Below are 57,671 nucleotides of genomic sequence, written 5' to 3'. Positions count from 1 at the left end.
TTCCTCGTCTCCGGCCCTGAACAACGCACAAACGCTGCGAATACCGGCAAGGTGGCGAGAGGTTTCGCCCTGCGGGAACGACGCCAAATCGTTAAGCGTAATCACTCTATCCTTCCCGACCGACGATTTGAACTGGAGCGCATACATCGCGCTTTGATAGGACGAAGAGACGCGCTCAAGCCCGCTCACATCGGCGCCGATGGAAACCGTAACGGTAAAAGGCAGATGAATTCGGATCCAATCCGTCATCATTTCTGCAAACGCGTAAAGCCTCTGCCCGGAATTGCATTCTTCATCCACGGCGCAAAGCACCGCAATCGTCCCTCCGTCCGTCCATTCCATCCATGTGCGAAGCCCTTCTTTGTCCGCCATTTCACGAACGGCTAGCTCCAATACTTGTCTGAACAGAAATTGATCCCGTTTTTGATAGCCTCCCTCAAATTCAGCATAACCGTCGATTTCCGCAATAAGTACCGTCAAGTTGTCTTTTTCCGGTTCAATGCCTATTCGCTTCAATTCTTCCTCGCACCGTTCACCCTGCCCGTCTCCCGTTATCATGTCAAGAAATAGATGCTTTCTGCGGTAGGTCGAATTTTGCCTGTTCTCTTCCTGCAATAGCGTGGAATGATCGAGCAGTCCGTCGATTGCTCTTTCAATCGTTTCGAATTCATCCTTTCTCGCTCCGAAAGCGATGCCAGCCTTACGTTCGACCGATGCATGGGCAATGCGGGCCGTAATATGCTGGATCGGACGATAATTCCTCCGCGATACGTAAACGAGCCATACGATTCCCAGCACGATGACAACAGCTCCGAGAGCCATCCAAACATAGAAAAGCGAAGAAATCCATTCGATGATTCCCGATTTGTAGGCCCCGCTGCGAATCGTCCAGCCGGTGTAGTCGGAAGTGACATGCGACCATTCCTTTCCGCTATCCGGCTTTTCAGTCCCGTTTGACGAAATATCATTGCGAAATTCATCTCTCGAGGCGATCAGCTTGCCATCTGCGGTAACCATCTCCACGTAGTTCAGATTATTATTCGAATTGCCCCGTAGTATTTCTCCGATTTTGTTCGTACTGACGTTTACCACAATCAAGCTGCGATTCGCCAAATCCGCAAATTTCACCAGGCTGATCACGTTTTCGGAATTGCCGTCTTCTCTTTCCGCGAACGCTCCCCGATTCACCCAACGATGCGACGTAAGGCTTGAGCTATGTTTGCCGATAAACTCCTTGTCACCGAACTGTTCGATCGGAATACGCGCATTCGGGGTCAGCACCATAGCGTCGAATGATCGATACAAATAAACGGATTGGACCATATCCTGGCTTCGAACCATTTCGTTAAGAAAGGAGGCAGCCTGCAAATCGATATATTCCCGCGTCTCGCTGCTTGCCGGTTGATAGAATCGCTTTATCGTATCGTTTGCCAGAATCGTACTAAACATCCAATCGTCAATCCTCGACAGCGAAGTATCAATCATCTGCATCAAATCGTTGGATAACGATTGATTCGCAGTGCGGGCGGCTCGTTTGGACATTTCGTTCAACGACAAATAGGCGAGTGACAGCAGAGTCAAACTGATCGCCAAAAAAACCGGAAGATACGATAACAACAGCCTGTTGAACCAGTTCATACGCAATATCTTACCTCGTTCCACGTCGTTCCCTATTTGCATTTGCGTGTCGTGCCGATTCGCTACTCTATTGTCGAACAACCGGAGACCTCGTTTTCATCATCTATGTTAATACAATTTGCCTTGAATTGAAATAGCTTTCACGCATCAATCAACCTGCGGCTGTGCCCTTATGTTGGCATAAACAAAAAGAATCCCCGTATGCCGTCTACCGGCAAACGGGGACAAAATATTAGTTATACTTCGGCAGCCAGTCGCCGTGCGCTTCGATCAGATCGTCGCAAAGCGCTACGATATCGTCGATGGACAGCTCCGCGCTCGTATGCGGGTCAAGCAGCGCGGCGTGGTAAATATGCTCGCGCTTGCGGGTAATGGCCGCTTCCAGCGTGAGCAGCTGCGTATTGATGTTCGTGCGGTTGAGCGCAGCCAGCTGCGGAGGCAAATCGCCCACGTACGTCGGCGTCACGCCGCTTGCATCGACGATACAAGGAACTTCCACGCATGCTTCTCTAGGCAGGTTTGTAATCAGTCCCGTGTTCATGACGTTGCCGCCGATTTTGAACGGGATGTCCGTCTCCATCGCTTCAAGCATGTGGGAGGCATATTCATGCGAACGCGTATGCTCGAGATGTTTGTTGTTCACAAGCTCTTCGCGCATTGTCTTCCAGCGGCTGATCTGATTGACGCAGCGGCGCGGGTATTCGTCCAGCGGAATGTTAAAGCGCTCGATCAGCTCCGGATAATTCCGCTTGATGAAGTACGGATGGTACTCGGCATTATGCTCGGACGACTCGGTTACGTAATAGCCGAAACGGAACATAAGCTCGTAACGCACCATGTCGTGGTGGATTTCCTTCTGCTTTTCCTTCGCAAGTCTTTTCAGCTCCGGATACAGATCCTTGCCGTCCTTCGTCACTTCAAGCAGCCAAGCCATGTGGTTGATGCCCGCGACTTTCCACTGTACGCCGGTAGTGTCGACGCCAAGATGGTTAAACAAGTGCGGCACGCAAACTTGAACGCTGTGACACAGTCCGACGGTTTTGACGCCGCCGTATGTATTCATCGCATTCGTCAGCACGGCCATCGGGTTCGTATAGTTGAGGAACCAAGCGTCCGGGCATACCTCTTGAATATCCTTTGCAAAGTCCAGCATAACCGGAATCGTGCGCAGGTTGCGGAAAATGCCGCCGATTCCGAGCGTGTCGGCAATCGTTTGACGCAGGCCGTATTTTTTGGGAATTTCAAAATCCGTAATCGTACAAGGATCGTAGCCGCCTACCTGAATTGCATTGATGACATATTTCGCGCCGCGAAGCGCTTCCTTACGATCGGTATATGATTTAATCTCATTTTTGCTTCCGCATGTCAGCTTCAGGTTGTTCAGCATATCTTCCGAGTCTTTCAGCCGCTCGTGGTCGATATCGAACAACGCGATCTCGAAATCCTGCAAAGCTGGCGTCAACATGCAATCGCCCAAAACATTTTTGGCAAATACGGAGCTGCCGGCTCCGAGGAACGTAATTTTCGGCATATTATGGTCATCCTCCCGATAGGTGAGTTGCTTGTTCTTTCTTCCTTCACTATATCGGAAAAGCACAACACCGAACATGGAATGAAGCGGCTATTATATGGAGAAATGTAGTTTGATGCTCGCTTGCATTAGGCGTTTTTGCTCGCTTTACGAACCAGCAGCATAACGACGGTAATGATAATGAAGGCGATCAGAGCCAGCATAGGGATCGTAATAACGCCGAACCAGTCGAGATAGTCGATATCGCAGGGCACGATTCCGCAAGTAGTCGAATGCTCTTTAAAGAACGCCGTTTTCTGCACGAGATAGTGGTAGATCGAAATACAACCGCCAACCATCGCAAGCGGTAGGACATACCGGTAAACCTTAAAATCCTTTTTGACCGACGCTACGCCAAGTATGAAAACAAGCGGGTACATGAAAATGCGCTGAAACCAGCACAGCTCGCATGGCGCGTATTCCATCACCTCGGACAAGTACAGGCTGCCGCCCGTCGCAAATACGGCTACCGCCCATGCAAATTGCAAACCATTGTTCAGAATGAACTGCTTCTGCTTCATCATAAAATCCTCCTAAATAGATCCGTTTCCTTTCTTATCGTTCCTTTATCATCGCGCAGGTGCTTCCGAAAATCAAGTGGCTCACAAAATCGCCACATAGGGATAAAGGCTACCCCGTCCTAAACGCTTTCAAAGAAAGCGACATCGTAAGCATAAGCTAAGGACGAGCGCGTTTACCGGGAAATCGAACAATCAGCGGAGGATTACTTCCCGGCATTTCAAAAAGTTTCATTTCAACCTACGATTGTCCATAGCATACGGACAAGCCATCGCGTAAAATGATTCATATAGAGGTTCAACAGGACATTTGTCGTTTGGCGGCATAAGCTTGCGGCCGGCGATCATCACATGAACCGTATTGGGAGGCTCCATATGCAGCAATCGTTTCACTCCGTCGCGATCAATCCGTTCCCGGGCAAAGGCGAGATCGTCGTCCTTTTTGCGGGACATGCCCAAACGGCCCCCGACCATAAAGTCGGTCCCCAGGTGCTCGATTATTACTTGGTGCATAACGTCGTTTCCGGTAGCGGCACCTTCCAATGCAGAGCGCAATCGTACGATTTGCAAAAAGGCTCCAGCTTTATGATCTTCCCCGGCGAGCTCGTCAGCTATGCTTCGGATGCCGAGCAGCCCTGGATGTACCGCTGGATCGGCTTCAAGGGCAACGATGTCGACAGATTGTTAAGCAAGGCCGGCATTTCGGCCGACCGCCCTGTCGCCGATACGAGCGCGAGCCGTAAAATAAACGCCCTGCTCCATCAAATAGAGCTTGCGCTTAGACAAGGAACGCCGAATTGCGACCTTCGCGCGGACGGCTACATGCGATTGCTGTTCGCCGAATATATGAACGGCAACGCCGTCATGAATCAAACGGAAAGCGAGCCGCTGTCCGACAGCAAACGCCAGGTCGACCACGCGATCCGCTGGCTGACGCTGCAATATTCGCAGCCGATCTCGATCGAGCAGATGGCCGCATCGCTCGGCTACCACCGCACGCATCTGTCCAAGCTGTTCAAGCAGCAGACAGGCATGTCGCCGATGTCGTATTTGCTGCGGCTTCGCATGGAACGCGCGAAGCTTCTGCTCGCCGGAGACTTGACGATCGAGCAAATCGCTTCCTCGGTCGGGTTTACCGACGCGCTTTACTTCTCGAAGCAATTCCGCAAATGGTACGGCACTTCGCCTACCCAATATCGAAGCATCTTGCACGAGCAAGGCGCAGGACGCTTCGACTGCTCGCGATAACTTACATTATTTTGCTATTTGCCCGAATCTCGAAACCTTTTGCCGATTTTTTTCGTTTAGATAGGCGTAACGAACCGACAGAGAGGGAGCATGATATGACGCAACCGACGGTTTCCCGTCAACAGACGATAAACGGTACGAGGAGAAAAGCCGGTAAGAAAAAGAAAACTACATTTCTCCGCATTTTCATTTATACAGCTGTCATTATGCTGAGCTTGTTCGCGATGTTCCTGGCATGGTTCTTCTTCACTACATCGGGCAACAAGCTCCGATACTTGGCGGCGGATACGCTCATTTCGACGCAGCACCGGCATTGGGCCGCTTATTTGATCGGTAAGAAAGAGCTTGCCGTCCGGGTTGACGAGTACATGAAGCAATTCGACAAATACGCTGAAGCTCCCATCGTCACGCAGCCGTCGTTCGAGCCTTCGCCTACGGGACCGGCAACCGGCAACGAGCCCGAGAAACCGTCCATCGAAGTGAAGCCGATCGAAGGCAAAGGCCATTTCGGCTATTATAAAGGCTACTTGTTATTTGTCCACGACCCTAAGAAGCTGCGGATCGTCGTTCCGGATAAGTACGGGAAAGGCGAGAAGGTATCCGCTATGGTCAAGCGAACGGGAGCGCTCGCAGGCGTCAACGGAGGCGGCTTCGTCGATCCGGAGTGGAAAGGAAACGGCTTCCAGCCTACCGGCATCGTAATGTCCGGAGGGAAAATCTTTTATTTGGATTCCGGCATGAATACGCCGATTCATATCGTGGGGATCGATTCGGAAGGCAAAATGATCGCCGGCAAGTATACGCCTAACGACCTTCTCAAAATGAAAATGTCGGAAGCCGTCACGTTCTCTCCGCGATTTATCGTTAACGGAGTGGGACAAATAAAAGGTCCCGAGGACGGCTGGGGCGTCGCGCCGCGAACGAGTATGGCGCAAACGGCGGACGGCACGATTATTTTCGCGATCATCGACGGCAGGCAGACGCACAGCATCGGCGCTTCGCTCTACGAAATTCAGGAAATTTTCCTGAAGGAAGGCGCGATCATCGCCGCCAACCTGGACGGAGGCTCCTCAACCGTGCTTGTGACGGAGGAAGGCATCGTCAATAAACCGGCCAGCGAATTCGGCGAGCGGTTTTTACCCACCGCCTGGCTCGTCTTTGACAACCCGCGCACGGCACCGATCAAGAATGTCTGGGAAGGCGTCGACATCAACAAAATCGATCCGTCGAAGTGGTAAAACGACTTTAAAAAAACGTCCATCGTCGGCTTCGGCCTTCGGATGGACGTCTTTTTGCGTTATTTAACTTCAATAAGCTCGCGCTCCTCATTGGCAACCGGCTGCCCCGTCTTCCGCTCCTCCAGCGCATCCACCTCTTCCTCCGACGGTTCTTGGCCGCTGCGGGATTCCCTCCAAGCCTCCACTCTGGAAGCTACTGCGGATGCGGCTTCCTTCGCCTTCCCTACCCATTCCGAGGTTTGCGCGCCTACCGATTTCGCCACTTCCTGCGTTTTTTGGCTTACGTTTCCGGCAAACTGCTGCGTTTTCTCGCCTATGACCTGCGCTTGCTCGGCGATGTCGGCGCGAAGCTCGCGGCCCGATTTCGGCGCGAACAATAAAGCGGTCACCGCTCCGACTACACCTCCGACAACCGTACCGATCAGAAAGTTTTTACCGTTTGACTGTTTGGCCATTGTTGTTCACTCCTTCAATTTTATGTGACACGGCCGGCGGTCCGGCTCCTTGGTCCCGAAGTTATCCCCGTTTGGATCGCAGCTTCCGCACGTTATCCCACATGTCGATCGCGAGCCCCGCAAGATCGGCCGTCTCCCTCGACTGGCTTCGTTTGGCGCAAAGCGTTTCGCTAACGTCCTCAGCGGTATCGCAAAACGCGTCGGACAGCTTCCTGAAGGAACCGCTTGCCGACCGCATCGCTTCTCCCGCCTGGCGTACGGCTCCGAGCACAGGATCGAATGCCGCCGCGCGCTCATTCATACTCTCGGTCAGCTTGCAGGCGCTTCGCATAAGCGGCTCGGCTTCCCCGCCGATCCGTTTCAGCTCGGAACGCAGCTCCGACAGCGTCAGCTCCGCTTCCCGAATCGCGCTTTTCGCTCCGATAAGCAGCATGATCGTATATCCTGCAAGCACAGCAACCGAAACCGCAATAATGCCGATGGCGATCTGAAGCACAAGCATGCCGTTCCCCCGCTTTCCTCGTGGAATCCCATGCTTTGCCTTCACCGAAAACTGGGTATCCGCCCAAAGCATAATACAGTATAGGTAGGCGGTACTCATTTTGACACAACTTCACCAAACATTTTTGCAAACATTTCCCTCGTTTTGGCTATGCTAACTGGATAAGCGAGGAAAACGGATTATCACAATGAAGCATACGCGCTTTCAGACAAAGGAGCCGAACGATGGAACATCTCGACAGCAAACGCAAAATAACGATTATGATCGCGATCATGGCGGCCATGCTGTTTGCATCGCTTAACCAAACGATCGTCGGTACGGCGCTTCCTAAAATCATCTCGATTTTGGGCGGCATGGAGTATTATAGCTGGGTTTTTACAGTGTATATGCTGACCTCGGGCATCACGACGATTCTGGTCGGGAAATTATCCGATATTTACGGCCGAAAACCGTTTCTTCTGCTCGGAATCGCCGTTTTTATCGCCGGCTCGTTCCTGACGGGCACATCGACGAATATCATCCAGCTGATCGTTTACCGCGGCATCCAGGGAATTGGCGGCGGCATGATCATGTCATGCTCGTTCACCGCAATCGGCGACTTGTTCGCGCCCCGCGAACGCGGCCGCTGGCAAGGGCTTATGAGCGCTTCCTTCGGACTGGCGAGCGTGTTCGGTCCGACCCTCGGCGGTTATATCGTCGATCATATGGAGTGGCATTGGGTGTTCTGGGTGTTTCTGCCGTTCGGTATCGTCGCCTTGCTGATGATATGGTTCATGTTTCCGAAAGCGGCCAGCAAGCCGGGCGAGTCCGTCGATTATTTCGGCTCCTTGTTCCTTACGCTCACGATCGTTCCGATGCTGCTTGCCTTTACATGGGCGGGCTCGAAATACGCCTGGGGCTCGGGAGTCATCCTTTCGATGTTCGCCTTCACGATCGTCGCTTTGATTCTGTTTATCGTTATTGAAAATCGCGTGAAAAATCCTGTTTTACCGCTGTTTTTGTTTAAAAATTCGATTTTCACGATATCGAACATTATCGGCTTCACGATCGGTGCGGGCATGTTCGGGGCCATTATGTATATGCCCTATTTCATTCAAGGCGTCATGGGGACGTCGGCTACGAATTCCGGATACGTAACCATGCCGATGACGTTAAGCCTTGTCGCAGGCAGCACAGTCAGCGGTCAAATCGTTTCCAGAACCGGCAAATATAAAATGCTGGCTTTCATCGGGCTTGCAGTTTTGACTGCGGGTATGCTGCTGCTTTCGACTATGGGACGGGAAACGACTACGCTGCATGCCATCCTCTACATGATTGTCGTCGGCGTCGGTATCGGGCTCGGCATGCCGATTTTTACGCTTACGGTCCAGAATGCGGTCGACCAAAAATATTTGGGCGTAGCATCGGCCTCTTCACAGTTCGTCCGCTCGCTTGGCGGTACGGTCGGGGTCGCGGTCATGTCGACGGTGATGACGCATCGAATGGCCGGGAAAATGGCGGAGCTTTCTGCGGGAGCACCCGCAAATACAACCAATATCCCGGCCGACGTCGGGCAAAAGCTGGCGGCGCTGCAAAATCCGCAAGTGCTGCTCGATTCGGAGAAGCTTTCGGCGATTCGCAATTCGCTGCCGGCTCAATACCAAACCATATTCACAGGGCTGCTGGATCGTCTGCGGGAGGCGCTCAGCTACTCGCTTTCCGGCGTGTTTCTTACCGGCGCGATCGTCGTGGCCGCCGCGATCGTGCTCACTTTCTTTTTGAAGGAGATCCCGCTGCGCAGCGGCGTGAAGCCGAATCAGCCCTCGGAGGATGAAGACGGGTATGCGGAACCGAATGAGGAGGATGAAGCAGCCGATGTCCGACTAGACAGACGGGAAAGAGCGAGGACGTAACGGACGTATTCCCCGTTCGCAAAGTGAAAATGCCGAAGCCGGCGCAGTAAACATGCGCTTGCTTCGGCATTTTTTTTGAGAAACAACCCGATTACGCCAATTCGATCGGCGCTCCGCACTCTGCGGAACGGTGAATCGCATCGACGAGCCGCGTATTGATTACACCTTCCTCCGGCCCGGCGAGCGGCTCCGTATCCAACCTGATATTGTCGATGAAGGCATGCAGCATATGGCTTGGCGGCCCCAGCAAGCGGCCGTTCACCGGCGTGCCGAGCGTCGGCACATGCTTGTAGACGGCTCCGGCTTGATGCACCATTTGATCATGAAGATCGACATAAAGCGCTCCGTCCTCGCCGATAATCTCGTATTTGAAATCGACGATCAGCGGCATCGATTCCGGTAAAATCCAGCTTGTCGTAAACGCGGCATGCGTACCGTCCTCGAACGTGACGATCGTTTGCAGCGAGTCGTACGTGTCGATCCCCATGGCGGCAAGCTTTTGCTTAGTTCCGACAGCGTACACGCGGACCGGTTTTTGTTCTTTCAGATAACAAGCCATATCGGTCGAATGCGACAGCAGAAACCAGCCCGGGGATGAGCCCTGCGACCATTTAAGCATTTTGGTAGGCACGAAAATCGTATCGTTCAGCCTCGAATTTATAGCCAACACTCGCCCGACTTCCCCGCTTTTTACCGCATGCTTCACATTGACGAAAGGCGCGCTCCAGCGGTTCTCGAAAGCGATCAAGCATTTGACGCCCGCAGCCCGGACGGCTTCCTCCATCTCCAGCGCCTCCTCGACGCTTGTGGAGAACGGCTTCTCAACCATGATGTGCAAGCCATGACGGGCCGCCGCGATTACCGGCTCCTTATGGAGAAAATCCGGCGTCGCCACAACGACGGCATCCAGCTTCTCCTTCGCCATCATTTCCGCCGCATCCGCATAACCCGGAACGCCGTAACGCTCTACGGCCGCCTCGAGGCTGGCTGCGAAAGCGTCGCTTACCGCAGCCAGCTCGGCGTAATGGCTTTGCAGAATCGTATCCGCGAACAGCTTCCCGCGCAATCCCATACCGACAATACCGAATTTGATCATCTCATCCGTCTCCTCTTCGTCCTATCTTTTTTTAGCAAATGTAGGGGGCGCATTGCATTCCGAAAAGGATTACCTTGCCGCTTCAGACATCTTGTTTTTGCGTTTCTCTCATTGAATGGGCCTTCGGAAGGGAGAAACACAAAGCCAAAACTCGCTGCAAGGCAATTCCTTTTCTCCATTTCATGCTGTCCCCTACACGTTAACTTCCCTAGATACTCCCCCCTGATCGAACGGGAGTATCCCGTCATTTCACTGCTCCGGCCGTCATGCCGCGCACCAAATATTTTTCCATCGACCAGAAGATAAGCACGATCGGAAGCGTCGTGAGCGCCGAGCCGGCCATAATGTAGTCCCAATTGACGATATATTGTCCCTGGAAGCTGGCGATACCGACGGAAAGCGTCCACATGTCCGCTCCGTTCAGCAGCGTGAACGCGAACAAAAATTCGTTCCAGCTCGTAATAAACGAGAAGATCGCGGTGACGACTAGACCCGGAAGCGTAAGCGGGAGAATGATCCGCCAGAACGTCGTGAAACGGTTCGCTCCGTCCACCATGGCAGCCTCGTCGATCGTCGGCGATATGGTGTCGAAGTACCCTTTGAGCATCCAAGTGCAGAAAGGAACGGCAAACGTCGTATAAGCCAGCACAAGCGCCATATGCGTATTGAGCAGGTTCAAGTCCCGCATGATAATGTACATCGGAATCATCAGCAGTGAACCTGGCAGCATTTGCGTAATCAAAATGATGTAGCCGATTCCCATCCGGCCGCGGAATTTGAAACGCGACATCGCATAACCGCCCAGCGTGGAAATAATGATCGCAAACAGCGTCGTCATAACGGAGACAAGCGTACTGTTCAAAAACCATTTGATGAAATTCAAATTATCGTCGGCGCCGAAATTCAGCATTTGCTTATACCCGTTCCAGTTCAGCTCGCTTGGCCAAAGGGTCGGCGGATTTTGATAAATTTCGCTTTGCGGCTTCAGGGAAATATCGATCATCCACAAAAACGGGAAGACGGCGAATAAGCATATGAGTCCGACAAGCACGTAAATCGCCGTTTTTTTGAAAATACCGGAACGTTTATTTCGCGCTGATTGTTCCATGTTCCGGTAAACGGCGGCGGTTCCGTTTATCCTCGTCATGCCGTATCCCCCGCTTTCGTAACCTTCATGTAGATGAACGTGAATACTAGCGAGAAAAGAAGCAAAATCATGCCGCCGGCTGCAGCCTCCCCGAACTGGTAATACTCAAAGCCCGAGCGGTAAACGAATATCGTGAAAATTTCGGTCGCCCTGCTCGGCCCTCCGTTCGTCAAGACGTATACGATCGCGAAATCGCGTATCGTCCAAACGACTAGCAGCAGGAATACGACCAGAGAAACCGGCTTTAGCGTAGGCAGCGTCACATGCCAAAATTTATCCCAGCCCGATGCTCCGTCGACTGTCGCCGCCTCATACAGCTCATCGGGAATACTTTGCAAGCCTGCAAGGAGCATGATTGCGACGAACGGAAAGCCCTTCCACACATTCACGAGCATCGCGGCATCCAGCGCGTAGTTGGCATCGCCGAGGAATGAGATCGGCGTATCGATGAGATTCACGGACATCAGCAAATGGTTGATGATGCCGTATTGATAGTCGTACATCAGCACGAAAATTAGACAGGCGACCACTTCCGACATCGCCCACGGCACGATTATGAGCACCCGGGCGAAGCTCCGTCCCTTAAACTTTTTGTTTAGCAGCAGCGCGGTCCCGAGTCCGAGCAAAAACCGCGCAACGACGGTTACGGCCAAATAAATGCCGGTAATGCCCAACGATTTGAAGAAGTAATCCGAACGGACGACTTCGATATAGTTTTTCAGTCCGACGAACGGGTGCCCGCCGATCGGCTTGGCGATATACCAATATTGGAAGCTCATCAGCGCCGCCTTGAAGATCGGATACAGCAAAATGCAGCATACCGTAATGACCAGCGGAGCGATAAACAGATAAGCGGTTTTCGACCGCCAAAGCGCCTTCCATTCCCGCTGCCAGAACGACGATGCGCCTGGCGTAGAGATCGTGCGATTTTCCAGTCTCATGCGCGAGTTCCTTTCTTCGGACGGGCCGAGGCTTCATTTCGCCCCGGCCAATCCGAACGTGATGACTGCCGGCCTGCTCAGCCTATTTCTTCATGACATCTTTCATTTTGCCTGCTGCCTCGTCGAGCGCCGTTTTGGCGTCCACATTGCCGACGAACATTTTTTCCGCCGCCGTTTGCATAATTTGTGCAAGTTGTCCTTGCTCGGCAATCGGCGGGTCCATAACGGCAGGCGCATACAGCTTATCGACGTATTCAAAAAACTGGGCGCCAAGCGGATTGCGCTTCTTGAAATCCTCCGAGCCGGAAAAATCTTTGTTGCTCGGAATCATTCCGGACACCTCGATAATTTGCTGGGCTTCCGGCGTCGTCATCCATTGAAGGAATTCCCATGCTTCCTTCTGGTTTTTGCTCTTCTTCGAAATCATCGCTACGAGCGGATACATAGTCGGATTCGGTTTATTGTCCTTGCCGTTATAACTCACGACCGGCTGCGGGATGAGCCCGAGATCGTTCATCAGCTTCTCGTCCCGTTCCCGCGTCATGCCTATAAACCAAGGACCGTCCATAATCATCGCCGCCGCGCCGTTCCAGAACATTTCACGCGTCGTCTTTTTGTCCCTGGTGCCGGCCGGCGTTGCATTCGGATCCTTCAACAGATCAAGCCACCAGTTAGCTGCCCAAATGTTGGCTTCGGAATTCACATTGACGCGGTCCGGCGTATACGGCCCCTGCTCGCCGTCGCCGAAGTAGATGCCCCCCGAAGCGGGACGAGCCACGAGACGATACCATTCCGAAGATGTAAACGCATGGGACGAAACGACGCTGGCGAACCCGTATTGATCCGGCTTTCCGTCTCCGTTCGTGTCAGCGCCCAGCTTGGACGCTGCCTTCTTGAAGTCGTCGAGCGTCTTGATGTCCTCCGGTTTGACGCCCGCTTTCTCGAATAACGATTTCCGGTAAAAAATACCCGTCGAGCCCCATGCATAGTTGGATACCGCATAATACGAGCCGTCGATTTTGTTCAGCTCCTGGCCGACCAGCTTCGTCTCCAGATCCTTGCCTTTGATGTAAGAATCCAGATTGACGAAAGCGCCGCCCTCCACCAGCGAGTTGTAGCGGGCGATATTTTCCGGGTACAGCTGCACGATATCGCCTTGCGTTCTTGCCACCACTTCAGTCGTCAGCTTATTGAAGAAGTTGTTGTAATCGGTGCCGTGAACGGTAATTTCGACGTTCGGATTCAATTCATTGTACTTCTGCAGGAGCATGTCGATCGCTTTCTTATGAGGCGCTTCCGTATAAACGGAAGTTTCGAACGTCAGCTTCACCTTCTCCTTGGAGCTGCCTTGCGAGGAGGCTTCGCCCGCCGGTTTGCCCCCGTCTCCTCCGCAGCCCGCCAGTACGCTGCTCGCCGTTGCGATTACCGCGAACGCGGCTGCCGCTCTTTTCATCCGTATCTTGTTCATGTTTCGCCGACTCCCTTTCGTAGTTGATCGTTTGGTACACGAGTTCTGCTGACTAGCGTTGAATCTTTAAATGGTTTCGAATCGGCCAAGGCGATCCTGCCGATCCGCCGCCGCACGGCCACCTCCATTCCGGAAAGCTTGCCCTGATTCTAAGCCCGGAGTATGAGAGCGCTCAATAAACGATTTTCGTTCGATGTGCCGATTGTCATTTTGGCCCGCGGAGATTCAAGGATAAACGCTTGCCGAAATCGCCCGCGGTTACCACAGGTTCGGGCTTCTTCCGCAATATACTTTCCGATGGCTCCAAATATAGAACACCGCCCATCCCGGCGGCGAGCAGTAAACTGCACGGCACGCCGACAAATGCGCGGTGTCTCTCGATAAACCTTTTTCGCTTCTTTACTTTTTGTCTTCTTTGCGGTAATCGCCGGGCGACAAACCGGTCGATTTCTTGAAAATACGAATGAATGATACCGAACTCGCATAACCGACCTGCTCGGCGATTTCCTGAACCGGAACATTCGTCTCCTTGAGCAGCCGCTTGGCATGCTCCATCCGCAGCTCGATCAGAAAATCCACGAACTTGACCCCGAACGTCTCCTTAAACAACTTGCTTAAATATTTGCCGTTCAAATCGAATCGTTCGCTTAATAAGTCGAGCGATAAATTCGGATCGGTAAATTGCTTTTCTATATATGCTTTTACATCTCCCATCAGCGCATGCTGGCTTCGAGCGTCCCTCAGCGAGCGGAGCGTGTCCGCATATTCGCCGAGCTCCTTCATGAACAGCTGCTCCAGCTCGTCGATCGTCTCGAACGATTCCAGGGCATCGTACAGTCCCGGCAAGCTTTTATCCTGCCAAGGCTCCTGCAGCTCCGGTCCCATCCCCGCAATCGCCCGGTTCAAATGGAAAATAAAAAAGCTCATCAAACTCGACGTATCGTCGCGCGACAGCAGATCGCGGCGAATGTGGCCGAAAAATTCGCGCAGGCAGGCGAGCCATGCTTCATCCGAAAAACGGTAATGATGGACGATCGTTTGAATAAGCTGCAGATGCTCGTACATTTCGCCCTTCGAGGGCACGGTATCCTTATACATAATAATCCGGTTGATGCCGTATACCGTCTTGAAATTGAGCGCTTCCAGCGCTTCCTTGCCGGAAACGCGAAGCTCGTCGGGGAGCTCCACCCGTTCGCCGACGCCGATCGTGACGGTCATTTGCAGGTTTTGCTCGACCCATGCGCGAACTTTTTCGAGCAACGAAAGAGATTCCTCGCGCAATTCCCGTTCGCCGCCTATCGAATGAAATATACCGCTCAGCCTGTCCCCCGCCGTCCAAAGCTTCCATACGGCAAGCGGCCCGTTCTGGGTCGATTCTTGCACGACGCAATCGATGACAAACTTAAGCAAATGCTGGTCCCTTTGGCTATATGTTCGGCAAAACTCGCCGTATTTATCGATCTCGATGACGAATGCCAGCTGATCGCCGAAAGTAACGGGCAGCTTGTGCCGCTCCATCTCCTTTTGCCATTCGTCCAGGCCGATCGGCCTCGTGCCTTCCAGCAGCTCATAGAAGAAAAACTGCCGTTTGACCCGTAAATCCTGCTCGAACTGCTCCGCGAATTGCCCGGTTTCCTCGATTAGCCGTTCCAACGCATTTTGGATAAAATGAAATTCGTTGCCGTCCCCGGACAGCGATTGCGCTTTCTGCTCGGAATATGTCCGGAGGCGGCCGACGATCAGCTCGATTGGCTTGTAGTTCCGCTTCGTTACGTAGATCATCCAGCCGATTCCGCCCGCAACCATGATCAGGCCGATCGTGAACCAAACGTTGTACAATCCCAGCACGAAGCTCGCGAGGCCGCCGCTCGGCACGCCGGTTTGCACGTTCCATTCCGTATAGTCCGAGGTATAGCTTGCAAACAGCTCGTTGCGTTTCGATTCCGGCGTCTTCGGCGAATCTCCCTGCTCCAATAGGGAAGCGCCTCGGCTGTCGGTCATTTGCATGAAGCTGACTCCCGGATCGTACATATCTTTGACTAATCCGTGCAAAGCATCGGTGCGCACATTGGCGATAATCATGCCTTTGTCCTGCGTAAAAATCGGAACGCCGCGCGTCAGCGTAACGACACGCTTGTCCACCTCGAACGAAAACTCCCGGTAAGACCGGACATCCGACCACAAACTGTTCGGAGCGTGCTCCCGCTGTTTGATGAAACCCGCATCCGGATATTGATCGAGCGGATAAGAGGTCCCGAGACTAAGCACCGACCGGTCCTTAAACCGGACGAGATACATCGAATCGACGAGCGGATTGTTGACGATAAACTCTTGAATCGCATTCATGAGGCGCACGTTCAAATATAGATCTTCTTCGCCGTCCTGCGCGAAATAGCGCACCATATCCTGGTTGTTCATCGCTTCGTAGGTCAGCTTCTGGTCGATGCTTTTCAGCGAATGGTCGATCGATTGCATCGCCTGCCGCGCCAGAACGTCATTCGCTTTGACCGCGTTTTTTTTGTTTTGCTCGCTGAGCGTCTGAAAAAAAATAAAAAACAAAAAAGCGGTTACAACAAAAAAAACGGGAACATAAGACAGCAGGGTGCGGTAAAACCAAGTTTTGTTCATGTCTCATTCCTCGTTTCGGCAATGAAGTTCATCTTTGATTGTTTAAGTCTATCCGATTCGCGGGATGCGGGCAACCGGAACGGGCAGGAAATAAGCAGGGGCGCCGGCGTTCACATTAGAGTCGCTCCTAAGCGTCTCTTACAGTTGTCGGGAAATGAAAAATATCCCGGCCTCTTCACGAGACCGGGTTGCAGTAGCCAATCATTCGTTCTGCTTCGCTCTCGGCGCGCTTTCGAAGCCGATCGATTTATGCGTGCCGTCGCAGAACGGCTTGTTGCCCGACCCGCCGCACCGGCAAAGCGAGAACGTTTCTTTGTGCTCGAACGGGTTGCCTTCTGCGTCCACCAATTCGACCGGCCCCGTCACCCTAAGCGAACCGTTGTCGTTCACTTTAATCGTCACTTTGATTTGGTCTGCCATGAGATTGCCTCCTATGTACGGTAGTCAATACAAGTATACCCGGCAATCACGGGAAAAAGACGGGCCGTTACTCACAGATTCATCCTTCAGCCGTTACACTTTCCGCAAAATCATCCACCACTTGCCGTCGTAGCCCTCCGGCTCGACTTCCTCCAAGCCCAAATTGGCTTCCTTGATCCATGCTCTCGCTAAATTAATATAATTGCTATGGAATGCCGTCGAATAGCCGATTTGTTCATAGCCGTCGTAGGAGCAATTATCGAAGATCATGTACCCGGCTTGTTTAAGCAAGCCGCGACAGGTATCGACGATCCCGATAAATGTTTCGCAGACGGCGTCTTTCAATCTTCCGCTATGATGGTACTCCATGACGGCTTTCAACATTTGCGGCTCGATATCCCACCAGTTGTTGTTTACCGTATCGATCCCTTCCGCATCGGCAATGATCGTCTGTACGATATCGTTGATCGCATGGTGAAAAGCGACCGCGTCAAATGTGCCGCCTTCGACGTAGTCGAGAATGCGCGCCCCGTCGTCCTCGATAATCTGTACGTCTACGTTCAAAACCGCCGTTTTGCGCTTAAATTGCTGGGTTAACTCTTTATTCAAATTAGCGGTTACATACCGGCCTTCCGCACCTGCATAAGCATCCAAGGCTTGAGGAATGAAGTCGGTATCGCCCGATGCGATTTCGAAGAGCTTGGCTTGCGGAGAAATATTCAGTGTTTCAAATAAATGAAGCCATGATGCCGTATAGTATAGCTGCAAAAGCTCCCTGCTGTTTTCTCCCGACAGCTGAATCGGCTCGCGAACGATCTGACTCAGCCGGTCCTCGGTCTCTTTGGCCGTCATCGCGTCCAGAAGCGTTCTCGTTTCAAGCGATAAGTGACGTTCCAGGCTCTGCTTGAACTTTCCCGATTCGATTTGTCCCGCAAGCTCTCTCAAATTCACGCCGATCACTCCGTCTCCGATAAAATAAAGTACTTCAGCGAACGATCAAGGTAACGCCACCCGCGTATTAAACGACGGCGTTTACCGCAAGTTCCAGGCCGTTTCCACGATACGATCCGATAAACGTACGAACGGCAAACAGATTCGCATAAGTTCATTATACCGGGACTTGGACCAAAGGATGGCATTTTTTTCAACCGCGTATTTTTTCGGTGAACAGCTGTAACGAAACGCCTTCGACAGCAGCTAGGAGGCCTTCTTTTCCTCCGGTTTTTCATCCTTGGCAAGCTCGAACTTGTCCCAATTAAAAACATTATTGATGGCTACCGCTACGACGATACCCATCAGCAGCCCGTTCGAGACGATCGGACGAATCAGCGCCGGGACCGCCGCAAAAGCCGCCGCCGGAATGTTCATCAGCGCCAGACCGACCATAGCGGGGATTGCGATTTTATACACCGTTGCAGGCGTAAACACGACTCCAGCCAAGTTGCGCACAGCCGAGCCGAACAGCTGCAAATAAGCGACGAATAAAACGGCATGCCCTACGCTTACGGGCATCGACGCGAAAAATCCGCTTAATGCCGGAACGAAACCGAGCGTCATGAAAATAATCGCCCCTACGAAATAGGGAGAAGTAGCCAATATTCGCGTCGATTGCAAAAATCCGAGCGAAGACGCGTAAGGCGCATAAGGCACGAGCCCGAACGCCCCCGAAACGACCGAATAAGTACCCGTCAAAGCGAACGACCTGCGATATTCGCCTTCTTTCGTTTGGCGTCCGTAAAGCTCTTCCGCTCCTTTCAGCGCGGCAACCGTATTCGTCATGTTCAGAAGACCGGTTACGATGGTCATGATCAAAATGCTCGGCTCGACATGCGGTTCTCCCCATGGGAACAAAGCAAGCAGCGGACCGCCGCTCTCTTCGGCCGCGCTGTTCGTATGAAACAAAAGCCGAAACGCAATCCAGCCTGCTACGATGCCGATCAGAATTGCGAAATTGCGCACGAAAGGTTTCCCCTTAATGCTGAGCCAAAGCACGAAAACGACTATAACGAGCGAAAGCCCGGCTACCGGCACATCGATTTTATCCGATACGGACAACCCCAGCATGCCTTTGAAAAAAATCATGATCAGTTGGCAAGCAAGCAGAAGAAGAAAGACGCCCATAACAGGCTGGGTGAACCATTTGGTCAGCAGCCTGCCTATGCCGAGCGCGCCCAGCAGGGCGACGAGCCCGCCGGATATCATCATGCCAAGCGACAAAGCGCCGCCAAGCTCCGGCAAGCTTAGCCCAAGCGAAGCCGAAGACGCGCATAAGCTAAGCGTAACGCCCCACCATAACCCCGACTGTCCTTCCATGACGGCGTAGCGGTGTCCGATCAGCGCCTGAAGCGCGCAAGCGATGCCCGTAAACACGAAGGAGCGCTGCAGCGCTCCTGAAATTTCTTCCGGTGATAGCTGAAATGCCGCCCCTACCGATAACGGAATGACGACGGTGTTCGCAAACATGAAAAAAAACCATTGAATGCCGCCAAGACCGATCGTAGCGGCCGATAATTTGCCCTTGTTCATTTAATATTCCTCTTCGATTGTATAGTCTATTGCGCAAGCGTGCGCAGATGCCGATTGTTATTATAGCACGTATGCGGAGCAAATCGAAGGGTTGATCGCAAGGTGCAACGGTGTAATCCTGAATCGGAACCACATCGTTAAAAACGCCGTTTCCGGCATCCTTACTCTTCATAAACCTTAGCAATGGATATCCTTTACCTGCTTGCCGATGCCGGCTCCGGCTTCAATGCCGGCAGAAACCGGACGACCGCCTCAGCCGCATCTTCGACGCCGCTTGCATCGATATAGATGCGCTCGTCTCCATACTGCGCCGCGGCATGCCCGTAACGCGGATCGTAATAATGCTCGAGCAGCAGCGATACCGCTTCGGAGAACCGGTCTGCCTGCAAATGAGCTTCGATCTCAGCTGCGACGGGCGTATGAATCCGCCTTTTAATTTGCTCAAATGCATGGATACAAGCGGCCTTATTTTCATAGGGCCGGTATTCCTCCACAATATTACGCACGCGTTCCTCAATCGGCATCCGGATGAACAACTGCGTCCCCCGTTCCTTCGCTTCGACCAAAAAGTTGGGCAATACCGCCTTCCCAACCCGCTTGCTTTCCGCTTCCAGCATGACGAAAGGCGATTCGTTCATGTCAATCAGCTTGTGTATGAGCAGCGATTCGAACGTTTTCTGATTGTTCGGCTTCAGTCCGATTTGCCCGAAAATCGAGCCTCGGTGCTGCGCCATCGTTTCCAGATCGAGCACCGGGTAGCCGCGCTCCTCCAGCAGCTGCAGCAGCTTCGTTTTGCCGGAGCCGGTATAGCCGCTCACAACATAAGCATGCTGCTTGAACGAGATGCTTTCCAATTGGGCGACAACCCATCTCCGGTAAGCGCGAAAGCCCCCTTCCAGCCGATGAACGCGGATGCCCATAAGCGAAAGCACCGTCGCCGTCGTTTTGCTGCGCATGCCGCCTCTCCAGCAAAAGACCGCTTTGCGTCCTTCCAGCTGCGCAAATTGTTTGATAAAGGCGGGCAGCTTCGCCGAAACGATTTCCAGCCCCCGCTCCTTAGCCGCTTGTATGCTCACCTGTTTGTACAGGGTACCGACCTGGCTGCGTTCTTCATCGTCAAAAAACGGAATGTTCAAGCTGCCCGGTATGGTCGACTCCGCGAATTCGGAAGGAGACCGCACATCGATAAGCGTAAGTCTCCCTTGCTTCGCTTCGTCAAGCAATTGTTCGATCGTCATATCCTGGAACAAAGTATCGTCCGTCCTTTCTTGAATGCCGGATTAATCGGTCACAACGATTTGTCCCGGATGGTCGGCCACAACCTCGCCGATCATGGCGGCGGCCGATACGCCGGCCTTGTGCAAATCGGCCAACAGCGCTTCCGCCTGCTCTGCGGCGACGGAGATAAGCAGTCCGCCCGATGTCACCGCATCGCACAGGATCCATTGCTCCGTCTGATCCATCGACGATGCGAAGGAGACCGCGCCTTGCAGATGCGCGAAATTGTTCTTCGTACCGCCCGGCACGAAGCCCTCGTCCGCAAGCTCGCGGACACGCGGCAGCACCGGCACCTGCGAACGCGCGATACGCACCCCGGCGCCGCTCCCTTTGGCCACCTCGGAAGCGTGGCCAAGCAGGCCGAAGCCCGTAACGTCCGTGCACGCATGAACGTCGTAAGGTTCCATCGCCTCGGCTGCGGCTTTGTTCAGAGTCGTCATCACCTCGGTAACGCGCCTCACTTCTTCGGGGTCAAGCTTATCCTTCTTGATCGAAGTCGTCAGAATCCCCACCCCGATCGGCTTCGTCAGGATCAGCTTGTCGCCCGGCTTCGCACCGGCGTTCGTACGCACCTTTCCAGGGTGGATTAACCCGGTAACGGCCAGCCCGAACTTCGGTTCGTTGTCGTCGATCGAGTGACCGCCTACAAGCGTAGCGCCGGCTTCCTTCACTTTATCGGCAGCGCCGCGCAATATTTCGGCGAGCACCTGTTTGTCCAGCGTTTTGATCGGAAAAGCCACGATGTTCAGCACCGTGAGGGGTTTCCCGCCCATCGCATAAATATCGCTGATCGCATTAGCCGCAGCTACTTGGCCGAACGAATAAGGATCGTCGACGATCGGCGTAAAGAAATCGACCGTCTGAACGAGCGCAAGCTCGTCATTCAGCTTATATACGCCCGCATCGTCGCTCGTATCGAGCCCGACGAGCAGATTCGGGTTCGGCTCGGCTTGGGGCAGATTCCGCAGCACCTGCGAGAGGTCGGCCGGTCCGATTTTGCAGCCGCAGCCGCCTTTGCTTGAAAGAGAAGTTAGTTTAACCATTTGATTGTCAGCCGTCACTATTTATCATCCTTCCCGTTTTTATCTAAGATATAGGTCCGAAGCTCCTGGATGGCTTAACGTAGTCCACTGAGTATAAGACAATTGCAAAAGCAAGTTCACATGTCCGATTCCCGTTAGGGAACTCAGCAGCCTTTGACGCTAGTACTTAGAAGCGTAGCATATTAATGCATTTAATAAAACTGCATTGAAATTTTCAGAATCAAGTCAACGCCAATATTATGACATGAAATATAATTTGACAGTAACTATCATTTTAAATACAATGTCATTAAATGGGTTCTTGAAGAACCGTGAAAGGCGGATGATTACAATGCGCAATAATAGTTCGCGCAAATGGTGGGTGCTGGGCGCGCTCACCTTCGGCCTCTTGGCCGTTTCCTTGGATATGACGATTCTGAATGTCGCACTGCCGACGCTTGCGAACGACCTTGAAGCCTCTACAAGCGATCTTCAGTGGATCGTCGATTCTTACAACCTCGTATTAGCGGCGGCTTTACTGCCTGCCGGCATGCTCGGCGACCGTTTCGGCCGGAAAAAATTTTTGCTTGCTTCGCTAATCCTGTTCGGTGCGGCATCCGCCGGATGCGCTATGTCGGATACACCTTCCATGCTCGTACTTATGCGCTGCTTTCTAGGGCTTGGCGCCGCGTTTTTAATGCCTTTGTCCATGTCGATACTGCCCGTTCTTTTTCAGGGCGCGGAACGGACCAAAGCCATGATGATATGGGCGATGGCCAACATGTTCGGCATCCCCCTCGGCCCTATTCTCGGCGGCTGGCTCCTGAAGCATTACGCTTGGGGATCGGTCTTCCTGATTAACCTGCCGCTGGTCGCGATCGCTCTGATCGCAGTCGGTTACCTGCTTTCGGAATCCAAAAGCGCCGCGCGGCATCGGCTCGACGGGATCGGCATGCTGACATCCAGCTTAGGCCTTACCGGCGTCACCTACGGCGTCATTCGGGCAGGCGAACACGGGTGGTCGGATTCTGCGGCAGCCGGTACGCTTGCCGCAGGGCTTGTACTGCTGATCTTGTTCGTCGTACGGCAATTCAAAGCCGCCCATCCGCTTATCGATCTATCGTTGTTCCGTTCGGCCCGCTTCACCTGGGGAACCGTACTCGCGACAACGGTTACGTTTGCCATTTTCGGCTTGATGTTCGCCATGCCGCAGTATTTTCAGATCGTTCAGGGAGCGGACTCCCTGGGAACCGGCCTGCGACTGCTGCCGCTTATCGGAGGACTGATCTTCGGCGCCAAGGCTGCGCAAAGCTTGATTGCCCGCTGCGGCGCAAAGCTCATTGCCGCGATCGGCTTCGCACTTCTCGCTGCCGGCTTGGCTATCGGGTCGGCGACCGGCGCGGATAGCGGATACGGCTTCGCAGCCGCATGGATTACGGTATCCGGCTTCGGTCTCGGCATGGCGCTGCCAACCTCCATGGACGCAGCGCTTGGCGAACTATCCGCGGAAAGAAGCGGTGTCGGTTCCGCCCTCATTATGGCCCTCCGTCAAGTCGGGGGCACGTTCGGCGTCGCGTTGCTCGGGTCAGCCATGAATGCTGCCTATCGGTCGCAGCTTGATCTAAGCGGTGTCCCCGAACCGGCTGCGGAGACCGTCCGTCAAGGCGTGGCAGCCGGGACCGCCGTGGCGAAGCGGTTGAACTCGGAACCGCTGCTAGATTCCGTTCGGCATGCCTTCGTTTCCGGGATGGGCATCATGCTTTTGATCTGCGGCGGCATCGCCGTAGTCGGAATGGCGCTTGCGCTGCTGTACTTGCCCCGTACCGCCGGGGAGCGAAGCGCCGGAAGCGCGAACGAGTTCGGCGCGTAACGTTGCCCGTCTTCTGCAAAAACGGTACACTACAGGTATAGGACATAACTGTGTAGATGCCGGGAGGCTAGCGCGTGATTTCAGATGACCAACCCAAAATCGGGCTTCGCGAGAGAAAAAAAATAAAAACCCGAGAAACCATCCAGCAGAACGCAATCAAGCTGTTCCGCGAGCAAGGGTATCATGAGACGACAATCGAGCAAATTGCCGACCGATCCGAGGTTTCCCCCAGTACGCTCTTCCGCTATTTTCCGACTAAAGAAGCGCTTGTGCTGGAGGACGACTTCGATCCTATGCTGATTGACATGTATCGGAATCAACCCTCCGAATTAACCCCGATACGGGCTTTCCGTCAAACCGTAAGGGATAGCGCCGCACTTATTCCAGCCGATGTGCGACATGCGATTCGGGAGCGGATGGAGATCGTCATGGCCATCCCCGAGCTTCGGGCCGCCAATATGTCTCAAATTTCGGACACGCTGATGATGATTGCCGGCCTGATTGCCGAACGTATCAAACGGGATCATGGCGATCGTGCGGTACTTGCTTATGCCGGTTCGATTGTCGGAGCGATTCTCGGTGCGCATTCCTATTGCGTGCAACATCCGGAGGCCGACTATATCGACGTGATCGAGAGTGCGCTGGAGACTTTGGAAAACGGACTCGAGGCATAATATTATGAGAATCGACCCAGACGACGCAAAGATTCATGTTTTGCAGGGAACCGGTTTGAACCGCCTGCTAAATTGCAAGTAGACGGCCAAAAAGGACCTCCGAAAATCGGGGGTCCTTGGCATATCTATGGAAGCAACGCGTAAAAATCTAATCTTAAAGCCATCCTTCTCATTCAAAAGCTGCGCGAAACCTCGAACCATATCCCGGAGGTTCTTTTCAACCGGACAAAATAATCGCTGCCTTGCTGCATAACGTCGGTCGACCGCATGCCGAACTTGCGCTTTTACAACCACTCGTTCAGCCAATCGAGAACGGCCGGAATGTGAAACTGATGGCCTCCGTCAAAACCGTCAAATTTCGAATTTTGTTCGCACCCTGCCGCGGTATAAGCTTTTCGCACTGTTTCATAAACCTGCTGCGAAGCCTGAAACGGAAACCCGATATCCTCCTTGCCGCAGGAGAATAAGGCGGGTTTGGGAGCAAGCAGCGCGGCAACGTCGGCCATTTCGCCGTATTTCAGAAGATGGGGAACCGTCATGGAGCCGCAAAAATTGCCCCACTCAATCGCATGCGCTTCGAAAGAATTGAAATACCCGCTTATGACCGCGGCGCGAATACGGTCGTCAAATATAGACGTATAAAGCGCCCAGGCTCCGCCGAACGACAGCCCGATGCAGCCGATCCGCTCTTGATCCGCCTCTTCCCTCGACTCCAAATAATCGATGCAGCGCATCGCGTCCCAAATGTTTAGCGTAAGCGGATTGATGCCGAGCATGATCGACTTCAGAAACACGAGGTCGCAGCCGTCTTTTTCGCCTCCCGCATGCGGCTTTCCGTAGCCGAGCTTGCGTTCTCCGAACCCTCTTGCATCGGGAACGACCGCAATGAAGCCTTCGCGGGCCAATTCGGGAGCGATATCGTATCGATGCGCCCTGTAATCCATTTCCCGCTGCCGTTCTCCGTGCTGAATGCCGGCTACGTCATCTTTGCCCGCGCCGTGGCCGTGCAAGCAAAGCACGGCGGGAAGCTTCCCGTTTTTTCGGCGAATCGCGGCTTTCGGGTTGTTTTCGTCCGGAACGAGCAGATAAAACGGCACCTGCATGTTTTCCTCGCTATGAATGACTACTTTTTCGCACGTATAACCGTCGTACCGCACTCTTTCTAAAATGACCGGCCGCGGATTCACGAGCGTTTCGGGCCACTCCCCTAACAGATCGTGCAGCTTTTCCGTAAACAGACGTTTCCAAAGCTTCCATTCGTCTTCGGAGCCGGCGTCAAACGCGAAGGAACGTTCCGTTCTTCGATACCGTTCCTTTATGTACTCGCCCATGGAATAAAAATGCGACATGGCGGCATCCTTCCTCCTTTTGTGCTGTTCCCGCCCACTCAACCGTCAATTGCCGGAATGCTGACCGCTTAAAGTTCATTGCTAGGCTTGAGCGGCAGGAATCGCTTATTCCCCTTCTTTTCCCAGACCGTTTCCGTCACCGAAGACTTTCGCAGACATCCCTATATTCCGAAGGCGTAATGCCTTCGCGCTGCTTGAATTTGCGGTTGAAGTTCGTCTGATCGACGTAGCCGACCTGCTTCACGATATCCTTCATCTTCGCTCCCGTCGTTCGCATCAATTCCTTCGCTTTCTCCATCCGGATCATATCGATGTAATGAATCAGCGGGTAACCCGTCTGGTCTTTGAAGAAACGGGTCAAATACGACGGCGATACGCCGAATTGATCGGCGACCCCGTTCAAACTGAGCATCGGATCGGAAAAATGAACGTCGGCATAAGCGATCACCTGATCGAGCAAATTGACGTTTTTGCTTTCCTTTTTGCTATGGATCAGATCACACGCTTTGGCGCAGTACTCGAGAATATGCGCTTCCAGCTCCTCCAGCGTCTCCAAGCCTGACAGCGAAAAAGCTTTCGCCCCCGGATGCTCCCATTCTCCTCCCATTTCGATCATCGTCTTCATAACGGTTTGCATAACGCCGAGACAGATGCTGGTTATCTCTTCGGCGCTAAGTTCTTGACGGCCGATGCTTGCGGCAAGGTCGCGGACGGCGCTTTCCATATCCGCGCGTTTCCCCTGCTTCACCGCAACGACGATCCGGTTTTCCGGCTCGAACGGATACCAATAGGCGGACGAGCTCTGGCCGGCCGTTTCGCTGTAAAAAATCGTTTTCCCGTCCCCGCGGACAATCCGGTACCGGGCGGCGCCGCACGCCTCCAAAAACGACATGCGCAGTCCGGCCTCGCCCGAATAGATGCCTCCTCCGCAAACAGTAAGCGTATGCTTGAAATATTGCCGGAAGAACGCTCTCGCATCGTCGGCAATTTTGCCTAATTGCTCCTCCCCGTATAACTCTCGCATATTCAACACCAAAGCGATTTCCCGCTTATCCGGCAGCTCCAGCCCGTATCCGCCGCCGACTTCCCCGGAGAGCTCTTCGACGATATTAACCAGGCTGTATTTCAATATAGCCTGCATCGACGGCGAGTTTTGCTCGACAAAACGGTTATAGTCGTCAATGATAAACAGAAGCACGGCGAAATTCGGATAGTGAAACGACATATTTGTAAGCCTTTTCATCGCTTCCATCGCTTCGCCCGGCTTGATTTGTCCGTAAATCATCTTAAGCAAAAGCTGCTCTTTGGCGAGACTTGCATGGGTTTTCAGCCGCGAGAGCAAGTCCGTGTTTTCCCTCGTCATCTCCCCTACGGCATGAGTGATGATCGAGTATTCGTCATAACGTCCGGCGGCGGAAGACTCGAATCTGCTGCCGCCGATCGAATGAAACAGTCTCTGCAGCGGCCTGTAGTTTCTCCTTGCGAAAAATAACGCCATCACCGTACCGAGCAGCAGCACGGCGAAAACCGATGCAAAAAACACGTTTTGCTGAAGATGGATGCCCGCCATCATTTGATCGGTCGGAATTACCGTAATGTAAGACCAGCCGTTCACAGTGGAGGTCAGCTTGCTGACGGACAGCTTGCCGTCCCCCGCTTTGACCGAGCTGATTCCTTGCGGCTGCGAAGCGATGCCGATTTCCTTCAGCACATCATTCGCTTTCTCATAAGAACCGACAGTCGATGCGGAAGCGATAATTTCGTTCTTCTCGTTCAACAAATACGAATAACCCTCGTATTTATTAAGCGCATTCAGCAAAATGCCGGCGAACGACTGCTCTTCGATCAGAAACAGCACGACGCCGTACGGCTTGCCGGCATTATAGGACAGCGGCGCGATGTAAGCGGCAAGGCGCTTCGATTCCTCGCCTGCAATGGTCACATACTCGAGCGGCCGCATTAAAGGCGACCCGAGCGTGTCCAACCCCTGTGAAAGTTCATCCTTGCTCCAAAACTCGAAACGAAATTTATCGCGAAAGAACGAGTCGAGCGAATAAACGCCGCTGGCCGCATACACCCTGTCGTCGTTGCGCGACGAATAATACAGGGCGACGTCCCGCAAAAAACCGTTCGTCGATTTATAATCGTTTAATATGCCGATCGTACGGGTCAAACTGTAAACGCCCGCTTCCAATTTATAAGGGATCAATTCGCCGTTGACGGAGATGCGGTAAGCGATCCTGTTCATCTCCTTCGTCCGGGTATCGATCGCTTCCCGGGTCTGTCGGAGCAGCGACATATTCGCTTCTTCGAGCTCCTTCGTCATAGCGGAAAAAAAAGTGCTGTACACGACGCTGCCGACGATCAACAAGGACACGCACACGACGATCAAATAAGAGAACAGGTAGCCGTAAAATCTGCGCGATTTTCGCCGGTTGAACGGAAAAACGTTCGATAGGCTCACACATTTCCCCCTCTTTCTGCGTCGGCAGAGCCTTATTGACCGCAGCGGCGGCTGCCGTTTATTTCACTTTATTATACCGCTCGTACGCCGATTTGTAGGCTTTCATATATTTGTCCAAGCCCATTTTGCGGATCGTGTCCACATAGTTGTCCCAAGCGTCGAACGAGGCCTCCCCGCTGGCGAATTTGGTCGTCATTTCCGCGACATAAGTGCCGATATCGACGCTAACGTTCAACTGCTCCAATTCATCCTTGGTAAAATTGAACCCCGGCCATGCTTCCTTGATCAAATCGGGTCTGAATTTCTCCGCCGCTTCCAGTACCTCCGGCCGTCCTTCCGTTCCTTTAAACGTCTTCTGCATGACGATTCCGGGATAATTCGTGCCAGGCCACACGAGATATTGGCCGATCGCCTGGTTGAGGTTGAGCCCTTTCGGGTTTTTCACGATTTCATCAGTAAATTCGTATTCGCCGCTCGCGCCTTTTTTGTAGGTGACGCCTTCAAAGCCCATAAAATACATCAGGTTTCCTTCATCGCCGTAGAAATAATCGATCCACCGCAGCGAAGCTTCCGGATATTTATTTTTGGATGTGACGGCGAACGCGCCGGGCAAAATGACGGACGGAAGAACGGAATTGTACATTTTGATGCCGGTCGGTCCTTTCAGCGCCCCGCTTCCGGTATAACCCGTGCCGTTAAACGCTGCAGCGCCGATGCCGAGGAAAGATCCGACATTGCCTTCTCCCGCCTTCACAACAAACTGTTCGTTCGTCATCGTAAACATGTCTTTATCGAATATGCCTTCCTTATAAAGACGGTTGATGAATTGCAGCATCTCTTTATACCCCGGATCGGCCGGGATGAAGCGCAGCTCGTTCGTTTTCGGATCGACATCCACATACGGATGCAGGTTCCCGCGGTTTCCAAGCCCCCAGGCGCCCAATAACTGCGGAATCACGTGAGATACGCCGCGGAACATAATCGGAATTTCGTCCTGCTTGCCGTTTTTATTCAAATCGGTTTCTTTTACCTTCTTCAAATACTGGTATAATTCCTCCAGCGATTCCGGCGTCTTCAAACCCAATTGATCCAGCCATTCCTGCTTGAACCACAGCTTCTGCCCGGAACGCACGGAAACGAATTCCGGATCGAATATGCCGGGAAGCGAGTAAATATTGCCGTCTTCCGACGTAATCGCCTTCTTGATATCCGGATAACGCTCCATAAGCTTCTTGAAATTCGGCGCGTGTTTCTCGATCAGCTCGTTTAACGGAACGAACACGCCGGCCTCTCCGTACTTGACCAAATCGCCGTATGGGATCGTCGAAGCGTAGAAGATATCCGGATAATCGCCGCCGGCCAGAATAATATTGCGCCGTTCGTCCAAATTCTCGGAGGGCACGAGCGACCAGTCGATATGAATGCCTGTCATTTTCTCGTATTCTTTCCATAACATAAGTCCGTTCCAATCCGAGGAAACCTGCGGCGGCTTTCCGGAAAAAACTTTAAGCGTAATCGGCGATTTCACGATCGGCATGCCGCTGTTCAGCAATTCGTCTTTCCCTGCGGACGGGCTGCTTGAAGGCGCTTCCGTATTTCCCCCGCAAGCTGTCACCGCTGCCGTCGATACCAATAATGCAATGATGGCGATCGATCTTGCTAATTTCATATTGATAACCCCCTTATAAATGCGAATGGATCGGCTAACCTTTGATCGCTCCGATCATCATGCCCTTCACAAAATACTTTTGCAGAAAAGGGTACAGCAGCAGCACCGGCAAATTGGCCACGATGACGACCGCATACTTGATGCTTGCCGCCATGAGCGCTTGCTGTGTAGCCGACTCTTCGCTCATTTGCATCATTTCCTGCGTTTGATTTTGCACGAGAATTTCCCGCAAAATGAGCTGCAGCGGGTATTTGTCCCGGTCGGACAAGTAAATCAGCGCGCTGAAATACGAATTCCAGTGGCCGACGCTGTAAAACAACACCATTACGGCGATAACGGGCATGGAGAGCGGCAGCACGATTTTCATCAGCAGCTGGAAGTTGGAACAGCCGTCGATCACAGCCGCTTCATGAAGCTCGTGAGGCAGCGTATGCTGGAAAAAAGTGCGCATAATAATGATATTCCATACGCCTACCGCATTGGGGATGATCAGCGCCCAGAACGTATTGACCATGCCCAAGCTTTTGATGATCAAATAACTCGGAATCAAGCCCCCGCTGAAATACATCGTGAAAACGAACAGCATCATAAGGGCGTTTCGTCCGGCCAAATCTTTCCGCGACAAAGGGTAAGCTGCGAGTATGGTCATAACCAGGTTGATCGCCGTCCCGATGAGCGTATACAGGATCGTATTACCGTATCCGCGCATGATATCGATGTTTTGGAAAACCCTTTCATACGCTTTCAGTGTAAACCCTTCCGGCCAAAAAAGCATATCCCCATTAATGACCGCCGCCGGATCGCTGATCGAGGCGAACGCTACGAAAACAAGCGGGTATAACACGACGATGACGATGCAGACGAGCAAGAAGAGGTTGACCGCTTCGAACGCTTTGTCCGCTCTAGACTGCTGCGACCAGCTATCCATGTTCCCTCCCCTTTACCATAAACTAGATCCGCTTACCCGTCTGGACAACCGGTTGAACGTCAGCAGCAGCATCATGTTGATGACCGAATTCAACAGCCCCACCGCCGCGGAAAAACTGTACTGTGCGCCTAAAATACCGGTTCTGTAGACGTAAGTGGCGATAATATCGGAGCTCGCCATATTCATCGAATTTTGCATCAGATACACTTTCTCGAATCCGACGCTGAGCAGCGAACCGATATTCAAAATGAACAAAATCATGACGGTCGGCAATATGGCAGGCAGATTGATATGATAAATTCTTCTCAGCCTGGATGCGCCGTCCACTTTGGCCGCTTCGTGCAGCTGCGGATCGACGGAAGATAAAGCCGCCAAATAAATGATCGTCCCCCATCCGGCCTGCTGCCAAACCTCGGACAACACGTAAACGGTTTTGAACCAGGAAGGTTCCGTCATGAAGTAAATCGGCGGGTATTCAAGCCACCGCAGGATGAAACTGACGAGCCCCGTCTTGGGATGCAAAAAAATGAACAACATGCCGACTGTGACGACTGTGGACAAAAAATGGGGAGCGTACGTTACGGTCTGCACCGTTCGTTTGAACATCCTGCTCCGCACTTCGTTGATCATGAGCGCAAGCAGAATCGGCGCCGGAAAAACGAGAGCCAACTGATACAAGCTGATCGAGATCGTGTTCCAAATAATCCGCCAAAAATAATAACTGGAAACGAACCGCTCCAGATGCTTGAAGCCTACCCACGGGCTGCCCCAAACCCCTTTCGGAGCGATGTAATCTTTGAACGCGATCTGCACGCCGTACATCGGCAAGTAATGAAAAATAACGAAATAAGCGATAACCGGAGCAAGCATGAGGTATAACTCCCAGTTGCGGGCAAGCGATTTCCGCCGGCTTGTTTTAAAGCTGCCTGCAGGGGACGGGCGGAGACCGTTCTTCCGCGATTCCGCCGACATGCGCATTGACATCTATGCACCTCCTTTCCCAATTGCGGTCGGTAAGCAATTTTTAGTATGGGAGGGCGACAAACATATGTAAATTTGCAATAATTTTCGCATATGCTTTTTTTTACAATCCGCTTATGGAGGGCCGGCGGCGCTTGAACATTCAACTAGGTTCGGCATCTGACATGTGACCGGGAGCCGGGATCGAATGGAAAAGCGGACAGTGCAAAAAGCCCTGACGACAATGGGGACGATCCCCTTTCATCAAGACTTTTTTTCTTATCCGGCGGATGGTGACTCCGAATGTACGGAAAAGCCGACAGCGTAGATGCCCTGACGGCAATCGGGACGATCCCCTTTCATCAAGGCTTTTCTTCTTATCCGGCGGACGTTCACTCCAAATGTATGGAAAAGCCGGACGGTTACTCCTAATCCTCCGCTAAAGAGTTCCGGCTTCGAAATTCGCTCGGGTTCATCCCGTAGAACGCTTTGAACTGCTTTGTAAAATAAAAAGGATCCTGGAAGCCGACATCCCTTGCGACCTCGCTTACCTGGCGGGAGGTAAAGCGCAGCAGTCGAGCGGCTTGACGCAGGCGAATTTTGTTCAGCGTATCGATGATCGAATCGCCGACCTGCTCCTTGAACATGTGGGCAAGTCGGGACGGAGACAAATTGACGGCTTGTGCAAGCGCCGCCACGGAATGCGACTCGCTCATGCGATGCATCAACGCATGAAGCACCTCCGAAACGCGCGGATCCATCGCCGGCTTCGACGTCTGCCGGTGCTGCTGGTTCACGATCAGCAGGATTTCCTCGACCGCCGTCATCGCCAGCTCGGCAGCGAAGCTTTTCAATTCCCGGCTGTCGTGAATCGCCCGTTCGAAAGCGTTCAGCATACGGCGCCGCGTCTGCTCTTCCCCAACATGCGAATAAATAAGTCCGCCGAAGGTCCGCGGCAGCTGCAAAAGCCCGCTCCAATGCGGCAGCGGCACGACATGCACCCAAACAAAATCCCATATGCCGCCTTCCTGCGTCGCATACAAGTGCGGTGTCCCGGGAGGCAGCATCACGACATCTCCTGCCGAACACGGGCGGATGTCTGTCCCTATTTTGAATACCCCTTCACCCGATATCGTATAAGTGATCAGCCAATCATCCGAGCCCTTGGAACGGCGGGTCCGGTAACCGAACGGCTCGCGGAAGTGATCGGCAAGCAGCCGGCCGCCTCTATGCTCATTCTGATCACGAATAGCAGGATCGTCTAGGAATTCGAACATTTCCACCATTCCTTTCATACACGCGAAGCCGCTACAATGTAAACATCAGAACGTTACCACTATCATATAGGCGGAGGGATTTCAATGTCAAAGCAACACACGCTCGCAACGCTTACGGAAGAACAGAAGCAGCAGTTTGATCGAGACGGATATCTTATAATAAAGGGTTTGTTCAATGAGCGCGAAATCGAAACCATGAAGGAAACGTTTATGAATATGCATGCCCAAGGCTCGATTCCCGGCTGTTTTACTTCCGTACCGCTGGAAGAGTCGAACGGCGATATGCTTAAAGTATACCCGCGAATGATGCATCCGCATCGCGTCAGCGAAACGGCTAAGGGGTATATGATTCATCCTCAGGTTATGGATGTGCTTGCAGACTTGTTCGAGGAAGAAGCATATGCCGCGCAAAGCATGTTTTACTTCAAACCTCCGGGCGCTCGCGGCCAGGCGCTTCATCAGGACAACTTTTACTTGAAGGTCGAGCCGGGCACCTGTATCGCCGCATGGACGGCTGTAGATCCTTCCGACGAGGAAAACGGCGGCATCATGCTCGTACCGCGCACGAACACGATCTCGATCGAATGCCCGCACCAAGCCGACCCCGCCGTATCCTTTTCCAAGGAAGAGGTCAACGTGCCGGAAGGTATGCAGGTCGTGGCAACCAAGCTCGAAGCCGGAGACGTATTGTTTTTTAATGGCAGCATCATTCACGGCTCGTATCCGAATCAATCCTCAGACCGGTTCCGCCGCTCGTTCATCTGCCACTATACCGGCGTATCGACCGACAAGATCGGAAGATATTACAACCCGCTTTATACGCGTGACGGAGAAGCGGTCGACATGACCTGGAACGAAGAAGCAGGCCCGTGCGGGAACGAATTCCCCGAAGCGATGGGACCGCACTAATCGATGGGTAAACGGCCGGAGCTTTATAAGGGCAGGCGAGTTTACTCGGGATATCAAAGAAATCGGCAGAAATAGTCGCTGAAAACTTAATGCTTACCGCCTGCTCTTGTCGGCAGCTGCCGTTGGAACGACACAAATCCTCCTCTGAAAATAGCTCGTTACGAGCGGCGGCGCAAGTGATTTTCATGCAACATAGCGCCGCGCAGCGGCGGGGAGACTACAGTAGAAAATACGACGCGGAAGCTTGAGCAATCAAGCTTCTTTTTTTACTTGGCAGGAATGTTCGTTAGAAGTTGCTAGTACAGCATCAGAGCTAAAACTGTGCTATGACAGAGGTCTGATCCCGGCACGCAAACGTTTCGTTCCTACAGTATTAAATCTGATGCTGTACTCGTACACGATCTATCTGAAAATTGCTGATTGCTTCAGCTAATTGTAAATGGCCAGTTCGAGACTGAACGGGAACCAGTCCCCTACACACACCCATGTACCGAAACTTCACTGTTTCCCGCCGAATCCCCATGTTCAGACCAGATAATGAGGATAAGTTTACTATTCGTGAGGTAAACTTCACTGTTTCCCGCCGAAACCCCGTGTTCAGGTTGATAATGAGGCAAAGGCAACTAATAGTGAGGCAAACGATATTGATAGTGCCGGTTGCCTCACTAACGGGCCAAAACGAGCATTTTACCTGTTGAATAATGAGGGCAGCCTCATGAACAATAAGGTTTTCACCACTAATCGCACGGTCCATACAAAATATTACGATATCCTGTTCGCTTTCGCGATCATGCCTTCAACAATCCCGAGTATGTTATCCTCTAAAAAATCCAAGGCTTGCTGCCCTGCTCGACTTGTCTTGAAAAATCCGCAAACAAGCCGAAAATTTGTATACGGCACAGTTGCGCTTATACCTTGGACTTGATGCGAACAACGTACTGATGATGTGAACCGAACTGGCCCCGTATCCAACATATGGTATACTTAAATAGAATCAGTATCCTCATGCTCATGCTCATGTTCTCGGATGTTATCCGGGAATATCGTTACAATTAACAAAGGTCCGGGTAAGGAGCGCTTATGACGCAAAAATACCGAATCAAAGGCATTATTTTCGATATGGACAACACGCTGCTGCATTCGAAAATCGATTTCCCGGCGATGAAGCTGGACGTAAGCCGTCATTTGCAAGCGGCCGGCGTCATTCCAGCGAATTTTCCGGTTGCGGAGCATACGACCTCCACCTTGCTTGAGACCGCCAAAAATGCCGGAGTCAGCGAACATTTTTACGAGGAACTGCTTGCGGTCGCCGCCAAGCACGAGCTTGCCGGAATGGAAGGAGCGGGGCTCGAGCCGGGGGCGGCCGAGCTGCTGCATCAACTACACGGTCGCTTCGTACTGGCGGTCGTTACGAACAATGCTTTGCCGGCGGCACGAAAAGCGCTCGAGGAAACGGGTATTATCCATTACTTCGACCTTCTTGTGGCCAGGGATCATATGACCTCCCTTAAGCCTTCACCCTCCGGGTTTCTGTATGTCATCAAGCAATTTCCGCATATCGCGGGCAACGAGTGGCTCTCGGTAGGGGATTCGTGGATCGACGGCAAAGCCTCGATGGAAGCCGGCATTCCTTTTATCGGCTACAGAACCTCTCAAACTATTATGGAGCAAAGAGGCGTAGTCCCGATCGGCACAATGGAAAAGATAGAGGATCTGCTCCTCTATCTTGAATAGGCTGGAGCGCCAAGGAGGTAATCGTTATGGAACGCCATGAGCAGTATCTCGAAACGGTTCGCCGCATTGCCGGAGCGCTGCCTTACGTAGAAGAGGGTATTTCTTACGGAACCCCTTCGTTCAAGGTGAAAGGCAAATTTTTTGCACGGCTGCGCGAAGACGGTGAAACGCTCGTCCTGAAGTTAGACTTCGAAACGCGCGAATTCCTCCTGCTTGCCGATCCGAATGTTTACTTCATTACGGATCACTACCTCAACTACCCGGCGATCCTCGTCCGCCTGCCGCTTGTCGGCCCTGATGAGCTCCGTGAGCAATTTATCCATGCTTGGCGCTGCAATGCCCCCAAAAAGGTGTTGGCCGAATACGGCGCAAAGTAAACTCCGCTTGCATGTCAGTCCAGCATGCTGGCAAGCCGGTACCATAAACCTCGATGGCCATCTCGTAAATTTTCTACCATATGCGCTTTTCAACCCATAAAAACATACGACCGCAACCCTATCCGCCAAAACGCCGCACCAAGTCCGCCTATGCCAAAGGGCCGTCCCCAGGTTCCAAACCTGAAGGACAGCCCTCGTTCATGCGCGATTATAAAAGAATTTCCTGCCCGCTTTCGAACGACTTCACGATCGCTTCCGCAACTTCGATGCCGTGTACGGCATCTGCGAACGACGTATAGGTCGGAGCGTTTCCGCTCGCTACGCAGTTGCAAATATAGCTAAGCTGGTCGCGAAGCGCGCCCGTCGAGCTTGCTTGGAACGCCTGGTGAATAAAATAGTCGGGCGATTTTCTTCCCGTCGCGTCCCAGAGCTGCAGGTTGGAGCCGCTGTTCTCGAACTGCGCCGTACCGTAAGTTCCGATGATTTCAACGGCGTCGTTCATGACAATGCCCGCTTCGTCAGGCGTCATCCAGTTGCTGTGCAGGGTCGCGATAACCCCATTCGCAAACTCAAGACTCGTCCACAAAATATCCGGCACCGTCGTGTCATTCACTTTTTTGCCGTATGATTTGACCTTCGTTACCCTGCTGCCGGCATACCAGATGGCAATATCCAGATCATGAACGGTCAGTTCGAACACCGTATGAATTCGTTTATATGTGGTAAACATCGCTTTCGTCCGTCCGCGCTTAAAAAACATACTGTGCGGCGTCCCGATCCGTTCCGATTGGATCGCCTGATAAATCTCCGCATAACGAGGTTCGAACCGCAGCAGATGGCCCGGGAAAATGAATTTGCCGTTCCGTTCCGCCGCTTCCTTCATCCCCTCCGCCTCGCTCAGCTTCGTGGAGACCGGCTTTTCTACGAGAACATGCTTGCCTGAATCCAGCGCCCGAACCGCCGGCTCGAAATGGTTGTTCTCGAAGGTAGCGATATTGACAAGCTGAATATCGTCGCGTGCAAGCATCTCTGCGCTGTCGGTATAAGCATGCGGCACGCCGAAACGTTCCGCCAGACTCCGTACGCGTTCTCCGTTCATATCGCAAAGCGCGACCACTTCAACTTGCGGCATTGTGGCATACGCTTCCAAATGACAGCTTCCCCAGCTGCCCAATCCGATAATGCCTACTTTTACTTTCCCCATTTTTCTCTCCACTCCTCTTGTATCATGTAATATGGTTTAACGGAACGACCCGGCATGATCGGAGAGCGTCTCCAGAAGCCTGTCGATATCCGCCGAATCGTTATAACCGTGAATCGAGGCCCGGAATCTGCCGTCGCCGCCCCAAACGAGGACTCCTTGCTGGCGCAGCACGTCGGCAAGCTCGCCGCCGCGTTCGAACGAAATCGCGATGTTTCCCGCCCGCTTCTCAGGTGCTTCAGGCGTCATGACCTGGTAACCGCGTCCGGCAAGCTCGCGTATCAATCCGCCGCCAAGCTCCAAAATATGTTTTTCGATCCGGTCGATCCCCGTCTCCAGCAAAAGCCCTGTCGAGCAATTCATCGCATAAATGGAAGGGTAGCTCGGATAGCCAACCTCGAACTTACGCGCATCCTCCAGAAACGCATAATCCTGGAATCGGCGGTCGTGAAAAATTTCCTTCACACTTCGCCAGCCGACCGAATGAGGAACCAGCTGCTCCGCCCTCGCCGGATTGATTCCGAGAATGCCCAATCCGTGAACGGCAAGCAGCCATTTATACGAGCTGCATACGACAAAATCGGCATAATTCATATCTACGGACACGGCGCCCAACGACTGGGTAATATCCAGCAGAAACAGCGTATCCGTCTTATTCAGCTTCTCGTAGAGCGCCTTATAGTCGAATCTCGCGCCCGACAAGTAGCTGACGTGGCTCGCCATCACCAGTCTTGTGTTCGAATCGACAAGCTCCATCATAGCGTCGGGCGACACATCCCAGTTCTCGTGATCGACGATCCGCACCTCGACTCCGTTCTGCTGCAACTGCAGCACAGGCATGACCCCGGACGGGTACTCGAGCGTATTGATGACGACGTTGTCGCCTTTCTTCAATTCGAGCGCATGCACAACCGCCGTGATGCATTCGGAAGCGTTGGAAAGCAGCCCGATATCCTGCTCCCTGCCGTTTAGAAGCTTTGCAAGATTGCGTCTTAAGCTCTGCTCCTGAAGCGTGTGCAGTTCCCTGCCCTCCGGCCCTTTGCCGCGGTTCAGCATGTATTCGTTCACCGCTTCGATACACCGGACATGAGGAGGCGTTTCCGCTCCGCTGAATAACCATGTATATTTGTCCAAACCTACGAATGACTTTTTATCGAGCAGCGCATTTGTCATAGTCCTACTCCCCTCTCAACATATTCCCCCAAAGTAAAGGTTTTCTACGCAGCGTATTCCGAGTGCTTTTAGGGAGCCCCCGTTTACCCGCAGGAATCGCCTTGCATAATTACCCAGACAAAAATTGACTAACAGCACCGCTTACAGGTTCGGCGGAATGTCCAGCCGCTTGAAGGCGGCGTCCGCCAGCTCGATATGCCGCCATGCCTCGGAAAGCAAAAACGGCCCATGTCCCGAAAACAGCCGGTCGAAACGGCGGCGGCTCAGTTTATCGAGGCTGTCGGCATATTCCCCGATAAAGCAGTCCCATATGTTCTGTATAACGACCTTGCCTCCGGCGAATACGACGTCTCCGGCAAAAAGCGTCCGCACCCCGTCATGCTCGAGGACAAAGCTCACGTGACCGCGGCTGTGTCCCGGCGTTTCCAGCACTTCAAGCTCCAGCTCGCCGACGGAAATCCGATCCCCTTCGCTTACGCTTCGGGCAACCGGACAAGGCGGGTAATGGTAGTCCTCAGGATATACGCCGGCGGCAATCGCCGCTCCGATGCTCGTTTTTTCCTTGTCGCCCCGCTCCAGCCACGGCGTCGCTTCCGTGGACGCGATTACCTCCAAGCCGTATTCCTTGTGGAAAAAATAAGCGCCTCCCCCGTGATCGCCATGGACATGTGTCAAGAGGAGCTTTTTTACCTTGGTCATATCGAAGCCGTTCCGCTCGATATTGGCGACGATTTGATCCGGCGCGAGCCCGCTTCCGGCATCGATCAGCGCCAGCTCGCTCCCTCCATCCAGCAAATATACGTTGCAGTCCAGACGGTGAGTCATTTCGTGGCCGTGTTTGCCGCTTCCTACTAAAAATATACGTTCGCTAATCCGCATTATCCGTTCTCCTTTCCCGCAATTCGATTGGTTTAGGTTGTGCTATCCACGCAGCCGGTTTGTCTCCGCAACAGCAAAGTCATTTTTGACTACTGCAGCATGAGATTGTGTTACGCGCATCCGGTTCATGAAATTTCATGCACGCCGTGTGCGGCAAGACGATATTGCCGGCCAGCCGGCCACCTTCCGGATCAGCTATTGACGGCTGCCGAATAGTAAGGCTAACTGCAAGTAATATTCCGCAGCCTGCTCGACCTCGCGCACCGGTACCCATTCTTCCCGCGAATGAGCTTGCGCGATCGAGCCCGGCCCGTATACGATCGTCGGGATGCCCCTGCGCTGCAGCTTGCTGGCGTCGCTCGAATACGGCACGCCTGTCAATTGCTCGTTCAGTCCGAGCGTCCGGGCGGCCTGCTGCGCCCAAGGCACGATCGGCGAATCATAAGGCGTATTCAAAGCCCAATCGAGGAGAAGCTCCCCAATCGTAAACTTGATTCCTTTACCCTCCGCGTATGCATGCAATCTGGCCGTAAACTCGGCGAGCACCTCGTCGGGATTCTCCCCCGGAATGATTCTCCGGTCGATCTCTATCGTGCATGTTTCCGGCACGATATTGATTTGCGTTCCGCCATGAATCGTTCCGACTACGATGGTCGGCGACCCGCAAAGCGGATGCTGCCGCTGCGTAAGCTCCGGCTCGATTTTCTCGCGGATGAAGCTCAGCACCTCCATCATCTGGTAGACGGCGCTGTTCCCTTCATGCGGCATCGAGCTGTGGGCGGCTTTACCGTGAGTTTGTACCGTAAACCGGGCGCAGCCCTTATGGGCGACGACAATGCCCATTTCCGTCGGCTCTCCGACTACGGCGCCGTCAATCTTCATGTCGAGGGCCATAAATGCGCGCAGCCCGTGATATTCGTGCTCTTCGTCTACGGAAGCGCATAGGACGATGTCCGCGGACAGCCGCTCCGGGTTCAAAGCGCATTGCTCCAGCGTATAGATCATGCCGGCCAGCGTCCCTTTCGTATCGCATGCGCCTCGGCCGTACAGCTTTCCATCCTGATAACGCGGCACAAGCGGATCGATCATGGAGCCAAGCGACACGGTATCCATATGCGCCTCGAAAAGCAGCGTCGGCACGTCCCTTCCGGTGCGAAGCTCGATAATCAGGTTATCCCTGCCCGGAAACACCTGTTGTCTGCGAACCGGCAAACCTGCCGCTATCATTCGCCGCTCGATGTAATCCGCGACTCCATTTTCCCCTTGCGCGCTGGCGTCAAAATGCGGGTTAACGCTTTCAATCCGAATCAAATCTTCCAAAATAGCAACGGCGGGATGTTTGACCGTTCCGGCATCCGCTGACATGATAGCCTCTCCTTTACTTGCTGTGCATACTCCCAGCCTTTTGGGAATAATATATTATATATAATATATATTAGTCAACAATATTTTTCATTCCTCTTTTCTCTATCGAGAACGGGAAAAGGCAATATTCCCTGTTGGAAGCTCGTGCGAATTCAAGGATAAACGGCTTCGCCGTCCTTTTAGGGACAAGCGCGTTTACCGAGATTTAGAGCCGCTTCTACGATTTATTTTCTGATAAATTGAAGGATAAACTCTTACCGGCTTCTTTGTCGCTCGCGTGTAACGAGGTTTTCTCCTCTGCCAATATAGATTAGGGTGACCGCTCACGACCTAATGTTTGCTGCCCACACTTGTCATGAGAGAAACACACAATCAGAGGTTCGTATGAGGCACAACAGTACCTTGACTACATATGATTTAAGGTTTGCTGCCCGGCTTTTCGTAAATAGCTCGCAGTTAAACAGCAGATTCGTATGAAACGCTGCTGTGTCTGTACCTTGAATTTGATGTGGTCAATCTACTAGTACCGCAACCGCACATTAAATGTATAGGGACTGTCCCAATAGGGTCGTTCCAATTGAGTCATTCCCAAACGACGTGCAAAGATGCCTCCAAAACCACTATTATAGTGGGGATCGAAGCGTCTTTTTCATGCAATGTTCATACCGATGTGGGAGATTCAAAGTTCAACATTGACTTTTGGGACAGTCCATCAAATTCAAGGTACAAACGTTAATGTGCTGCATATAAACCCGAGGTTTACTGCGGCTCTTTCATGACAAGTGAACCTTGGATCATATGCGGTCAGCCTACTAGTGAAGGAAACCTCACTGTTAATGAGGCTATCCTTACTATTCCACCGGTAAATGCCTCGTTTTCGTCCGTTAGTGAGGCAACCACCACTATCAATTTCGTTTGCCTCACTAATAATTGCCTTTTCCTCATTATCAGCCTGAACACGGGGTTTCGGCGGGAAACAGTGAAGTTTGCCTTACTAATAATAAACTTTGCCTCATTATCTCGTCTGAACATGGGGGTCGGCGGGAAACAGTGAAGTTTGCCTTACTAATAATAAACTTTACCTCATTATCTCGCCGCAACGCGGCTTTCCGGCAAGCAACAATTGCGGTTGCCTCACAAATAATAAACTTTGCCTCATTACCTCAACGCAACACGTCTTTCAGGCAAGCAATAGTTGCGGTTGCGGTCGCAGTTGAGTTGCAGTTGCAGTTGCAGTTGCAGTTGCAGTTGAGTCGCAGTGGCGTTTGCCATGCTAGTCATTACCTTTTCTCACGTTTGCTAGAAACACGGGGGTAGCGGGCGAGAATTCGAGCTCTTGCAGCCGTCAAAGCGGTGATCGAAACGGGACATCCTATTTTTAACCGCAGCCACCTGCAAGAAATACAAAAAAGCCGCCAAAAGGCAGCTCCGCATGAAAACACGGGAAGCATCACCGGCAACCGGATCGTCTCCCCTCTTCCCCATATTCCGTCTAAAACCAATTTTTCTCCTCGAGCTCGTCGCCCTCCGCATCGAGACCGTTCAATTCGACAAAGTCGCGGTAGGAGCGATAAATATGTTTGCGCATCGTCAGCTCCGCCTCATCCGGTTCTCTCCGCTTCAGCGCTTCGATCAGTTCTCCGTGCTGGAGCACCTCGTTTTGCTTCGTTTTCTTCGTGCCGAGCATCCGATTGACGAGCAGAATTTGGAACGAGATCGATTGATAAGTCGCAATAAGCCTGCTGTGTCTCGACAAGATCATAATCGTTTCGTGAATATGAAGAGAATCGTCTATCAAATACTCGACAGATTCGTCCATCAGCTTATCCTTCATTTTATTGTAAAAGCGCTCAATCTCTTCAATTTCCTCATCCGAAGCATTCTGCACAGCCAGACGGATAGCCAGACCTTCAAGCATCGAACGGATGGAATAAATTTCAAATACATCTTTCTTGTCAAGCGTGCATACCATAGGGCCTTTATTCGGAACGACCGTTATAATTCCTTCGCCCTGCAGCCTGCGAATGGCTTCTCGTACCGGCGTCTGGCTGATGCCTAGCTCTTGGGCCAGCTTCGTTTCGACGATGCGATCCCCCGGATTCAACTGACCGCTTGCTATTTGTTGTTTAATATACAGAATCAAATCCTCGCTAATGCTTTGTCTTGGCGGAAAAACAGGCTTATTCATCAATTCACCACTAACTCCTTTAATGTCATACTTGGACCAACGTCGTCATAAACTATTTCCGGTCATATAGTCTATATAATCCATTATAACGGATTTAAATCCATTACTCCAAATTTGTATTGTTTTTATCCGGGTTCCAGTAATATAATATATATTATATATAATATAAAATTGCTTGTATAGGAGGATTATTTCCTGTGAGTGAAAAAAAATACGAGTTTCGCAAAAGGCTCGAAGTTGTCCATAAACCCGACCGCCGAAATCCCGACGTAAGCGCTGCCGCGAACGAAACGGAGCTAAACGACGAATGGCGTATCGTCATCGCCAAGGATGCCGGCGCCCTGATGCTGAATGTCGCCAAAGATTTGCAGGACTACTTGCTTGTCAGCATGCAGGTTTCCGTCCCTGTACGCAGAGTCGAGGATGTGGCTCAAGTCGCTTCGTCTGAGAATAACGTCATCGTACTCGCCGACAGGACGCGGCTTCCCGAGCTCGGCGAAAGCCTGACCGAGCCGCGAAGCTACCGGATCGTCGCGGAAGAAAACCGTATCGCGGTATGCGGCTTCGATGACCGCGGCGTCGGCCAAGGTAGCTACTTTCTTGAGGATTTGATGAACCTGAAGGAGGCTCCGATCGTCAGCCGGCAGGATGTGACGAGGACTCCGCTATTTTCGCCTCGAATGGTTCATTCCGGTTGGGGACTCGATCATTATCCCGATTCCCATCTGAATGCCATGGCGCATGCAGGGATCGATTCAATCCTTCTTTTCGTCAAAGATGTCAACGAGACGCCGGACGGATTCATCGACTTCAATTATTTGATCGACCGGGCGGAACTTTACGGGCTTGATGTGTATGCCTACAGCTACATAACGAGCCGCAAACATCCCGACGCCCCGGATGCCGAAGAATATTACGACGGCACCTACGGTGCGCTGTTCAAAGCGTGCCCGCGCCTTAAAGGCGTCATCTTCGTCGGCGAATCTTGCGAATTTCCGAGCCACGACCCCAATACGACGGGCATGCTGCGGCTCGAATGGCCCAAGGATAAGCCGCAGACGAAGGTCAGCCCGGGCTGGTGGCCGTGCGTCGACTTCCCGCAGTGGCTGAACATGATCAAGAAGGTCATTCACAAGCATAACGATAAAGCGGATATCGTATTCTGGACCTACAACTGGGGCTGGGCGCCGGAGGAGGACCGTCTGAAGCTGATTCGCGCTTTGCCGGAGGGCATAACGTTGCAGGTGACGTTTGAAATGTTCGAGCAGATCAAGCATGAGCATATCACAAGCGTTTGCGTCGATTATACGGTATCGTTCGAAGGTCCGGGCCGGTATTTTTCAAGCGAGGCCGAAGTCGCCCATGAACGCGGCATCAAGCTGTACACGATGTGTAATACCGGCGGATTGACTTGGGATATCGGCGTCATTCCCTATGAGCCCGTACCTTTTCAATGGGCGAAGAGACATGCCGCCCTGCTTAAAGCGCGCGAAGACTGGGGCTTGTCCGGCCTGATGGAATCCCATCATTTCGGCTGGTGGCCTTCGTTCCTTAACGATTTGACCAAAACGGCCTACTGGAGCGCCCCGGCTCCCGCCGAGGATATTTTCGCGGCGGTCGCAAAGCGCGATTTCAGCGCGGAAGCCGTCCCTTACGTGCTGGAAGCTTGGCGCCATTGGAGCGATGGCATAAGCCATTACATCCCGACTAATGAAGACCAGTACGGTCCTTTCCGGATCGGTCCGTCGTACCCGCTTATTTTCCAAAGAGGCGTACAAATTCCGGCATCGAAGCATGCGATGTTCGGCAATGAGATCATCGTCGCGGATTACCGGCCGCACGAAGGCGCTCGCCAGTCGCTCGGCGCTTCGCGCATCGACGTCGAATTGCGCAGTCTCGAGCGCATGCTCGAGCTTTGGCAGTTGGGCAATGAAAGCCTGAATCAGGCGCTGACGCTGACGCCTGAAGCGAAGCTCTCCGAAGGCAAGCTGATGCTTGGCTTGAATGAATTTATCGCCTTGACGATCCGCACCGTCATTCACGCCAAACAGTGGTGGAAGCTGAAGCAGCGCTTGTTCATCGAGGGCGACCCGCTGAAGGCGGCGGCACTTCTTGACGAGCTGGAAGCCGTTGCGAAGGCGGAGCTGGCCAATGCCGAAGCGGCCATACCGCTGACCGAAGCCGATTCAAGGCTCGGCTGGGAGCCAAGCATGGATTATATGACCGATCCCGAGCATTTGCAATGGAAAATCGCTCAAATCCGCAGCCTGCTCGACAGCGAGCTGCCGACATACCGGAAAAGCTTGGCCTTGACGGAAAGCGGTCAAAGCGCGCAATAATTTCAATTCATTTGGTCAAGGTAAATGGCTTCGTTGTCCTAAACGCTTTCGAAGAAAGCGACTTCGTAAGCATATGCTTAGGGACTTGCGCGTTTACCGAGGTTTAGGATAAACCAAAAAAACCAAAGCCCGACGCCTCCGTCAGGAAGTCGGGCTTTGCGCTTTTACGGCTTAACGCAAATAATGCACCGAGAAGGAAGGCAATGCAGCCGTCCTGTCCGCAACAACCGCTCCCTCGCCACTATTTTGAAAAGTCTGGGCTTTCTGCGAAGAGCTTGCGCTTTCCGTCCTTTTAGCCGCAGCATTCATCAAATAACGGGCGGCATACGGGCCGGCGATAAACAGTAAGGCTGTCGACACCCCTCCTTGCAAAAAAACGCGTCGGGCAATCGGACGCGACTCCATTGCGTCGATGGCGCCATTTAATAGTGAGGGCTTCCCTTCGCCGACTTCCCCGGCTCCCCCGGCCATCGAAGCCATTGGGACACCCGTGAGGATCGGCCTGCCCTCCGACAATCCGCTCTCCCGCTTAAGGCCTATTTCGGCTTTCGATCCCAAATGCGTTGCGTCGTCTCGTTTCATACCGGCTTCAATCCCTTCTCCGAAATTTGATTTTTTCCCATTCGGCCGCCGACAGCCACTGGAAAATCATCGCCGGCGCTATCTTCTGACAACGAAGATTCTATCGACGTAGACGGCATCCTCTCTGGACAAATCTCCGCCGAATGCCGGTCCTTCGAATTTAATGGATACATAAATGTCGTAGCGTTGGTTCGGATCCGTTGTAAACGCTTTAAATATGTCGCACTGTATGACCCAGGATGAAAAAAGATACAAATAATCGCCGGCGCCGAGCAGCAAATTTTCCATTTTGTATACTTTATATACGTTCAGAGCGATGTCGGCCGGGAAAATTTGCTTGATTACTCTGGCACCGTTCGCAGGGCTGTATACGCCGATTAACATCGGAATCGAAGGGGTCACAAGGTGCATCGCCCGGTCCGTTTCCGTCGCAAACTGGTTCAGCGTAACCTTGGCGCAGCGCCGCGTCAAAGCATGCCCCTCTTCTATTCTCGCAAGCCCTCCCCCAGCGGTCCAGAGCCGGAACGATTCCGGAGAAAAGTCCGTCATGGCGGCGTATGATACGCCGTTGAGCTCGGTTGGCAGCACGCCCTTGCCGACCAATAGGATTCTATCGATATAGACGGCATCCAGATTGGACGAACTCCCGCCATATACGGCGCCCTCGAAATTCATCGACACGTAAATATCGTACAATTGATCGGATTGCCCGGAAATCAAGTTTGCCATATCGACCTGAACGTTATTGGATCTGAAAATATACAAATAATCGCTCTCGTACAGCTTTGCCGTTCCGCAGTAGTACAGTTTATAAGCATTCGGCGTAATATCGGGAATTTCAAGCGTGCGAATCGTCCGGTTCCCGTTGACCGGGTTGTACAGGCCTATCGTCACGCCGGGCTTGTGCAAATTCGCATTTGCTTGCGTATCGAAGCCGGAAAGCGTCACCTTGGTGCATTGCCCGATCAACGACCGATCGTCTTCGATTTGCGTCAACCCTCCGTTCGCCGTCCACAGCCTGAAGCGGTCGGCCGTCACGTCGATCATACAGCGATACGGAACCTCGGCAAGATCGGCGGGTATGACCATCTGCCTGATTTCATCGTCAACGGCCTTATCGTTCCACGGCTGAATCAAGCTGCCGGAAGCCAAGCTCCGCAGCGCTTTTTGCTCCTTCATCGTATTCACGTACCGCGCCGCCGATTTCTTCCTGCTGAACGTCATGGCCACGCCCCTCGATACCGCTTCGTTTTTTAGCGCATTCCAGCGGAATATAATAAGTCTGTCCAACGACGCACGGCAGTGACGGAGCCGTCGCAGTCTTATCGAATCGCCGGATACCGCCGCCTCCGCTTGATCGAAATTCGTTTCGCACCAATTGACATAATCCAGCGTAAAGTAGCCGTACTTCTCAAACGAAGTGCCGAAAGTAACGAAGTTATTGGTAGAATCGGCAAGCAATCTGGATTGGTACAGGTAATTGTTTACATAGCCCGCGGCAAGCCCGTAGTATTTAGCCGTAAAATCGTTCATGACCGTTTCCAGGTCGAGACCCGGGTTTTCGAGAAACTTCGCTTCCATCCAAACCTTCATATCCCACATATCGGTAGTAACGGTTCCCTCATGTTCAATCAAGGCGCCCGTCAGTCCTTGCGCAAGCAAATATTCGCTATCCGCCTTGGCATCATACTGCGACGGAATGGGAGGGTTCGGATAATAATTGACGGCATAGTCCCAGAAAATCACCCGGTCGGAGATCGCTTTCCACGACTGAAGCTTGCTGCGAACCGGTGCGTTGTTGCTATGGCCGATAGAATGGAGAAGATCGAGATCGATATTTGCATATCGAATTTGCACATTGCTGCTCGGGGCTACGCCTGACGGAGGATCGATATAAAACCAGTAGGCGAACGTATCGAGGATAACCTCCGGATAAGAGGTTGCGATATCGGCCGCAATTTCGTTGACAAACTCGAGCAAGTAGCCGGAGCTTCCTTTGCTGTTGATGACCGATTGGCAGCTCGGTTCTTCACAAAAGCCCCGCCAATCGTTCGCCGTCACCGAGAACATGATCGGCCGCGGCAGTCCCTTTGCATCGGCATTTGCATATGAAGCCGTTATGCTGTCGCGAACCTTTTGCTTCATAAGCGCCTTTACGTCGGCATTGGTCAAGTCAAGCTGTCCGTTTCGCGTCCTAACGCCGGAAACGACGGAATAGTACTCCGGATGCGCGTCGAAGTACTGTTCGGGACGGAAATAGAGATGGAACGTATGCGCGTGGTAAGGAAAACCGTATGCGATCGTCCCGCCGTACGCCGCAGGGGCGAAGGAGAAATGGCCGTTAAGCCGGTTGCGGGCATAAAAAAGAGAGCTGGGCTGAGAACCGGTAAAATTGGCCCCCGTATCGTATAAGCCGTCGTAGATGTCCCGATACAGGAACGAAGGGGATCCGGTTTTGTCCAACGCATCGTTTAAAGTAAGCGTCGGCTTGCTCGGCACATGCTCCTCCCAAGGATTCCACCAGCGTACGCCGATTTCTTCCTCCAATAAGTGAAAGGCCGCGTATAACGTTCCCCTCGGCCTTCCCCCTGTTACGATGATCTTGTTGCCGACGCATTTGATCGCCCATTGCTCTTCGCCTGTCGGTTCAACGCCGTTGCTAAGCGCAAAAGCGGTCGGTCCGACCATGAACGATTTGTCCTGCGCGGCGCTTTCCGCAACGATGGCAAGCGTCACGCCGCTCGCTTTCTGAATATAAGTTTGCAATTCGGCTGCGGCCGTCTGTTCGACGGCCGTAGCGCCATCGCAAACCGCAATCGTATAAAAGCCGGTGCCCCCTGAAACAATCGTCAACATCCTCATAACCTCCCGTATCGATCGGTGATTTTATGACTGATTCGATTGTATGGACTGCCTTGCGGCCGACTCGCTTATTCGCGCCGCGCGCAGCCCCTGCGCGCGGCGTTCTTGCTGAATGACCGGCGAACGGTCCGCTTTCGTGCTCCCCAAAGCCCCTACTCCATTACGATCATCAAATACCCGTCCACATGCGGAACGGAAATCCGGACGTACCCTTCCTCGGACTGCTCGAAGGCAAGCGGCTCCTTGGAAGGCGCGGCATAAACCCGATTCGGCTTGCCGCTTCTTACGCTGACGGCGACATCGCGTAAGATCGGTCTGTCTTCCACGACATTATAACGTCCCCTTGGCTCGGGACATGTCGATTTGATGTGAATCATCCGCATCTCGTCTTTCTCCGTTACCGTTACGCGGGCTGTCGACGGTATTCCCTCGCATTTAAGAAGAGGCGCGGCAAGCAGCTGCTTGATGGCATAATCGATCATCCCTTTATGAGCAGGCAATGCATGGTTAAAATACGCCGTAAACACGTTGAAGCAAAATTGAAAAATATTGCCCGATCTCGCTACCGCAGGACGTCCCGCATATTTCTCCGGCGGCGTGTAGAACGACCCGTGGAAGCCGTCCCATTTACGGTTGAAATACGGCTGATAATAATCGGCGACCGATTGGGCGCCCTCTTTGACCTGCAGCAGGATGTTCTGGCTGTATTGTCCGCACAGCATATCCGGCACGGCTCCGTCCGTAGGCTCCAGCATTTTGAAATAAGAGGAATTCCACGGATCGGGACCTTCATACTCCATGTTCCAAGCATCGATCGCAAACCCGCTCTTCTCCGGATTGAGTCCGGAGCCGCCGGTGCTGACTACGCCTCTTCCGAGCGCCAGATGCGCTTCCAGCTTTGTTTGGAGCAGCGGCGTCACCGCGATATTGTCCGGCAGTACGATCACCTGATACTTCGCGAAGTCCATCCGCTCGTCGATGAGATCATACGTGTAGTCGAGCTCGCCAAGCATACGCACCGCTCCGTTATGCCAATCCCCGATAATGCCGGAGGTCGTTACGACGACGCCGATATCGGCTACCGCCCGCGCGTATTCGGTCCACGGCTCCAGCTTTTCGAGCTCCGTATAAACCTCGCCGATCATCCGGTAAACGGCCGGATCCAGCCCGTCGCGCGGATGCATATGATCGCCGACCGAGGTGTTCACCGCGTTGCTGATGGCGTCCCAGCAGTCGTTTTCCAAGGAAGCTTTGGACTTGAGTCCGCCGAAATCCCCCCAGTTTTCCTGAAACCGGCCGGTCATATAAAATACTTGAAAACCGAGATTTCGCGCATAAGCCGCCCGCGCCGGGAAAAAGTCGTAGCTCCATGCACCAGGCAAACACTCGATCTCCGCATGCGTGTTCATACCTTCCGATTCCCCGAATTCCAGGCCGTTCAAATAAAGAAATTTCTCGTCGCCGACGATGGACTTCACATCTCTGCAAAAATCGTATACGCCCTCTTTGGCGTGTTCAAGCACATGATCGTCGTTCAGGGGATCCAAGCCGATTGCGCGCATGCCTTCGCAGCATTCGTCCCCGTAGCAGGCGCGCGGTACGATACAGTCGAGGAAGACGCCGTCGATCGGATAGCGGTCTACAACCTCCTGAATCATGGCGAGCATATAATCGCGATAGCCCGAGCGGAAACACATATTCCGGAAAAAATTAGCGGTACGGTCCCCGTAAATCACTTGACCGTCCTTATTCAATACGCACCAGTCCCGGTGCTTCCGCGCCATTTCGTGATCCAGCCCGACGTTAAAATAAGCGGTTACGCCAATCCCGAGCTTGCGGCACTCCTCGATGGTTTGCCCAAGCATATCGAATTTCAGGTGCGGATGAACAACGCCTACCTCGGTAGGATAATAGGCAAAGCCGATATTGCATTTGGCGAAAGCGTTAATGAAGTCCACGCGGGCTTCCTTCAGCGTTCTGGCAAATTGCGCCGCATCAAAATGCTCGCCGAAATCCGGAATGTCAGCCATCGTATGAAAATCGATATGCACCGCTCTTTTAATGAGTCTCATTTATCCGTTCATCTCCAGTTCATCGTTTGCTGTTTGTCGGAAAGTCGTTCAAATATATTTTTCAAAAAGACAGCGTAATACGAATGCGCTTTCAACCAGCCGGCTATCTTAGTTAACCTATCGCGTCTCAGCCGATATTTCCGGCAACGTTCCTGTCTTGTAAGCAAGCCGATCCTTAATAACGACTCGCATCAACTCCTTCCTGCAGATTGCCTCAATCATAATTCATACGTTAAATATAATATATTATATATAATTTTTAAGTGTCAATAGCCCTTTCTACTTTTCTTGGCTGCTTTCAAGGGAGTACTTCCATGTCGAGTCCCAACCAATTGGACAGGACTTCATCCCAGGCTTATAATTAGTGACATCAAGCAGGCATTTAAGCCAAGAACGGCATTCAGGGAGGTACGACATACTATGAATCGCGAGCAAGGATTGGCCGAATTGGACCGCACCGGAATTATCGCCATCGTACGGGGCGTGGAGGAGCGGCATATCGTTCAAGTCGCGGACGCTTTGCTGGAAGGCGGCATAACGGTGATGGAGGTAACGCTGAATACGAGCGGCGCATTATCGATGATCGGCGAGCTTCAGCGGAGCTTCGGGGAACGCATGTATATCGGCGCCGGAACGGTGCTGGATCCGGACGACGCCCGCCAAGCGATCGAGGCAGGCGCCTCGTTCCTGGTGACGCCGAACATGGAAGAAGATGTGATCCGCTACTCCGTAAGCCGCGATATTCCGATCTATCCGGGGGCCATGACGCCGACGGAGATCGTTAAGGCATGGAAAGCCGGCGCGACGGCCGTCAAGCTGTTTCCGAGCTCCGGTCTCGGTCTGCCTTACATCAAGGAGCTGCAAGGACCGCTGAACCATATTCCGATGGTCGCCGTGGGCGGCGTCAACGAACAAAATATCGGCGATTTCTTCCGTGCGGGCTGCAAGGCGGTGGGCATCGGCGGATCGCTGATCAATCTGAAAGAAATTGCCGCGGGCAACTTCGCATGGATAACGGAAAAATCGCGGAGGCTGATCGAAGCTTCCGGCAAGTAACCCGGATGCATGGCGTGGCAGCTTCCATCTAGGTCTGCTTCCACGCAGACGGGATTTTATTCAGCACGGCCTTCATTACCAGACCTCTCTTCTACGTAGACAGGCATGATAAAAAGCATCCGAATTTCCCGCTCGGGAAACCGGATGCTTTTTATCGTGCTTTTATCGATCGCTACTTCAATTCTACGGCCTTAACGGCAGGACTGTCTTGTATTAACAAAAGCAGCTGGTCGATTCCATACGAATTCGGCAGCTTGATCGACATGTGAAGCTCGATATCCGCTTCCGTCTTTTCGTGCTTCTCGGCATGGAAGCTGACAACCGCGATGTTTTTATCCGACAGCAGCTTGCGGACGCCCTCGACAACGCCGGACTCGTCTGCAACCATCAGCCTGATCTGCTCCACCTTCGGTGTCGCCAGCCAGCCGAACGGCCCGTGCAGCAGCTTTTGTCCTGCTAACAGGAGAAGCGTCACCCCGATTCCGACCCAGTACAACCCGGCTCCGATCGCCAGCCCCATCCCCGCGGTCGTCCAAATGCCGGCGGCAGTCGTAAGCCCCTTGATCGTTTGACGCTGCAGAAAAATCATGCCGGCTCCGAGAAAGCTCACGCCGCTTACAACCTGGGCCGCGATCCGGGACGGGTCGAGCGCGATTCCTTCTTTGCCGAGCTCGTCCTGGAACCCGTATTTGGACACGATCATCATCAAAGCCGCACCGATGCCCACGACAAAATGCGTCCGAATTCCCGCTTCCTTCATCCGGTTTTTGCGCTCGTACCCGATTAAGGCGCCGCAAACGCCGGCGAACAGAAGCCTTCCGAAAAACTCGATCTGCATATGATCACCTTCCTTTTTTAGGATGATCTATGAAGAGAGCGATTGCCTAGAAACGCTCGAATGCGGGAGCAATAAAATGTCAGAAAATTCTATCACATGAAGCCGATATCGTCAAACCATCTATCGCTTCGCTTCTTCCACAAGCTTTTTGGCCGCCTTCCGCACGACCGGCTTCGCATGATCCGCGTATTCCGTGCCGATCTGCAAGACTTCAAGCGAGAGCGCCGGTTTGCTTTTCACCACTTGAACGAGCCCTGCCAGCACGCGTCCTGCATGCTTGCCGTCCCAGGCAGTTAACGCTTCCTTAAGAATCGGAAACGCGATTTCGGCATAAGCTTCGCCAATGCTTGAAGCATTCCCTACCGCGTCAATCGAATAATCGCGAACGATCGTGCTTGTGTCTTTGCGAATCATTTCCGCCAATCGAGGGAGCAGCGCTTTCATTTGTTCGGGAACGAACCGAGCGACGTATGCGATCGCATGCGTTGCCTCCCATCTGACTCTCGTCGTCTTATGAGCCAATAGCGGCACAAGAGCGTCGATATGCGGGGAAACCGACTCGGGACGTTTCTCCGCCGTCATCGTCATGACCTCGGCGCAATCGCCGACAAGAGCGGTATTTTTCCCGGTCAGTGCACCGGCTATTTCTTTCAGCAGCTCCGGATTATGCACGCATTCAGCAGCCGCCTCGCGATTCGATTGCTCCGTGCGGTCCCCTGTTTGGGACGATAGCCTGTTCAGTATGCTCATGGAATAATTCCTCCGTCATTGAATTGATCGTTAGCAACAGTATACCATGAGTCCGTTTTATACTATTACGCTTTTAACACTAGACGCCGTCATTCTGAGACTTTACAAAAAACACCCCCGGTCGGGGGTGTTTAGGTAAGGCCGCTTACGGCGACGTTTTTTGATTCGCTTTACGGATCACATAGGTGCATTTGGCTCCGCCTTTGGTCAAGCATTCCGTCCGCTCGACATCGGCGTCAAGCAGCTTCTCGAACAACGTCAGCTCGCACTGGCATGCCTCATTATACTGCCCGGCTACCTGGGCGATCGGACAATTATATTCCGTCAGCACAAATTCTCCTTCGTCCTGACGCTCCAGCTGTACCATATATCCGTTCTTATTCTGGATGTCCGCCAATTCCGTAACGCGTTCCGGGAGCGCCTTGCCCTCCATTCGCTCGCCGTATTTGGCAAAAAGCTTCTCCTTGCGCCGTTCGAATAAACGTCCGATCATATCGGAGCCTTCCTCGGCTTCAAGCTCTCCCAATAAATCGAGCGTCAGATGGTGGTAGTTTTTAGGAAAAAGGTCGTCTGCAAGCATCGTTAGCGAGTATAAGTGGGTCGGCCGTCCCATCGCCTGTCTGCTCAGCTTCGTCTCGATCAGACCGTCCCGCTCCAGCGTATTTAAATGACGGCGAACCGCCATTTCCGTTATACGCAGCTCCTTCGCCATTTCGCCGACACTGAGCGCTCCCCTTGTTTTCATCATGTTAAGCAACACTTTACGTGTCGAAGATTCGTGGTCATTGTTCATCTGTTCTCACCTCTAAGCTTTCCGCAAAAAAGCTGCATCGTAAGCGTAAACGAGCTTTTCGCCAAAAAAGCTGCATCCTTCAATCAGCCAATATCCGCAGGAAACCGTCCTACCGTTTCCCTCAGGCAAGTCTACGCCAAAAGTACCAGTTGTAACGACATTGTAGCGTATTTGCGGTAATAAGTAAATTAAGAAACAACTAAGTATGGAAAATAGGCGCATCGACACAAGGATAACCGCCTGCCGGTGTCTTTGACGCTGGCGTTTACCGAGATTTAGAGCCATTTCCACGATATATTTTTCTGACAAATCAAGGATAAACGGCTTCGCCGTCCTAAACGCTTTCGAAGAAAGCGACTTCGTAAGCATACGCTTAAGGACAGACGCGTTTACCGATGAAATATCATTGTGAAACATATAAATTTCAAAAAAGCCGCTCTGCACGATGCAGGCGGCCAATCCTTGATTCGCTCGTTTTATTCGGTTGGCGCTGTAAACGTCCGCTGGGAAAATTCCGTATCCAGCATGAAAAAGGCGTTGCTGTCCTTATCGATCCGCTTCAGCTTATTGATAATGCTGTCGAACATCGCTTCCTCTTCAACCTGCTCGTCGATGAACCATTTCAGAAACTGGATCGTCGCATGCTCGCGATCGTTCATAGCCAAATCGGAGAGATGGTAAATGCGTCTCGTTACTTCCTGCTCGTGCTCGTACGCGTGCTCGAATGCCTCAAGCACCGAGTTATAAGAATTGTTCGGAGCGTCGAAGCCGGTAAACTCCACCCGTTTTCCGCGGTCGTTCAAATACTTGTATATTTTCATCGCATGAAACCGTTCTTCCTCCGCTTGTACGATGAAGAAGTTGGCGAAGCCGTCCAAGCTTTCTGCGGAGCAGTACCCGGCTATGGCCATATACACGTGGGCGGAATAAAACTCGAAATTCATTTGCTCGTTCAAAGACGAAGTCAGCGGTTCTTTCAACATCATTGCCACAACCTTTCTACTCTATGATCGATTCGTTGTCCTCAAGTATAAGATTACCAGTTATGCGACGGGAAATTCAACCCAAGGACGGAACAAATCTCATATTTCGATCGAATGAACCATGACGTTTAAACAAAAAAGACGATCCCGTCCGGCATCGCCTTGCGATTTTCCTGCCAATCGTCAGCCGATTAGCTCCTTCAGCTGTTTGTATAACAGTTCGGGGGTAGCGGCGCAAAGCGTCTCTTTCTTGCCGACCATAACGACGCATTGCTTCGAGCAAAGCCTGCAGCAGCCAAGGCAATCCCGTTTCTTATGCTTGATTTCGGGAAACTCGGCTTTCAGCGATTTATAAACCGGTTTTGCACCGTTTTTCAAATTCCTGCAGCAGTATTTGATTTTTTTCATCGCTTCCGTCACTCCCGGCTCGCATATTCGACAACTTTGATGATAATAGTTATCATTATCATTGTCAATGAAATGTTTCGCCGAGAAAAAAAGCCTGATCGCTATGGCAAGCGAATCAAGCTTTTCAGGTCAAGCTCGAGCTATAGCAGCTCTTTTTGAATAAAAGCGCGAACATCCTCGGTAAACTTGTGCAACACTCCGGGCAGCTGCCGGACGAGCGGATTCAATTCGCTGCGCTCGAAGGAAACGTAATCCTGCACGAGCGGCCGGCGCAGCTTAACGAGCTCCTTCAAGGTTGCAGCAGTCTCCCCGCCGAACACTTGCTCCTGGGCAAGAATATCGATAATATCCTCGTAGCTGCTTGCCTCCCGCATAATAAACCCGTCTATCATCAAGCTGCCGATATCCGTGACCGTTTCGATCGCCAGATGCAGCGCGCGCTCCTGTGCGAACCGGACAAGCAAACGATCGTCTTCCCATGCAGCCGGAAGCTGCTCGCAGGCTTCAATGACCGAAGAGATGAAATTCAGCCTCTGCTCAATTTGTTGCTGATCGACATAATACATGGCGGCGTTTTACCTTCTTTTCCGTTTTTTGTATTTGGCCCAAATGACAACGGCTGCGAATGTAATAGCCATAACGACGACAAGCGTGACGGCCTGCATCGGGTATTCCATCGCAATATCCGTTTTAAGCGGCAAATATCCCAAACTCATGATACGGTTCCTCCTAAATGATTCCCTGAATACGTTCCGCTCCACTCATTCTTCCAATCATAAAAGAAATCAATCGCAGGTAAGGCTGCTCGCCTCTCCGCTTCTCCAATAAGCCCAATGATTGGTCGGACCGTGTCCGCCGCCGAGACCAAGCTCTTCGCTAATCGCCAAGGAAATAAACCGTTTGGCCGTTTGTACGGCATCCTGAAGGGACATGCCCTTGGCAAGCTGCGCCGCAATCGCTGCGGAGAATGTACAGCCCGTGCCGTGCGTATGCCGTGTAACATGGCGCGGCGCCGTAAAGTAATAGAGCTCTTTCCCGTCATACAGCACGTCGGTCGGCTCGCCGTCCATATGCCCGCCTTTAACTACCGCGGCGCCTGCTCCGTATTCATCGACGATTTTACGTGCCGCCCGCTCCATATCGGCCATTGTCGCGATCGCCTGTCCGGTAAGCACCTCGGCCTCCGGCACATTCGGCGTAACCACCGCAGCAAGAGGCAAAAGCAGCTTGCGCAGCGCGTCCTTCGCATCGTCGACCAGCAGCGCGGCGCCGCCCTTGGCAACCATCACCGGGTCGATCACAAGGTTCGGCAAGCGGTGCTGCTTTACCTTGGAGGCGACAAGCTCGATAACGGCCGGCTGCGAGAGCATGCCGGTTTTGGCCGCATCGACGCCGATATCGGTAATGACGGCATCGATCTGCTTCTCGATTCCTTCCAGCGGGATATCGTAAATACCGTGAACGCCTAGCGTATTTTGCGCCGTAATGGCGGTAATTGCGGACATGCCGTACACTTCGAGCATCTGGAACGTTTTCAGATCGGCCTGTATGCCGGCGCCGCCGCCGCTGTCGGAGCCGGCAATCGTCAGCGCTCTTGGAATCGTAGCCATTTGCACAGCCTCCTTATCAAAATGGACCCTATTGTCACTATTCGCGCAACCTATCATTTTCAGTGTATCCGTCCGCAAGTCGAGCGTCAAGTGAAGCGGGAGGAACGTTCACAACCTTTTCTTTTGACGGCGGAACGCGTGCCTTGCTATAGTAAAGCTTGAGAATACTCCTTCTACTGACGATAAGGAGGCTTTTGCAATGCCGAAGCACGTTATGCATCTGGTCACGACGGGGAAGCAGCCGCTCGATCAGGTTGTATCCAAGCTGGCGTCATGTCCGCCGGACGTGATCGATACTATCCATATTCGCGAGAAATCGCGCAGCGCCAAAGAAATATTCGAGTGGTATACGGCGCTCCGCAGCACGCTTCCGAAAACGCACATCTTTGTGAACGACCGGCTTGATGCCGCAGCCGCAGCGGGCGCCCCCGGCGTTCAGCTCGGCTATACGAGCCTGCCCCCGCGGCTGGCAAGAGCGATTTTGCCGGCATCGACGCTGATCGGCTTATCCGTTCATAGCTTGGAGGAAGCCGCCCGGGCGCATAACGAAGGCGTCGACTATATATTGTACGGGCATATATTTGCTACCGGCTCGAAGGCAGGAGTCGAGCCCCGCGGCATCGAGGCGCTCGCCGCAGTCGTGGAAGCCGCCCGGGTACCGGTAATCGCCATCGGCGGCATCGAACCCGGCAATGTGGAGGAAGTGCTTTCCTCCGGCTGCGCGGGCATCGCCGTCATGTCGGGCATTTTAGGGCACGGGGATCCGGCCAAGCA

General features: G+C 52.7%; 51 protein-coding genes (2 of these 51 cut by a window edge). 12 read left to right on the top strand and 39 right to left on the bottom strand.

All coding sequences use genetic code 11. From position 1 onward, the window contains the following. The 3 genes from DQG23_RS22795 to DQG23_RS22785 all read right to left on the bottom strand — a co-directional run. On the bottom strand, positions 1-1,719 hold the 5' portion of the coding sequence (locus tag DQG23_RS22795; protein WP_113033192.1) for a helix-turn-helix domain-containing protein. Its footprint begins 597 nt before the window's first position; 1,719 of the gene's 2,316 nt are visible here — the first part of the coding sequence; its start codon is at positions 1,717-1,719; the stop codon falls past the left edge of the window. A gap of 151 nt (positions 1,720-1,870) precedes the next feature. Next, positions 1,871-3,169 carry an alpha-glucosidase/alpha-galactosidase gene (melA, locus tag DQG23_RS22790; RefSeq protein ID WP_113033191.1) on the bottom strand — a complete coding sequence of 433 codons (1,299 nt, stop codon included), beginning with the start codon at positions 3,167-3,169 and terminating at the stop codon, positions 1,871-1,873. Between the two features lie 128 nt (positions 3,170-3,297). Then, entirely contained in the window at positions 3,298-3,729 is a 432-nt protein-coding gene (locus DQG23_RS22785; protein ID WP_113033190.1) for a disulfide oxidoreductase, read from the bottom strand. Positions 3,730-4,101: 372 nt separating this feature from the next. Here DQG23_RS22785 and DQG23_RS22780 point away from each other — a divergent pair, with 372 nt between their 5' ends. Both DQG23_RS22780 and DQG23_RS22775 read left to right on the top strand, forming a co-directional pair. Continuing rightward, positions 4,102-4,974, top strand: a complete 873-nt coding sequence (locus DQG23_RS22780) for an AraC family transcriptional regulator (RefSeq protein WP_113033189.1) — start codon at positions 4,102-4,104, stop codon at positions 4,972-4,974. Positions 4,975-5,069: 95 nt separating this feature from the next. After that, complete coding sequence (locus tag DQG23_RS22775) at positions 5,070-6,212, top strand: phosphodiester glycosidase family protein (RefSeq protein ID WP_113033188.1); 1,143 nt, start codon at positions 5,070-5,072, stop codon at positions 6,210-6,212. A 59-nt stretch (positions 6,213-6,271) separates the two neighbouring features. On the opposite strand, the gene DQG23_RS22770 is transcribed toward DQG23_RS22775, so the two are convergent. Then, positions 6,272-6,667, bottom strand: coding sequence for a YtxH domain-containing protein (locus DQG23_RS22770; RefSeq protein ID WP_113033187.1), 396 nt, complete (start codon positions 6,665-6,667; stop codon positions 6,272-6,274). 61 nt (positions 6,668-6,728) lie between these two features. After that, positions 6,729-7,169 (bottom strand): DUF948 domain-containing protein, encoded by a 441-nt coding sequence (locus DQG23_RS22765; protein ID WP_158560651.1) that lies wholly within the window; start codon positions 7,167-7,169, stop codon positions 6,729-6,731. A 224-nt stretch (positions 7,170-7,393) separates the two neighbouring features. Between DQG23_RS22765 and DQG23_RS22760 the strand changes: the two genes are divergently transcribed. Further along, on the top strand, positions 7,394-9,061 hold the full coding sequence (locus DQG23_RS22760) for an MDR family MFS transporter (protein ID WP_113033185.1): 1,668 nt from the start codon (positions 7,394-7,396) through the stop codon (positions 9,059-9,061). A 91-nt stretch (positions 9,062-9,152) separates the two neighbouring features. Here the strand turns inward: DQG23_RS22760 and DQG23_RS22755 are convergent, their stop codons facing one another. The 10 genes from DQG23_RS22755 to selD all read right to left on the bottom strand — a co-directional run bounded on the left by DQG23_RS22755 (position 9,153) and on the right by selD (position 21,608). Beyond that, positions 9,153-10,157, bottom strand: a complete 1,005-nt coding sequence (locus DQG23_RS22755; protein WP_113033184.1) for a Gfo/Idh/MocA family protein — start codon at positions 10,155-10,157, stop codon at positions 9,153-9,155. A gap of 244 nt (positions 10,158-10,401) precedes the next feature. Beyond that, entirely contained in the window at positions 10,402-11,304 is a 903-nt protein-coding gene (locus DQG23_RS22750; protein WP_238177985.1) for a carbohydrate ABC transporter permease, read from the bottom strand. Next, positions 11,301-12,245 (bottom strand): carbohydrate ABC transporter permease, encoded by a 945-nt coding sequence (locus DQG23_RS22745; RefSeq protein ID WP_113033183.1) that lies wholly within the window; start codon positions 12,243-12,245, stop codon positions 11,301-11,303. The genes DQG23_RS22750 and DQG23_RS22745 overlap by 4 nt, the downstream gene beginning before the upstream one ends. A gap of 82 nt (positions 12,246-12,327) precedes the next feature. Beyond that, positions 12,328-13,713: an ABC transporter substrate-binding protein gene (locus DQG23_RS22740; RefSeq protein ID WP_113033182.1), complete on the bottom strand. Its 1,386-nt coding sequence runs from the start codon at positions 13,711-13,713 to the stop codon at positions 12,328-12,330. Positions 13,714-14,112: 399 nt separating this feature from the next. Further along, positions 14,113-16,341, bottom strand: coding sequence for a helix-turn-helix domain-containing protein (locus DQG23_RS22735; RefSeq protein WP_113033181.1), 2,229 nt, complete (start codon positions 16,339-16,341; stop codon positions 14,113-14,115). A 201-nt stretch (positions 16,342-16,542) separates the two neighbouring features. Continuing rightward, positions 16,543-16,761, bottom strand: a complete 219-nt coding sequence (locus tag DQG23_RS22730) for a CDGSH iron-sulfur domain-containing protein (RefSeq protein ID WP_113033180.1) — start codon at positions 16,759-16,761, stop codon at positions 16,543-16,545. 93 nt (positions 16,762-16,854) lie between these two features. Continuing rightward, on the bottom strand, positions 16,855-17,712 hold the full coding sequence (locus tag DQG23_RS22725) for a hypothetical protein (protein ID WP_113033285.1): 858 nt from the start codon (positions 17,710-17,712) through the stop codon (positions 16,855-16,857). 246 nt (positions 17,713-17,958) lie between these two features. After that, a complete protein-coding gene (locus DQG23_RS22720; protein ID WP_113033179.1) occupies positions 17,959-19,287 on the bottom strand; it encodes a uracil/xanthine transporter in 1,329 nt (442 codons plus the stop codon). A 194-nt stretch (positions 19,288-19,481) separates the two neighbouring features. Continuing rightward, positions 19,482-20,537: a tRNA 2-selenouridine(34) synthase MnmH gene (gene mnmH / locus DQG23_RS22715; protein ID WP_113033178.1), complete on the bottom strand. Its 1,056-nt coding sequence runs from the start codon at positions 20,535-20,537 to the stop codon at positions 19,482-19,484. A gap of 30 nt (positions 20,538-20,567) precedes the next feature. After that, a complete protein-coding gene (gene selD / locus DQG23_RS22710) occupies positions 20,568-21,608 on the bottom strand; it encodes a selenide, water dikinase SelD (RefSeq protein ID WP_113033284.1) in 1,041 nt (346 codons plus the stop codon). 331 nt (positions 21,609-21,939) lie between these two features. Here selD and DQG23_RS22705 point away from each other — a divergent pair, with 331 nt between their 5' ends. Together DQG23_RS22705 and DQG23_RS22700 are read left to right on the top strand one after the other, a co-directional pair. Continuing rightward, entirely contained in the window at positions 21,940-23,457 is a 1,518-nt protein-coding gene (locus DQG23_RS22705; RefSeq protein WP_113033177.1) for a DHA2 family efflux MFS transporter permease subunit, read from the top strand. 74 nt (positions 23,458-23,531) lie between these two features. After that, positions 23,532-24,131, top strand: coding sequence for a TetR/AcrR family transcriptional regulator (locus DQG23_RS22700; RefSeq protein ID WP_113033176.1), 600 nt, complete (start codon positions 23,532-23,534; stop codon positions 24,129-24,131). 284 nt (positions 24,132-24,415) lie between these two features. Here the strand turns inward: DQG23_RS22700 and DQG23_RS22695 are convergent, their stop codons facing one another. The 5 genes from DQG23_RS22695 to DQG23_RS22675 form a co-directional block, all read right to left on the bottom strand. Continuing rightward, on the bottom strand, positions 24,416-25,480 hold the full coding sequence (locus tag DQG23_RS22695; protein WP_113033175.1) for an alpha/beta hydrolase family protein: 1,065 nt from the start codon (positions 25,478-25,480) through the stop codon (positions 24,416-24,418). A 136-nt stretch (positions 25,481-25,616) separates the two neighbouring features. Beyond that, the gene (locus DQG23_RS22690; protein WP_113033174.1) at positions 25,617-27,944 is read right to left on the bottom strand and encodes an AraC family transcriptional regulator; all 2,328 of its coding nucleotides are present in this window, start codon (positions 27,942-27,944) and stop codon (positions 25,617-25,619) included. A gap of 58 nt (positions 27,945-28,002) precedes the next feature. Further along, entirely contained in the window at positions 28,003-29,613 is a 1,611-nt protein-coding gene (locus DQG23_RS22685) for a type 2 periplasmic-binding domain-containing protein (protein WP_113033173.1), read from the bottom strand. 34 nt (positions 29,614-29,647) lie between these two features. Continuing rightward, a complete protein-coding gene (locus tag DQG23_RS22680; protein WP_113033172.1) occupies positions 29,648-30,541 on the bottom strand; it encodes a carbohydrate ABC transporter permease in 894 nt (297 codons plus the stop codon). 12 nt (positions 30,542-30,553) lie between these two features. Continuing rightward, on the bottom strand, positions 30,554-31,525 hold the full coding sequence (locus tag DQG23_RS22675; protein WP_420330251.1) for an ABC transporter permease: 972 nt from the start codon (positions 31,523-31,525) through the stop codon (positions 30,554-30,556). 279 nt (positions 31,526-31,804) lie between these two features. Between DQG23_RS22675 and DQG23_RS43465 the strand changes: the two genes are divergently transcribed. Beyond that, the gene (locus tag DQG23_RS43465; protein WP_272949064.1) at positions 31,805-31,933 is read left to right on the top strand and encodes a hypothetical protein; all 129 of its coding nucleotides are present in this window, start codon (positions 31,805-31,807) and stop codon (positions 31,931-31,933) included. Here DQG23_RS43465 and DQG23_RS22670 read toward each other — a convergent pair. Further along, positions 31,930-32,778, bottom strand: coding sequence for a helix-turn-helix domain-containing protein (locus tag DQG23_RS22670; RefSeq protein WP_158560650.1), 849 nt, complete (start codon positions 32,776-32,778; stop codon positions 31,930-31,932). The two genes, DQG23_RS43465 and DQG23_RS22670, sit on opposite strands and share 4 nt — an antisense overlap. Positions 32,779-32,862: 84 nt before the next feature. On the opposite strand from DQG23_RS22670, the gene DQG23_RS22665 reads away from it, so the two are divergent. The 3 genes from DQG23_RS22665 (at position 32,863) to DQG23_RS22655 (ending at position 35,798) form a co-directional block, all read left to right on the top strand. Next, positions 32,863-33,687: a phytanoyl-CoA dioxygenase family protein gene (locus DQG23_RS22665; protein ID WP_113033170.1), complete on the top strand. Its 825-nt coding sequence runs from the start codon at positions 32,863-32,865 to the stop codon at positions 33,685-33,687. Between the two features lie 1,080 nt (positions 33,688-34,767). Continuing rightward, entirely contained in the window at positions 34,768-35,421 is a 654-nt protein-coding gene (locus tag DQG23_RS22660; RefSeq protein ID WP_113033169.1) for an HAD family hydrolase, read from the top strand. 26 nt (positions 35,422-35,447) lie between these two features. Next, complete coding sequence (locus tag DQG23_RS22655) at positions 35,448-35,798, top strand: MmcQ/YjbR family DNA-binding protein (RefSeq protein WP_113033168.1); 351 nt, start codon at positions 35,448-35,450, stop codon at positions 35,796-35,798. A gap of 208 nt (positions 35,799-36,006) precedes the next feature. Here the strand turns inward: DQG23_RS22655 and DQG23_RS22650 are convergent, their stop codons facing one another. The 5 genes from DQG23_RS22650 to DQG23_RS22630 all read right to left on the bottom strand — a co-directional run bounded on the left by DQG23_RS22650 (position 36,007) and on the right by DQG23_RS22630 (position 42,604). Beyond that, entirely contained in the window at positions 36,007-37,002 is a 996-nt protein-coding gene (locus tag DQG23_RS22650) for a Gfo/Idh/MocA family protein (protein WP_113033167.1), read from the bottom strand. Between the two features lie 36 nt (positions 37,003-37,038). Then, positions 37,039-38,172, bottom strand: a complete 1,134-nt coding sequence (locus DQG23_RS22645; RefSeq protein WP_113033166.1) for an aminotransferase class V-fold PLP-dependent enzyme — start codon at positions 38,170-38,172, stop codon at positions 37,039-37,041. Positions 38,173-38,313: 141 nt separating this feature from the next. Beyond that, the gene (locus DQG23_RS22640; protein WP_113033165.1) at positions 38,314-39,051 is read right to left on the bottom strand and encodes an MBL fold metallo-hydrolase; all 738 of its coding nucleotides are present in this window, start codon (positions 39,049-39,051) and stop codon (positions 38,314-38,316) included. 195 nt (positions 39,052-39,246) lie between these two features. Continuing rightward, a complete protein-coding gene (locus tag DQG23_RS22635; RefSeq protein ID WP_113033164.1) occupies positions 39,247-40,416 on the bottom strand; it encodes a M20 family metallopeptidase in 1,170 nt (389 codons plus the stop codon). Positions 40,417-41,908: 1,492 nt separating this feature from the next. Continuing rightward, positions 41,909-42,604: a GntR family transcriptional regulator gene (locus DQG23_RS22630; RefSeq protein ID WP_113033163.1), complete on the bottom strand. Its 696-nt coding sequence runs from the start codon at positions 42,602-42,604 to the stop codon at positions 41,909-41,911. Positions 42,605-42,801: 197 nt separating this feature from the next. Between DQG23_RS22630 and DQG23_RS22625 the strand changes: the two genes are divergently transcribed. After that, the gene (locus DQG23_RS22625) at positions 42,802-44,943 is read left to right on the top strand and encodes a hypothetical protein (protein WP_113033162.1); all 2,142 of its coding nucleotides are present in this window, start codon (positions 42,802-42,804) and stop codon (positions 44,941-44,943) included. A gap of 171 nt (positions 44,944-45,114) precedes the next feature. Here the strand turns inward: DQG23_RS22625 and DQG23_RS22620 are convergent, their stop codons facing one another. The 4 genes from DQG23_RS22620 to DQG23_RS22610 all read right to left on the bottom strand — a co-directional run bounded on the left by DQG23_RS22620 (position 45,115) and on the right by DQG23_RS22610 (position 50,459). Next, positions 45,115-45,525, bottom strand: a complete 411-nt coding sequence (locus tag DQG23_RS22620) for a hypothetical protein (protein WP_113033161.1) — start codon at positions 45,523-45,525, stop codon at positions 45,115-45,117. A 78-nt stretch (positions 45,526-45,603) separates the two neighbouring features. Beyond that, a complete protein-coding gene (locus DQG23_RS22615; protein WP_158560649.1) occupies positions 45,604-48,381 on the bottom strand; it encodes a DUF4838 domain-containing protein in 2,778 nt (925 codons plus the stop codon). Positions 48,382-48,411: 30 nt separating this feature from the next. Further along, positions 48,412-48,534, bottom strand: coding sequence for a hypothetical protein (locus tag DQG23_RS43460; RefSeq protein WP_272949063.1), 123 nt, complete (start codon positions 48,532-48,534; stop codon positions 48,412-48,414). Positions 48,535-48,539: 5 nt separating this feature from the next. Continuing rightward, entirely contained in the window at positions 48,540-50,459 is a 1,920-nt protein-coding gene (locus DQG23_RS22610) for a family 10 glycosylhydrolase (protein WP_113033159.1), read from the bottom strand. Between the two features lie 420 nt (positions 50,460-50,879). On the opposite strand from DQG23_RS22610, the gene DQG23_RS22605 reads away from it, so the two are divergent. After that, entirely contained in the window at positions 50,880-51,515 is a 636-nt protein-coding gene (locus DQG23_RS22605) for a bifunctional 4-hydroxy-2-oxoglutarate aldolase/2-dehydro-3-deoxy-phosphogluconate aldolase (protein WP_113033158.1), read from the top strand. A 172-nt stretch (positions 51,516-51,687) separates the two neighbouring features. Here DQG23_RS22605 and DQG23_RS22600 read toward each other — a convergent pair whose 3' ends face one another. From DQG23_RS22600 to thiD, 9 genes are all read right to left on the bottom strand, one after another. Further along, positions 51,688-52,353: an MgtC/SapB family protein gene (locus DQG23_RS22600; RefSeq protein ID WP_113033157.1), complete on the bottom strand. Its 666-nt coding sequence runs from the start codon at positions 52,351-52,353 to the stop codon at positions 51,688-51,690. Between the two features lie 120 nt (positions 52,354-52,473). After that, positions 52,474-53,103, bottom strand: coding sequence for a hypothetical protein (locus DQG23_RS22595; RefSeq protein ID WP_113033156.1), 630 nt, complete (start codon positions 53,101-53,103; stop codon positions 52,474-52,476). Positions 53,104-53,248: 145 nt separating this feature from the next. Further along, the gene (locus DQG23_RS22590; protein ID WP_113033155.1) at positions 53,249-53,896 is read right to left on the bottom strand and encodes a helix-turn-helix transcriptional regulator; all 648 of its coding nucleotides are present in this window, start codon (positions 53,894-53,896) and stop codon (positions 53,249-53,251) included. A gap of 12 nt (positions 53,897-53,908) precedes the next feature. Further along, positions 53,909-54,355, bottom strand: coding sequence for a hypothetical protein (locus tag DQG23_RS22585; protein WP_113033154.1), 447 nt, complete (start codon positions 54,353-54,355; stop codon positions 53,909-53,911). 17 nt (positions 54,356-54,372) lie between these two features. Then, on the bottom strand, positions 54,373-54,879 hold the full coding sequence (locus DQG23_RS22580; RefSeq protein ID WP_192894621.1) for a ferritin: 507 nt from the start codon (positions 54,877-54,879) through the stop codon (positions 54,373-54,375). Positions 54,880-55,062: 183 nt separating this feature from the next. Beyond that, positions 55,063-55,287 (bottom strand): DUF1450 domain-containing protein, encoded by a 225-nt coding sequence (locus DQG23_RS22575; protein ID WP_113033153.1) that lies wholly within the window; start codon positions 55,285-55,287, stop codon positions 55,063-55,065. Positions 55,288-55,427: 140 nt separating this feature from the next. Next, the gene (locus DQG23_RS22570) at positions 55,428-55,853 is read right to left on the bottom strand and encodes a DUF86 domain-containing protein (protein WP_113033152.1); all 426 of its coding nucleotides are present in this window, start codon (positions 55,851-55,853) and stop codon (positions 55,428-55,430) included. 9 nt (positions 55,854-55,862) lie between these two features. Next, positions 55,863-56,003 (bottom strand): hypothetical protein, encoded by a 141-nt coding sequence (locus DQG23_RS42225; RefSeq protein WP_158560648.1) that lies wholly within the window; start codon positions 56,001-56,003, stop codon positions 55,863-55,865. 69 nt (positions 56,004-56,072) lie between these two features. Then, positions 56,073-56,897 carry a bifunctional hydroxymethylpyrimidine kinase/phosphomethylpyrimidine kinase gene (gene thiD / locus DQG23_RS22565; protein ID WP_113033151.1) on the bottom strand — a complete coding sequence of 275 codons (825 nt, stop codon included), beginning with the start codon at positions 56,895-56,897 and terminating at the stop codon, positions 56,073-56,075. 199 nt (positions 56,898-57,096) lie between these two features. On the opposite strand from thiD, the gene DQG23_RS22560 reads away from it, so the two are divergent. Beyond that, a protein-coding gene (locus DQG23_RS22560; RefSeq protein WP_113033150.1) for a thiamine phosphate synthase crosses the window boundary here: on the top strand, positions 57,097-57,671 show its 5' portion. The gene runs 73 nt beyond the window's last position; only the first 575 of its 648 coding nucleotides appear in the window; it begins with the start codon at positions 57,097-57,099; the stop codon falls past the right edge of the window.

Source organism: Paenibacillus contaminans (genome assembly GCF_003285015.1).
In the GTDB taxonomy this organism is placed as follows: Bacteria; Bacillota; Bacilli; order Paenibacillales; family NBRC-103111; genus Paenibacillus_V; species Paenibacillus_V contaminans.
Note: the sequence above shows the minus strand (reverse complement) of the source record. Positions and strands in the feature narration are given on the sequence as shown.

Coding starts and splice junctions, on each gene's coding strand:
- DQG23_RS22720 (WP_113033179.1), bottom strand. CDS start 19,287: ATGAACAAGGGCAAATTATCGGCCGCTACGATCGGTCTTGGCGGCATT.
- DQG23_RS22580 (WP_192894621.1), bottom strand. CDS start 54,879: ATGTTGAAAGAACCGCTGACTTCGTCTTTGAACGAGCAAATGAATTTC.
- DQG23_RS22620 (WP_113033161.1), bottom strand. CDS start 45,525: ATGAAACGAGACGACGCAACGCATTTGGGATCGAAAGCCGAAATAGGC.
- DQG23_RS22650 (WP_113033167.1), bottom strand. CDS start 37,002: ATGGGGAAAGTAAAAGTAGGCATTATCGGATTGGGCAGCTGGGGAAGC.
- DQG23_RS22575 (WP_113033153.1), bottom strand. CDS start 55,287: ATGAAAAAAATCAAATACTGCTGCAGGAATTTGAAAAACGGTGCAAAA.
- DQG23_RS22655 (WP_113033168.1), top strand. CDS start 35,448: ATGGAACGCCATGAGCAGTATCTCGAAACGGTTCGCCGCATTGCCGGA.
- DQG23_RS22665 (WP_113033170.1), top strand. CDS start 32,863: ATGTCAAAGCAACACACGCTCGCAACGCTTACGGAAGAACAGAAGCAG.
- DQG23_RS22605 (WP_113033158.1), top strand. CDS start 50,880: ATGAATCGCGAGCAAGGATTGGCCGAATTGGACCGCACCGGAATTATC.
- DQG23_RS22730 (WP_113033180.1), bottom strand. CDS start 16,761: ATGGCAGACCAAATCAAAGTGACGATTAAAGTGAACGACAACGGTTCG.
- DQG23_RS22745 (WP_113033183.1), bottom strand. CDS start 12,245: ATGAGACTGGAAAATCGCACGATCTCTACGCCAGGCGCATCGTCGTTC.
- DQG23_RS22610 (WP_113033159.1), bottom strand. CDS start 50,459: ATGAGACTCATTAAAAGAGCGGTGCATATCGATTTTCATACGATGGCT.
- DQG23_RS22645 (WP_113033166.1), bottom strand. CDS start 38,172: ATGACAAATGCGCTGCTCGATAAAAAGTCATTCGTAGGTTTGGACAAA.
- DQG23_RS22660 (WP_113033169.1), top strand. CDS start 34,768: ATGACGCAAAAATACCGAATCAAAGGCATTATTTTCGATATGGACAAC.
- DQG23_RS22630 (WP_113033163.1), bottom strand. CDS start 42,604: ATGAATAAGCCTGTTTTTCCGCCAAGACAAAGCATTAGCGAGGATTTG.
- DQG23_RS22600 (WP_113033157.1), bottom strand. CDS start 52,353: ATGCAGATCGAGTTTTTCGGAAGGCTTCTGTTCGCCGGCGTTTGCGGC.
- DQG23_RS22640 (WP_113033165.1), bottom strand. CDS start 39,051: ATGCGGATTAGCGAACGTATATTTTTAGTAGGAAGCGGCAAACACGGC.
- DQG23_RS22635 (WP_113033164.1), bottom strand. CDS start 40,416: ATGTCAGCGGATGCCGGAACGGTCAAACATCCCGCCGTTGCTATTTTG.
- DQG23_RS42225 (WP_158560648.1), bottom strand. CDS start 56,003: ATGAGTTTGGGATATTTGCCGCTTAAAACGGATATTGCGATGGAATAC.
- DQG23_RS22785 (WP_113033190.1), bottom strand. CDS start 3,729: ATGAAGCAGAAGCAGTTCATTCTGAACAATGGTTTGCAATTTGCATGG.
- DQG23_RS22570 (WP_113033152.1), bottom strand. CDS start 55,853: ATGTATTATGTCGATCAGCAACAAATTGAGCAGAGGCTGAATTTCATC.
- DQG23_RS22775 (WP_113033188.1), top strand. CDS start 5,070: ATGACGCAACCGACGGTTTCCCGTCAACAGACGATAAACGGTACGAGG.
- DQG23_RS22760 (WP_113033185.1), top strand. CDS start 7,394: ATGGAACATCTCGACAGCAAACGCAAAATAACGATTATGATCGCGATC.
- DQG23_RS22740 (WP_113033182.1), bottom strand. CDS start 13,713: ATGAACAAGATACGGATGAAAAGAGCGGCAGCCGCGTTCGCGGTAATC.
- selD (WP_113033284.1), bottom strand. CDS start 21,608: ATGGTTAAACTAACTTCTCTTTCAAGCAAAGGCGGCTGCGGCTGCAAA.
- DQG23_RS22595 (WP_113033156.1), bottom strand. CDS start 53,103: ATGAGCATACTGAACAGGCTATCGTCCCAAACAGGGGACCGCACGGAG.
- DQG23_RS22780 (WP_113033189.1), top strand. CDS start 4,102: ATGCAGCAATCGTTTCACTCCGTCGCGATCAATCCGTTCCCGGGCAAA.
- DQG23_RS22680 (WP_113033172.1), bottom strand. CDS start 30,541: ATGGATAGCTGGTCGCAGCAGTCTAGAGCGGACAAAGCGTTCGAAGCG.
- DQG23_RS22705 (WP_113033177.1), top strand. CDS start 21,940: ATGCGCAATAATAGTTCGCGCAAATGGTGGGTGCTGGGCGCGCTCACC.
- DQG23_RS43465 (WP_272949064.1), top strand. CDS start 31,805: ATGTACGGAAAAGCCGACAGCGTAGATGCCCTGACGGCAATCGGGACG.
- DQG23_RS22695 (WP_113033175.1), bottom strand. CDS start 25,480: ATGTCGCATTTTTATTCCATGGGCGAGTACATAAAGGAACGGTATCGA.
- DQG23_RS22765 (WP_158560651.1), bottom strand. CDS start 7,169: ATGCTTGTGCTTCAGATCGCCATCGGCATTATTGCGGTTTCGGTTGCT.
- DQG23_RS22735 (WP_113033181.1), bottom strand. CDS start 16,341: ATGAACAAAACTTGGTTTTACCGCACCCTGCTGTCTTATGTTCCCGTT.
- DQG23_RS22615 (WP_158560649.1), bottom strand. CDS start 48,381: ATGTTGACGATTGTTTCAGGGGGCACCGGCTTTTATACGATTGCGGTT.
- DQG23_RS22675 (WP_420330251.1), bottom strand. CDS start 31,525: ATGTCAATGCGCATGTCGGCGGAATCGCGGAAGAACGGTCTCCGCCCG.
- thiD (WP_113033151.1), bottom strand. CDS start 56,897: ATGGCTACGATTCCAAGAGCGCTGACGATTGCCGGCTCCGACAGCGGC.
- DQG23_RS22670 (WP_158560650.1), bottom strand. CDS start 32,778: ATGTTCGAATTCCTAGACGATCCTGCTATTCGTGATCAGAATGAGCAT.
- DQG23_RS22755 (WP_113033184.1), bottom strand. CDS start 10,157: ATGATCAAATTCGGTATTGTCGGTATGGGATTGCGCGGGAAGCTGTTC.
- DQG23_RS22590 (WP_113033155.1), bottom strand. CDS start 53,896: ATGAACAATGACCACGAATCTTCGACACGTAAAGTGTTGCTTAACATG.
- DQG23_RS22750 (WP_238177985.1), bottom strand. CDS start 11,304: ATGACGAGGATAAACGGAACCGCCGCCGTTTACCGGAACATGGAACAA.
- DQG23_RS22685 (WP_113033173.1), bottom strand. CDS start 29,613: ATGAAATTAGCAAGATCGATCGCCATCATTGCATTATTGGTATCGACG.
- DQG23_RS22770 (WP_113033187.1), bottom strand. CDS start 6,667: ATGGCCAAACAGTCAAACGGTAAAAACTTTCTGATCGGTACGGTTGTC.
- melA (WP_113033191.1), bottom strand. CDS start 3,169: ATGCCGAAAATTACGTTCCTCGGAGCCGGCAGCTCCGTATTTGCCAAA.